Raw genomic sequence first — 50,585 nt, 5'->3', positions numbered from 1 at the left:
CATATTTATAGAAATATCTAGTAAATGGGATTTCTGCTCCTGTTTTTATCCTTGGATTTTTGAGACTTAAGTCTTCTTCAAAGAAGGCCTTGGCATCTGGGATATGAGGGAGGACTTCTCTTTTCATGTAATCGTCAATATCTTCTCTTACATTTACAATCTCTGTATCTTTGGTGTCTTTGTCATAGATTATTTTGCCTTTTTTATCTTTTTGTATTTGAGCACTTTTATCCATAATAGAAAGGCCGTCTAAGATATTGTTAAATTCAGACTTGGTTAGAGACAAATCGCCTAACAGATTAGTTAGTATTGGTTCAAATTCACCTACATCCATATAGGTTTTATCTGATTTATTTTCGTTTAGGATTTTAAAAATTTCCTCGTAAGGCTTTTTATTTTCTGTGTATTTTTTAAGATTTCTTTTCTCAGTCTTGTTTAGCTCTGTTGCGCTTTCTTCTTTTTCTAGTATTTCTTCATGTTTTGCCTTGTCGTAGAAGGAATTAAGCTTGCGAGAAGTTTCTAGATTTTCAATTCTCTCGTCATTTATAGCATAAGATCTTTGGAGAGGCTCCATAACTGTGTATTCTCTGTAGATAAATTCCTCATTTGGATAGATTTGGCTGAGGTCATTTTCTCTAAAGTTTGCATAGAGTTCTGTGATTTTTTTGCGGTCTTCACCTGTGAATTCTTTTCTCTTATTGCCCAGAGATTTTCTTAGTGGGTGGTAGATTTCTGTGGCATTTATTAGCTGAATTTTGCCTATTCTTTCTTCTCTCTTGTTTTTAGATAAAATCCAAGCATAGGTTGCAATGCCGGTGTTGTAGAAGAGGTCGGTTGGCATGGCTATAATTGCCTCGATATAGTCATTTTCTAATAACCACCTTCTTATCTGGCTTTCTCCAGAGGATACACCTCCATTAAAAAGTGGCGAACCATTTGTGATTATGGCTGCCCTGCCGACTTCCTCGTCCATTTTGTCTATGGCAGATTGCATAAAAAGTAATTGGGAATCCCCACCAGCAGGCAAACCTGCAGGCCATCTAGATTTTTCGCCCTTGGCGTATTCTTCCATGACAGCTTCTTCTTGGCCAGTCTTGGCATCAGCTCCCTTGTAAGGAGTGCCAAAAGGTGGATTTTCTATGACAAATCTCATCTTTGTATCTTTGAAACAATCTTTTTTGAAGGTGTCAACGTGGATAAAATTAGACGCATCTTGGCCCTTGATAAGCATTTCAGCAAGGCCTACTGCATAGGATTGACCTATGAGTTCTTGGCCAAAAAGCCTAATGTCAGCAGTTTTATTTAGGTGGTGCAAATGGCCGTAGGCTGTAGAAAGCATTCCCCCTGTTCCTGCCGCTTGATCTAGGACTGTTATGACCTTGCCATCGTCAAAGACATCATCGCATCCTTCGGCAGTGAGGACTGATACCATCATTTTGATAATATCACGGCCCGTGTAATACTGACCAGCATCTACGTTTTGATAAAATCTGCCGATTAGGTTTTCAAAAATATAGCCCATTTTCATTGGGTCAAAGTTTTCTTCTGATAGGTCTAGCTCAGAGAAGGCTTTAACTACTGTAAATAGGCAGTTGCCTTTATCCATCTTATCAATGTGAGTGTCTATATCTAATTCGTTAAGGATTTCTGTCACATTTGCTGAAAATCCCTCAAGATAAGATTTGAAGTTTGCAGCAAGATGGTCTGGGTCATTGCAAAGTTCTTCAAGATTGTATCTGGATGTATTATAAAATTGTCTGCCAGCTACCCTGTACATAGCCTTTACCGGGTAGGACCTATTTTGTTCAAATGTTTCTACTACCTTGTCTTTAGTCTTTGCAAGCACACATTCAAATCGTCTTATTATAGTCATTGGGATTATGACATCGCCATACTTATCTGGCATATAAACTCCCCTGAGTTTGTTGGCTATGGACCAAATAAAATCAGATTCTTTTGATATATCAATCGGCATATCTTCCCAAATTGCTGTTGATAATAGGTTTTCACTCATGTTTTTCTCCTGTTTTTTTATTTTCCTCAATGGTCAAGGGCGGACAAAATCTCTTCAAAAGAGGTTTCACCTTTTAGAACTTGGATTAGACCATTTGTTATCATTGGTCTAAACTTATCTTTTTTTAGTTTATCCTGAATTTCTTTGCCTTCTAGGCCATAAATTCTAAGAATATCCTTAAATTCCTTATCTATGCTTATTACTTCTTCTACTGCTTGGCGGCCCTTGTAGCCTCCGTTGCAATGATTACACCCTACTGGGCGATAAATTATCGTCTCCCTATCAACATTTATATAAGTTGACATTAATTCATATTCTGCATCAGTCATGACATCCGCTCTTTTGCAATCACATAGTTTTCTAACTAGTCTTTGACCTGCAAGAAGATTTACTGCTGACCTTATGAGATAATCGTCTACTCCTAAATCTTTTAGTCTGATTAGGCCTGAGAAGGCATCTCTGGTGTGGGCGGTTGATAAGATTAAATGGCCAGTTATCGCTGCTCTTATTGCAATTTCTGCAGTTTCTTTATCCCTAATTTCGCCAATCATGATTATATCTGGGTCTTGACGGAGAATTGATCTAAGGATTACTGGATAGGTTAGGCCAATTTTTTCGTTTATCGATATTTGGTTGATGTTTTCTATCTTGTATTCTACTGGATCTTCGATAGTGATTATATTTACTTCTTCCCTATTTAGTTTTTCTAGTAGGGCATAAAGGGAAGTAGTTTTTCCCGATCCTGTTGGTCCTGTCATTAGGATTATGCCTGATTTTTTTCTAATAGCTTTTTCAAGCTTTTCCTTGCTATCATCTGAAAAACCCAAAAGTCTTGTGTTTTTCATAAAAATATCTACTGATAAGATCCTAACTACAATTTTTTCTCCAAGTATAGTAGGAACTGACGATACCCTAAAGTCTATGCCTGGAAATTTCTCATGGACCATAGACCTATCCTGGGGCATTCTTTTTTGGGATATATCCATGCCTGAGGATAGTTTTATCTTAGAAGCTAGCATGTCAAAATTTTCCCTGTGAATTTGCATAATATCAACTAGGGACCCGTCTATCCTTAGTCTGATTTTGCCAGTAAATTCCTCTGGTTGGATGTGGATATCTGAGGCAGATCTTTTTACAGCATAGGATATTAGATTTTTTATAAATCCTTCTATATCTGTTTTTATTTGTCTTTGGTCTAGCATTATACGCTCCGATACTTATCATCAAGGGCCCTATACCTCACAGCCTCAAGGAGGTGTTTACTTGTTATCTCAGGACTTGCTTCAAGATCTGCTATGGTTCTTGCCATTTTTAAAATTTTGTTATAACTTCTTACAGAAAAATTATATTTATTAAAGGCCATTTGACCGATTTTTTCTACCTCTGGACTTAAGTTTATGTATTTTTTCATCTGCCTTGTTGAAAGTAGGGCATTAGTTTTTATTTTCTCATCTTTATATCTCTCGGCTTGAATCTTCCTTGCCCTTACTACTTCTTCTTTTAGCTCAGCTGATGACTTCGACTTACTATCGTCATTTAAGTCATCATACCTTACGGGTTTTATCTCTATGTGGATATCAATCCTATCTAGGATTGGCGAAGAAATCTTATTTAGATACCTTCTTATTTCATTGATAGAACAAGTACATTCTTTTAGAGGATTGCCATAATTGCCGCATGGACAAGGGTTCATAGCAGCTATTAGGATAAAATCAGATGGATATCTTACACTAGCTTGGGCACGAGCTACGTTTATTTCTTTATTTTCTAGAGGTTCTCTTAGGGCTTCTATGACATTTTTTTGATATTCTGGAAATTCATCCAAAAACAAAACTCCCCTGTGGGCAAGGGTAATTTCTCCTGGCTTTGGCACAGAGTGGCCTCCTCCTATTAGGGCAACTTGACTTGATGAGTGGTGGGGAGCCCTAAAGGGTCTTTCACTAACAAGGTGGCCGCTATCTAAAAGCCCCATAATGGAGTAAATCTTGGTAACTTCGACTCTTTCTTCAAAACTCATGTCAGGAAGGATGGTTGGCAGGTGTTTGGCTGAAAAAGTCTTTCCTGATCCTGGAGGGCCTACCATTAAGAGATTGTGACTGCCTGCCGCTGCTATTTGGAGGGCACGTTTTAAGTTTTCTTGACCCTTTAGATCTTTAAAATCTAAATCATAGCTTATTTCATTTTTCATCAAGGCAGGATTTACCTTATAGTAATCTCTTTTTAAATCTCCATTTAAAAAAGCTACCACGTCATTTAATTTGTTGAAGGGATAGACTTCTATATCAGAAATTATGGCACACTCGTCCTTATTTTCTTCTGAGATTATAAATTTCTTAAAGCCTCGCTCTCTCATGGAAATAATCATAGCAAGGGCACCCCTTATTGGCAAAATCCTCCCATCTAGGGATAATTCTCCTAAAAATATGTAGTCATCGTAGGCCCTATCTATAACTCCCATAGAGCTTAACAGGGAAATAGCTATGGGCAAGTCTAGTTGGGTTCCTTCTTTTTTTAGGTCTGCTGGTGATAAATTTATAGTAATCCTACCTGCTGGAAATTTATAGGATGAATTGACAAGAGCAACCCTTACCCTATCCTTGGATTCTTTTATGGATGAATCAGGTAGGCCTACTATGTTAAAGGCAGGCATACCTGAAGTTATATCGCTTTCAACTTCCACTAATTTACCTTCAAGGCCAATTAGGGAGGTGGTGTTAGTTTTAGAATACATATCTCCTCCATTTCTTATAATTATTATAACATAATTTTATGAAAAACTGGACCTATAGATAAAAATCCATAAACAACAAAACTCCCACACAAGGTGGGAGAAAAGAGAAAACACCGAATAAAACAATTTCGGTAGTGATTATTAAATTTTATCTGGTTGGAACAATTAGACCGTAGTCTCCTTTTTTCCTTTTATATACAACCCTTACTTCCATGTCTTCTGCATCTTGGAAAACAAAGAAGTTATGGTTTAACAATTCCATTTGGAGGATAGCTTCTTCTGCGCTCATTGGTTTAACTGGGATAGTTTTTTCCCTAGCTATCTTGATATCTTCTTCTTTTTCTTCCTCATCATAGTCTAGGTCAAAAGCCTCAAACTTGATACTTTCACCTGTTTGCCTATCTCTTTGAAGTCTTGTCTTATGTTTTCTGATTTGTCTAACTAGGGCATCTATAACCCTATCAATAGCATTTTCATAAGTTTCTTCATAGGCTTCTGCCCTTAAGATTGTGCCACCATCTAAAAACATAGTAGCTTCAAGCTCAAAACCTATGCCCTCCTTGGCAAACTTAAGATCCATACTTTCTTCATCATGGAAATACTTATCTAACCTATCAAATTTCTTTTCTGACTCGTTTCTGATGTCTTCTGTCAAGGTGAAATTTTTAGCTTTGATATTTAGTTTCATAATTCCCTCCTATATTTAGCTAGCAAGTTGCTAACTTTTATATTATATATATACCCAAAAACGATTTCCTTAATCTATATTTATAAAATTTATTCTTAATGTCTTAGAAAATTATTCTCAAAACCACCTATTAATTTATCCTACCAGCAACTAGGGTATAGTAATATTAAAATATATAAGGAGCATGTATGACTAAAATTAATAACTTGATGGACTATGAATTTCTATCAGAAATCCTAGTTTCTGATGATGAAAATAAAATTGCCTACAAGAAGACTAAGGCAAATATAAAAGACAATAAATACGATACCGACCTATATATCTACGATCAAACCATAAAAAGATCTTATAGGATTACTGATAAAAAGAATGCTTCTCTTTTTACCTTTGATGGTGAAAATAAGCTTATCTATAAGTATGACTCAGACAATTTGTATGATTATTTTTATAAAAACGACGGCTACGGCCTAGGAGAACTTGCTTTTAAAATCAATAAGGATGTTAAGTCTTTAAAATATCTAAGCAATGACACCTATCTTATAAAGGCAAGTGATAAAAAAACTGAGGAAGAAAAAAGAAATGAAAAAGAAGAATCCTTCTACAAAGAGCTTACATCTCTACCTTTTTGGTCAAATGGTGCAGGCTACATCAAAGAGGAGACTTCCTATTATTATCTTTACGACCTTAAAGATAATAAGCTCACAGAAATCCTAAAATCCGATAAGGATAACGAAGTCTATGGTCTAGACATAAACAAAACAATGGATAAAATCGCCTATATCAAAGGCCATACTGACTCTAACGGAGTTATGGAATTTCTAGAATCAATCATCCTAAAGGACCTTGTGACAGGCAAGGAAAAAGTCCTAGTCGAAAAAGGCTATTCAACCTATACCCTATCTTTTATAGAAGATAGGCTAATCTTTGTTGGAACCGATATGAAAAAGGGCGGCATAAATGAGGACGCCTTTATCTATCAAGTTGACTTTGATGGCAATATCAAGATGGTAAATGATTCTTCTTTTGATAAATCCTTTGGAAACTCTATCGGTACAGATGCAAGGTGGGAAGGAAATAGGACCTTCCAAGTTCATGACGATAGGTTCTACTTTGTTGTTACAGAATTTGAAGAGTCTAAGCTTTATTCTATAAAGCTAAATGGTGATTTAAGGTTAGAACTAGATGGCTGTGTAGAAGATTTCTTTGTAACAGATAAGGATATCTATTACCTAGAAATGGGAAGAGGCCACCTTGCTGAACTTAAAGCAAAATCAAAGGATGAAAGTCTAATAGAAAATAAAATTAAGGGAGTCCACCCTATAGAAGAATTTAATTTTGATTCAAATGGGGACGAGCTAAGAGGCTATGTCCTTTTCCCAAAAAACTTTGATGACAATAAAAAATATCCAACCATCCTGTCTGTTCACGGTGGTCCAAAAACAGAATTTTCTGATATCTTCCACCATGAACACCAAATGTTAGCTTCAGATGGCTATATAGTTATCTATACCAATCCACACGGCTCAAGTGGTAGGGGGGTGAAATATTCTGACATTAGAGGTCGCTATGGTGAGATTGACTATGAAGATTTAATGACCTTTGTAGATATTGCCATAGAAAGATACCCACAGATAGATGCCAATAATATGGCTATCTATGGTGGTTCTTATGGTGGTTTTATGACAAATTGGACAATTGGCCACACTGATAGGTTTAAGGCTGCAGTAAGCCAGAGATCTATATCTAATTGGACAAGTTTTTATGGAGTAAGTGACATAGGATATTACTTTGGACCTGACCAAACTGCGGCTGACCCATGGAATAATATGGATAAGATGTGGGATGAGTCCCCTATCAAGTATGCAGCTAGGGCCAAAACCCCTACCCTCTTTATCCATGCAGACTGCGACTACCGTTGTCCACTAGAGCAGGGTCTACAGATGTTTAACAAACTAAAACTAAATGGTACAGATACAAAAATGGTAGTATTCCACGGAGAAAACCACGAATTATCTAGATCGGGCAAGCCAAAAGCTAGGATAAAAAGGCTAACAGAGATCAAAATGTGGTTTGATAAATATCTAAAAAATGAAGATACAAAAGCATAAATTTAAGGATTTTTTAACAAATTTACTAAATAGGTTAAAAACTCAGGATATAATGACCTACTCATCTGCCCTGTCCTTCTACTTTCTCCAAGCATCTATTCCCTTAATGATGGTGCTTGTGTCTGTAGTGTCAACCTTTCTTAAGGGAAATGAGAGCATTATCTATGAGTTTTTAAACCTGGTACCAGAAACAACTGCAGATCTTATAATGAAGGCCCTAGACATAATGTTTGCCTCAAGCCAATCTGCAGCTGTAACTACTGTTACCATTCTCTTTGCTCTCTGGTCAGCTACCAGTGGAGTAAATAAGCTAATAATGGCTATAAACCACGCCTACGGCCTAGGTCAACAATCCAAGGCCATTAAACAAAGGCTAATGAGCGTAGTCTATACCATAATTTTTATAGTTTTTATCATGTTTTTGCTAATCTTTCAAATTTATGGACCGACTATCTTAAATGTCCTAGATAGCAAAATCCTTGATATAACTGGTAAATTTTTAGGAAAAAACTTAGAATACCTAGTCGACTTCCTATCATCGCCTATCTTTACCATCCTTACAACAGCCATTCCTCTTTTGATAATGGCAGCAGTTTTGGGGATATTTTATAAGTATGCACCAGGTAATTCTGAAAATAGGATTCCATTTAAACAAGCCCTTACTGGCGGGATTTTTACAACCCTTACCATTTATGTGGCAAGTTTTGTTTATTCTTATTTTATAAACAATTTCTCAAATAAATCGCTAATTTACGGTGCCCTTGCTGGTATCCTTGCCTTATTTATCTGGCTTTTAATTGTTTCATCTCTATTGATCATAGGAGCTGAAGTTATAGCATCATTTAGGGAAGGATACAGGGATGAGTATTTTGATACCGATCTTAAAACTAAAAAGCAAGAAGATAGTCCAGTTGATAAGTTAGTTTCTAAAATAAAAGGAAAAATAAATGAAAAGTGAATTTAGAAGGTTTTTCCTAAATCTCAGACGAGAGATGGAAGTATCTTATATAAAAGAAAATTCAGAAAAAATAATTTCAAACTTAGTGACAAGTGATCTTTATAAGGATGCAAAAAGTATTTTTGTCTATGTATCAAAAGATAAGGAAGTAGCTACTAGAGATTTTATAGAAAAATCTATAGCTTGTGGCAAAAAAGTCTATGTGCCAAAAATAATAGATAAAAAAATGTATGCTACAAGGTTAAACGATATGGCAGAACTTGAAGACGGAACTTACGGAATACCAACAAGTAAGAAGGCAGATTATATAAGTAATCCAGACCTTACCGTCTGTCCTGGTCTCTCTTTTGATAATGATAAGAATAGGTTAGGCTATGGAGGAGGTTTTTACGATAGGTTTTTAGCCGAAAATAAAACTACAAAAGTTGGCCTAATAATTTCTGACTTTAAATCCATAAAAATTGAAAATGATGATTGGGATATAAAAATGGATTACGTTATAACTGAAGATGAAATTTATTAGACTCCTAATCCTCTAATTTAAGCGTTTTTACTCAAAGATTTGAATAGTTATAAAAATATTATTTGACAAAAAAATTTTTCCTGCGTATAATCGAGGTATAGAAAATAAACTATGAGAAGAAAAGTAGATTTAATGGACCTACCCAGAGAGGCTATGGATGGTGAAAATAGCTTAGCGAAATTAGATTGAAAATGGCCTTTGAGTTTCTTATCCGATATTTAAGATAAGACGGATTCGCCCGTTATAGCGATAGGGTATGTTGGTACCCGATGAGTTATTAATTGTGAAATTAATTTAAAATTAAGGTGGTAACACGTGGCAAAGCCTCGTCCTTTATGGGACGGGGCTTTTTTTTATACAATTACCTACATAGTAATATTTTCTAAGGCGCCTATGTTCGAATGTTGGAAAATAATAAATTAAAAGAGGTATAAAATGACAAAAAGATTTTTAACAGTTGGCTCACTACTTAGAAATGAAGATTTACTTAAATACAAAAGAGAAATAGAAAAAAGAGACGATATAAAATATCCTTTCTACGATGACTTTGACGGTTACAAAGAATGTGAAGATGAAGCTGTAGCAGAAGTAGTAGAAAAGCAAATAGAAGCAGGCCTTCCAGAAGTGACAGATGGTGAATATTCTAAGTCACTTTGGCACTTAGACTTTGTTTGGGGTCTTCACGGTGTAGAAAGATATATCAGAGATAGTGGATACTTTTTTGAAGATAAAGATTGCCATTCTAAATTTGAGACCAGACGTGATATAGGACTAAGGCTTGTAGACAGGCTTTCAGGCAAGAATCACCCATTCATAGACCATTTCAAGAGACTCAAAAAACTTGTAAATGGAAGGGCCGCCGTCAAACAATGCATCCCTTCCCCATCCCATATTTTTGGTGAAATCATAAGCTTTGGTTTTCTAGAGGATTCTTATTACAAGTCAGAAGATGATTTTGAAAAAGACCTAATCCAATCCTACAAGGAATTTTTAGACGACTTTAGAAAAGCAGGCGGCCAAATTATCCAATTTGATGATTGCCTATGGGAACAATTTGCAGACGAATCTGAAAATACACAATTTGATGGCGAGGCAAGGCACGATAAAAATATAGAACTCGCTGAAAAATATATAGCCATCAACAACGAAGTCATCGACTACGGTCATGACCTAGGACTTAAAGTATACACTCACAACTGCAGGGGTAACTACGCTTCCCGCCACTTTGGTGCAGGCACCTATGACTCAATAGCAGATCTCTTCCTCGAAAAACAACACTACGATAGGTTCTACCTAGAATGGGATGACGAAAGAGCAGGATCTCTAAATTCCCTAAAGGCCTTTGAGAAAAATAAGGATGCAGAAGTTGTCCTAGGATTTTTATCATCAAAAACATCAGACCTTGATGACGAAGAAAGAGCTCTAAAATTATTAAAAGAAGCAAGTAAAATAATTGACAAAGACAGACTCTACCTCTCCCACCAATGCGGTTTTGCCTCATGTGATAACGGCAATGAACTTACAGAGGAACAAGAATGGGCCAAAATCTCTCAAGGCCAAAAAATCGCAGCCAAATTCTGGGAAGACTAGAATAAAGAATCTCTCCTTATTATTATAATTTTAAAAGCACCCTGGCTGGGGTGCTTTTATATTGCAAAAGTTTATTTAACTGTTGGTACGATTTTATCTTTTCCACCCATATACATTTGTAATGGTTCAGGAATTTTTACGCTGCCGTCTTCTTGAAGTAGATTTTCAAGGAAGGCTATTAGCATTCTTGGTGGTGCTACTACTGTATTATTTAGGGTGTGAGCGAAGTAGTTGCCGTCTTTGCCCCTTAGTCTTATGCCAAGTCTTCTTGCTTGGGCATCGCCTAGGTTTGAACATGATCCTACTTCAAAGTATTTTTCTTGGCGTGGACTCCAAGCCTCCACGTCGCAAGATTTTACTTTAAGGTCTGCTAGGTCCCCTGAGCAGCATTCTAGGGTTCTTACTGGGATTTCTAGGCTTCTAAAGAAGTCTACTGTATTTTGCCATAACTCATCATAAAATTTTTTAGAATCTTCTGGTTTACAGATTATTACCATTTCTTGTTTTTCAAATTGGTGGATACGGTAAACTCCACGTTCTTCTATACCGTGAGCTCCTACTTCTTTTCTAAAGCATGGTGAATAAGAGGTCATCTTTAAAGGCATCTTTTCTTCTTCATTAATAGTGTTAATAAATTTACCTATCATTGAGTGCTCAGAAGTACCAATTAGGTAAAGATCTTCGCCCTCGATTTTATACATCATATCTTGCATCTCAGCAAAACTCATTACACCTGTTACTACTTCAGATCTAATCATGTATGGTGGGATATAGTAGGTATAGCCTCTATCTATCATAAAGTCTCTAGCATAAGATAGGATAGCAGAGTGCAGTCTTGCTATATCACCTCTTAGGTAATAGAAGCCTGCTCCTGAGGTATTTCTTGAAGAATCAAGATCAATACCGTCAAAGGTTTCCATTATATCTATGTGGTAAGGTACTTCGTATTCAGGTACTACTGGTTCTCCATATCTTTCTATTTCTACGTTTTCTGTATCGTCTTTTCCAAGTGGAACTGTTTCATCAATTATTTGAGGAATGACTTGCATTCTTTCTTTAACTTCTTCATTAAGTCTGGCTGTTTCTTCTTCTATGTGAACAAGCTCATCATTTATCTCTACTACGTGAGCCTTGGCTGCTTCTGCTTCATCTTTCTTGCCTTGGCCAAAAAGCATGCCTATTTCCTTAGAAGTTTTATTTCTCTCACTTCTAAGTCTATCACCCTCAGTCTTATATTGACGCAATTTCTCATCTAGTTCTAAAACTTCATCTACAAGAACTAGTTTTTCATCTTGGTATTTCTTCTTAATATTTTCTTTTACAAAATCTGGATTTTCTCTTAATAATTTAATATCAATCATGTTCTCTCCTTAAAAATATGCATAAAAAAACTCCGCCCAAATTGGGACGAAGGTCTCGTGGTGCCACCCAAATTACGCAAGCAAGGCTTGCCTTAATTTCTTATTTGCTCAAAGACGGATTCACTGGTTCAGCCAAGGAATTTTCACCAACCATTCCCTCTCTAAATGTCTTAGACAGTTACTACTTCTTATCAACGCAATATTTTATTAGTTCTAATATACATCATTTCGAAAAAAAATGCAAATTTCTTTAGATAGATTTAATCTTGTAAACATTTTTTAGCCATAATCTTAGGATAAAATAATTTTATATCAGCATGATAGGAGTATAATGGATTTGTTATGGAAAAGAATGTTAGAAGAAAAAGAAGAAGAAAAATTAATTTTAGATATTTAAATATCCTAAGGGGCCTTTGCCTCTTAGCTGTATCAGCCTACCACCTTTTTGGCTACGCCATACCTGGTGGTTTTTTGGCTGTAATTGGCTTTTTAGTTATGTCTGGATTCTTAATGGAAAGATCAAACTTTAATAAAGACCTAACTTTTAAAGGCATACTAATAAACCTTATAAAAAAAATAAAAAAGATCCTACCTCCTATTATATTTATAGCCTTTGTAAGCCTAATTTTTGCCCTTATTTTTGCAAGGGAAATTTTTGATGACTCCGCTAGATCTAGTCTTGCTATAATCTTTGCTTTTGAAAATATCAGGCAGATTATAAAAGGAGCCTCTTATTTTGATAGGAATGGCAATTTTAACCTTTTTGTCCACCTCTGGTACATAGCCCTATACCTTCAATTTGTAGGTATATTTTACCTAGTAAAATATATGGGAAGAAAGATTAAATCAATATCACTTAAGATATGGAGTCTTATTATTCTAAGTCTTATAAGTTTCGGTATTTCTCTATACCTTGCCGTAAATAAGAGTCCAATTATAAGGATTTACTACGGAACAGATACCAGAATTTATGCGCTTTTCCTAGGTATGGCCTTCTACCTCCTTTACACAAAATATAAGGATAGGCTTGAAATAAACCAGAAAAATTTAAGGATATCAATAGGGATTTTAGCTCTTGTCTTATTTGTACCAATATTTTTTATAAATGGTGAAAAACATTGGATTTATAGGTCATTTTTCCTTGTCTATACAATAAGCTTTGCCCTTATAGTAAGCGTCCTTTATAAGTATGAGCTAGAATATGGAGCAGCATTTTCTAATACTATTTTAGGAGGCATCCTAGAATACCTAGGAAGGAGAAGTTTTTACCTATATATACTCCAATATATAATCCAAGTATTTTTCTCCTATTTCCTAATAAACCTCCTGGAAAATAAAATTTTATACTATAGTCTACAATTTGCTTGGTTAATATTTTTAGGAGAAATTTGCCACCTCATCTTTGATAGAAAAAAGTTAAATAAATACTTTGTAATAATTCCACTTGTCGGACTATTTAGCTTAAATGCCCTATCCCTTGTAATCGGCAATCAAAAAGAGAAGGAAATGGCAGAGCTTAAAGCAAGATTTGAGCAAAGTGAAGAAGAAATAAAGAAAAATAACGAATCAATACAGAAAAAAAATCAAGAAGAAAAAGCCAAAAAAGATAAGGAAGTAGAAAAACTTCCAAGTCAAGCAAAAAAGGAAGATGAAAGCAAAAAAGATTTGGAAAAATCTAAGAAAGATTTCAAGGAAAAAGCCTACGACAATTTTGATTTTACAGAAAATGAACTAAACTATATAAAAGATATTCATATAACTGCAGTAGGCGATTCAGTCCTTATAAATATTGATAAATACCTAAGAGCCTACATACCAAACCTATACCTTGATGGAAAAGTTGGTAGGGATATGGTAGATGGACCAGCTGTCCTTGGAAATATTAAAAATAACGTAGGGCTTGGCGATATCATCCTAGTCTCTCTTGGGTCAAATGGATCAGCCAACCACAACAACATGCAGGCTATCATGGACCTAGCTGATGGTAGGGAAGTCTATTTTGTAAATACCTCCCACCTCCAATCCTATATGGACAAGGTTAATAGTGATATGAAGGCCTTTGTAGATAACAATCCTAAAGCCCACCTTATAAATTGGAGAACTTATGTAAAAGATAGGCCAGAACTTTTAGCAGTGGACAGGACCCATCCAAACGTAGAAGGAAGTGAAGCCTACGCAAAACTTGTTATAAGAAAAATCTTAAATGTAAATAAGGTTAGTGATTAAATTAAAATATAAAAATCCCCGGGTTTTGAAAGTTGTTTTTTTTGAAAGACCCGGGGATTTTTTGTAATTTTAGACAAAAAAAGCAGGAAAGATCCTGCAAGATGGTGGGAAGTACTGGGCTTGAACCAGCGACCTCCACGATGTCAACGTGGCGCTCTTCCAGCTGAGCTAACTCCCCTAAGTCTATCTTATCATATCAAGAAAGTCTGTTGCTGTCAAATAGAAGGAAAATAAGTATGGAAGGTAAGTTTTTGTATAAGTATCTTTCATTTAGAGGATATAGTAGTATGAAAGTTATAAAACTAGGATTATCTCACTTCAAGCAAAGCCTTAAACCCTCAAGAAAGCTTATTATAATTAATATAATATGGAGTCTAAATAATTTAGAATCTAACATTTCTTAATAAATACCTTAGGAAGCCTGCTATTTATTTCATAATATTTTCCTCTGTATTTGACATACAAAACCCCTCCATCCGCATTTTAGATTTTGGGGTCAAGTGTAGATCAATAAAACCTTCTTTTACCATATTATCACAGCAAACGATTGCAAGAAAGATAAAAAAATATTTCCTAATCAACTAACCCATACAAAACAGAGTCTATGGCTTTTTGAGGTATACCTATATCCTCTACCACGCATTTTCTCTTGTAGGCTTCTCTTTCATAAATCCCTGTCTTCATTAATTGCATGGTAACTATTAGTTCAGCGTCTACCACCTCTCCTAATTCTCTTCCTGTTGTGGCATCAAGACCTGATGGTATATCTATAGAAATTTTATATTTCATAACATTATTTAGGATAGAAATAACTGTAGCAAAGATACCACTTACTGGTCTATTTAAGCCAGTGCCAAAGATTGCATCTATAATTAAGTTTACATTGGCAAGTCTTTTTTCCATATTTTCTAAATCTTCTATACTTTCTACAAAGTATATTTCTTCACAAAGCATCTCGCAAGACTCTAGGTTTGTCTTAAAATCTTCGCTTGCCTTATTTATATCACCAACTATATAAATTTCTACGTCCTTATATTTTGCAAGGAGGTTACGGGCAAGGGCTAGTCCGTCTGCCCCGTTATTTCCTACTCCTACTACTACTGCAAAGTAGCCAAACTTATTTAGATTAATATGTTTAAGCACAGCCAGACTTGCCCTTTCTACCAGGCAAAGGCTAGGTATTTTAAGAGTTTCAATTGAGTACCTATCTATGGCTTGCATTTGGTTTCTATCAACTAAAATCATAATCTGTCCCCTTTAATCTTAAATCTTCCCCAAATATTTCGTAGGTCTTTGAATTATTACCCAAAATCCTAGAAAATACCCTAGGTCCATAAATTTCACTTATCATGTCTTCATTTAGGTTTGATGATAAAATAATAGGTAGGCCCTTATTCATCCTCTCATTTACCACATCAAAGAGGTTTGATTGGTCTGTTGACCTATGGGTTTCTGCTCCCAAGTCATCTATTATTAAGAGATCACAATCAAAAATTATCTCATATTGACTTTCGAGATTTTCTCTCCTATCTTCAAAGGCCCAGTGGTAATCATTTAAAAACTTAAATAACTTGGTTGAGGTCATATAAACTACTGAATAATTTCTATCCAAAAGTTCCTTGGCTATAGCATTTATAAGGAAGGTTTTTCCCCTACCGACTTCTCCCTGAATGTAGATATTACCGCTCTCTCTATCAAAATTATTTATATATTTTTTTATATCCCTTACTATATTTACCATATTTTCGTAGGGACTTATGGTTATGCCCATGTAGGAATTTTTAGAAAATAAGGATAAGTCAAAAGTTGAAAAGTTTTCTCTATTTATGGCTGCTCTTAGGCCAGACTTTTCGTAATTATCTTCTATGATTAGGTTTTTTCTACAGGAACAAGGCTTGGTACCAATAAAACCTGTATCCTTGCAGGCTTCGTGGTGATATTTTAAATCCATATAGTCAGTTTTATAACCATTTGCTATAAGAAGTTTGTTTTTTTCACGCTTTAAAGTCTCTATCTTATCTTCAGCAGCCCTTGTGTCTAGGCCTTGGCTTGCTAGCTTAAGGCTTTTAAATCCAGTTTCCTTTATAAGAGCGTCAATCGCCTTTACTTGCGGGATTTTTTTATAAACTTCTTCTATTCGCTTTTCTTGTAAGACCTTATTTTCTCTACGTCTTTCTGCCAGGATAAGAGATGCTTTTTCATTAGCTTTCATACTAATCCTCCAGATCATTCAATCTTTTAAGTCTCTTGCGTCTTGCTTTCTCTGCTATAGACATGCCATCACTTGTTTTTTTAGGATCTGACTTTTTCCTATAGGTCCTAACACTAGTTGATCTTTTAAGTTTATCTCTTTCTTCCTTCATTCTTAGCTCATTTAGGCTAGTTATGCCCATATCTCGCCAAGATTTTAGATAGCCCATGACATATTTTACGTCTACGTTTCCAGCTTCCCTTGCCTGTCTAAAGGCTTCTGTTACAAGCTCTGGTTCTTGGTCGTATTCGCCGAGGGTTTCGTGTATCCTTGTTATATCTGCAGGAGTAAGTTTTCTAGCAATAATTCTTTCGACATTTTCAAACATTATTGATTTTCTTTGGGCCTTATCAAAATTAATCTCATTTGATGAAGCCTGACTACTTTCTCCAAAGTACATTTGTCTTAGGGATACTATTTCTATATAAGTCGATCCGTCAGACCTTCTTTTTTCCCTAAAAATGCCCATATTTATCCAAAAACTAACTGCTTCCTCAAATCTTTTATCATCAAAGTTTAACTGGCGTTTAATCTTTGCCACATCTACACTTTGCTTGTCGTATATTTCCTTATAGATTAATAGATAAACCTTGATAGCATCACCATCAGCCATTTGAAGATAGGTATTTAAAAACATATTTTCAAATGGAGTTGTACCCATATCTAATTTCAATTCTTGCATTTCAAAGTTCATAATAATCATCCTTACTTATTTTCATATTTATTATCTTAGAATAAATTAGGCCGTGAGATTTTTCAAAATATCTCTCATCTATCTCTATATCCTGGTTTTCAAAAACTTCTCTTGTGTATGAGCTTACCTTAAATCCACATTTTTCATATAGACTAAGGGCTCTTTTATTAAATTTATTCACATCTAGGGTTAGGGTCCTATAGCCCATTTCCTCAAAAAATACCTTCATTATAGCCATGACCGATTCATACCCATAACCTTGGGAAACAAAATTAGGGTCAAAAACTATTCCTAGCTTGGCCCTTCTTAGGATTGGATTTATATTTTTAAGCCCTATAAAACCTATAAAACGATCATCAAAGACCCTTCTTACAGCAAAATATCTTTTATTGGGCATAGAAATAGTACCCTGCCAGAGTTTGATTTCAAAATCTGTTAGGTTGCCATAATTATAGCCAACGAGCCTAGGATCACTAAAAATCCCCCAATTTTGAAGCTCATGGGCTGACTTATTATCTATATTATCTAAATATATCCTAGGCATTTTCATCTCTTAGTGATAGGTCTGTGAAAGTTGTGCATTGTTTATTAAAAAATAAGTCCACGGTCCCTGTCGCACCATTTCTGTGCTTGGCAAAGATAACCTTGGCCTGGTTAGGTTCTACTTCCTCATCATAATAGTCTTCCCTATATAGGAGCATAACTACGTCAGCATCCTGTTCTATGGCCCCTGACTCTCTTAGGTCTGATAGGATTGGCCTGTGATCAGCCCTCTTATCAGCCTCTCTTGAAAGCTGGGCTAGGGATAATATTGGACAGTTTAATTCCTTAGATAAGGATTTAAGACCTCTAGAAATAGAGGCAATCTCATTTTGCCTATTTTCTTGCCTACCATCTGCCTGCATTAGTTGTAGGTAGTCTATTACTACTAGGTCAAGGCCACGTTCTGCCTTTAGTCTTTTAAGCTTAGACTTCATTTCTGATAGCCTAATACCTGGTGTTTCGTCAACATAGAGGTCAGTTTCGACTATTTTTTTAGTAGCATCTATTAAAAGTGTCCAATCATCATCTCTTATTGAACCATTTATAATTGACTCTAGACCTACAAGACTTACCATGGATAAGAGTCTTTGGTTAAGTTGGTAGATAGACATCTCAAGGGAGAAAAAAGCAACAGACTTGCCATTTCTCGCAGCATTCCAAGCCATAGTTAGGCCTAGGGCTGTCTTACCCATGGCTGGCCTTGCCGCAAGGAGAATTAGCTGAGAATTTTGAAGACCTGATAGTTTATTATCTACTACATCAAGCCCTGTTGATACTCCAGTTATTTTTCCATCTGCTAGGGTTAATTCATTTATCTGCCTAAGGGTATCATCCATGGTGTCAGCTACCCTTACTAGTCCTTGGTTGTGACTATCTTGGGATATCTCAAAGATTTTATTTTCTGCGATCGCAAGGATATCACTTACATCATCCGTTTGCTTATAGGATGAGTCGATTATATCCTCACTTGCCCCAATAAGACTTCTTAGAAGAGACTTTTCTTTGACAGATTTACAATAAGTTTCGATATTTGGAGTATAAAATGAGGAGAGGGTAATCTCAGTGATAAACTCCTCCCCTCCAACTTCTTGTAATATATTTTCGCTCGAAAGCTGGGATATAAGTGATACATAGTCTACTTTAATGTCTTTTTCAAACATCCCTACTATGGACTTATATATCCTTTGCGTTCTCGAGTCATAAAAGTCTACAGGTTTTATAATTTGATTTGCACTATCAAAGGTTTCATTTTTACTTAATATACAACCAATAATAGCCTGTTCTGCTAAGAAATCATAAGGTAATGGCCTTAAGCCATCTGTCATTATTCTACCTCAGCAACTACGTTAACTTTAAGGTCTGCGTTAACTCCTTCGTATAGTCTAGCGTTTATTACGAATTCACCGACTCCGTCGATTTTTTCTACATCTTCGATTCTCTTTCTATCGATTTCAATTCCTTCTTCAGCTAGGGCTTCTGCAAGGTCTTTATTTGTTACAGAACCAAATAGTTTTCTGTCTTCTCCAACTCTTACTCTTTGTTCAAGTGTTAGAGCTTCGATTTTTTCCTTAAGAGCTTCAGCTTCTTTTCTGTTTTGAGCTTCTTCTTTCTTAAGTTTTTCTCTCATTTTTTCAAGTTCTGCCATATTTTCTTTTGTAGCTTTTACAGCCTTACCTTGTGGATTGAGGTAGTTTCTAAAGTATCCTGGTTTTACATCTACAAGGTCTCCCTTAACTCCAACTCTTACAATATTATCTGTTAGTATTACTTTCATTTTTTTCTTCCTCTCTTATATATTCAATAATAGCTTTTCTTAACATTTTTTCAGCATTTTCCATGCTCATATCTAATTGGGTAGCTGCGGCTGTTAAGTGTCCGCCACCTCCAATGCGCTCTAGTATTAATTGTACCGATATATCGCCTAAGCTTCTACCTGAGATATGAATTTTATTATTAGCCCTGGTTAGGACAAAGCTTGCCTTAACTCCCTTTATATTTAAAAGATCATCTGCAGCTTGGCTAGCTATCAGGGTAGATCCATCAATTTCCCTATTAAAATGGGCTACGGCTATAAAGTCGTTTACTATAAATGAATCTGCTATTACCTCTGATTTATATTTTACAATCTCAAAGTCATCCTTAAACATCCTCTTGATGTAAACTGAATCTGCCCCCCATCTTTTAAGAACAGAGGCTGCTTCAAAGGTTCTGACCCCAGTTTGGTAGACAAAATTTTTCGTATCAACTGTTATACCTGCCAGAAGTGATTCTGCAACAGCAGTCCTTGCCTTAAAGTTTTCATCTAAGTAGGATAAAATCTCTGTAACAAGCTCTGATGCGGATGAGGCGTAGGGTTCTATATAGGAAATGGTTGCATTTTTTATATAGTCCTTACCTCTTCTGTGGTGGTCTATGATAAAGATATTATCAGTCTTATCAAGTAAGGCTGGACCTTCAGTTGAATTTTTTCTGTGGTTATCTGTAACAATTATTAAAGAAGCTTGATTAACTCTCTTTAAAGCTTCATCTTCTGTAAGGATATTATCCTTTAACTCTTCTAATTCTTCGCTCACCCTTGCATACATATTTTCAATAGGTTTGGTTACTTCATTTAAAATAATATAGGCTTCCTTATCCATTGATCTGGCTGCTTCATATACTCCTAAGGCTGAACCAAAAGAGTCCATGTCTGGGTTATTATGTCCCATTATAAATATTACAGGACTTGATTGCATCATTCTCTTTAGGGCTTGGGATATAACCCTAGACCTAACTTTTGAGGTTTTTTCTATTGCCTTAGTCTTACCTCCAAAGTACTCGTAGTTATCTTCAAGCTTGACAACTGTCTGATCTCCCCCACGTGATAGGGCAATATTTATAGCATCTCTTGAGTCAGAATATATCTCAGAAGGGTTTGCTCCTGCTATACCTACACCAATTGATAGGGTTGGTGGCAAAGAGTTTCCCTTTTCTATATCCCTTACCTTATCAAGGATAGAAAACTTATCATCGTGGATCTTTCTATAGTCTTGAAACTCACTTAGGATCATAAACCTGTCGTTTTCATATTTTCTAATTAGACATTTATACTTTTTGAAGTATTCATTTATAACCTTATCAATTTCCCCTAGGACCTGAGGTCTAAGGTCAGAACTAGCTGAGTTTCTTATATCCTCATAGTTATCTATAAAGACTGAGTAGAAGACTAGTCTCTTATTTTTAAAGAGTTTTTTTATAGACTCATCATAGGTATTATCTACTCCATACAAAAATGTTTGGCTGTTTTTGTGGTCAGGTTCAAATATAGTTGAGTAATAAAACTGGATTACCTTATCTGATATAGACACATTTTTAGATGTCCTTATTTCTTCATCATTAAACTCTATTTCTGAAAAGTCTGGAATAAGATCATCTATTTTTTCACCTATGAGGGTCCTATTTGGAAATAGGTCCCTAAAAAATGAGTTATGCCACTTTATCTTCCTATTTTCTTCTACTATAGCTATAGGAAAGGGCATTTCAAAGACTACATTTTTTGTAATAGAATCAAAAGAAAAGGATACATCATCCACATACTTCTGAAGCTCTTTTGCCTTAGTTGAATTTATGCTTTTTAAAAACAAAAACAAAATTATTGATACTACAAATCCTAAGGCCCCTAGGGGTTGGTTATAGTAGAAAACTACTATAGATGCAAGTAGGGGAAAGGCCATTATCAAAACTATATTAGCCATGCTAATAAACTTTTCGTTATTTTTCATTTTTCCTCCTTGCTCTAAAATCAATAAATACGTCAGCTATTCCTAATATTATCAGTGGTATAAGCAAAACCTGGATTAAAATCAGCATAAAAAACCATTGAAAGGCCCTAGTTAGGGGTAGGCTTGATTTTTTAAGCATGAAGTCTAAAAGACTTGCTCCATTTATTGCAAAAAACATCATAATAATTAATAGTAAGTTGCCTACTAGGTAAAGATCTTTGATTCCAAAAAACTTGCCCAAATAAAAAATAACTAGACTTACTGCTAATATAATTAGTAAATCCTTGGGGCTCATCCTAAGCTCATCAAGGTTTTTTATATCAGTATAAGCTTCGCTTTTATTAGCTAGGTAATTTCTAATGATTTTTATAGAAATTACCGAATAAAGCATTGATACCCATCCTATTATGGCTGGATATAGGCTAGCTGTAAGCCTTAATATATCAAGGTCTAAATCATAGGAATAAATCTCTTCAAAATTCTCCTTTAAATTAAGCGCAAGGCTATTTATATCAAGACCATCTACTAGCATAGTATACTTATAGATAAATATAAATATAAGACTAGTAATAATAAAAGTCGTTATTATTTCTACTCTTGCAGAGAATTTAAGGCTAACTAGGATGATTAAACTTAAGCCTATAAGTAAAAGTGGGATAAGACTTGTAAAAAGATCTTCCCTACTAGCAAAGATTAGGCCTACAAAGTAGGTGCCAAAAGCCCCCAATAAATAACTTAAAGTCCCTTCATTAAAGTAAAATAGTGCAAATGTTATCGGAATCACTCCAATAAATATTGGACTTTTTTGAGATATGAATAAGCAAATTAAGCTTAGGGCTATGACAAAAATAACTTCCATAATCTTATTAATATGTTTTGTCAATGTCATAAAATCTCCATATAAAAATCAAATAATTTTTATCTATACTATTCTACTTTAAAAAGGAATTTTAACAATATCATAAGGCTTCTTAACCACCTAGTCCCTAAAACTATGGGTCTTTTTATCTAGTAGCTTTCTTGATTCAAAGAGTCTTATTGATGCCTTTGAAATATAGTAAGCTATTATATATAAAATTATTGACACAAGTAGGACTACAAAGATATTTCCCAAAACAAAGGATGAGTTTTCTATAAATAGACTAATTATAAGATAAGAAGTCCAAATAGAATAAAAACTATGAAAGGCTAGAGTCCTATAAATAGACTTATAGTCAGTATAGGATTTTATTAAAACCAAGGTAGTTAAGTCTGTTAAAAGGCCAGCAAGGCCTACAGCCAAAGCTCCAAATATAGATAACCTCAATAAAATTAGGGCCAAAAGGCCCATGATTATTGATATAGTTCCAATTTTTTTCGTTTTTAAAACAGCTGCTGTTAAGACAAAGGTAAAAAGTGGTGTAGTAAATAGCACCCTAGACCCTGGTATAGGAAAAAACCTACTTAGTATATAAAGCATTTTGCCAAAAACATACATCATGGCTAGGGATATGGCCATAAAACTTATATCCTTTATCCTAAATCTATTTATCTTCTTTTTAGGCATAAGAATGTAGTGATGGAAGGAGGGTATTTACTCCTACATAGGTAAAAATTACGCAGATAAATCCTACAATAGCAAAAACTGCTGCTCTTTTTCCCTCCCAACCTCTTGACCTTCTTAGGTGAAGGTAGATTGAATAGATTATCCAGGTTATAAAGGACCAAGTTTCCTTAGGATCCCAAGCCCAGTACCTACCCCAGGCTGATTCTGCCCAAATAGCACCAGTTATCATTACAAGTGATAGGAAGATATAACCAAAGGCTATAATCCTATAGGCTATTAGATCTAGTTGGTCTTTTTCTGCCATAGATTTTGAGAAAAATGAGTCCTTGCTAAACCAATCTCTCATTAGGTACATAGCTGATATACCAGCTGCTACCGCAAAGGCTCCATAGGATAGGATGGCAAGAGAAACGTGGACTGCAAGCCACTTAGAATCAAGGGCTGGCATCAGTGGTCTTACTGTCCTATCACGCATGGCAGCATAACCTATAATTAAAAATAGGATTGGGGTGACAAAGGTACCCATGGCCAAAAGCTTGTATTTTCTTTCAAAAATCAAATAGCAAAGGGCTACTCCCCAGGCAAAGGCTGTGGCAAATTCGTATTGGTTTGAAAGTGGAATCCTGCCTGCATTTACCCACCTTACGCCAAGAGCAAGGGTGTGGGCGATAAATGCAACAATCAGAACATTTTTGCCCCTAAGTCCCCATTTTTCAGTCTTATTTACAAATAATAGTATAAATAGTCCCATGGATACCAGGTAGCCAAAAAGACTTATATAAAATAATATATTTTCTACTTTTAGTAAGTTCATTATAGTCTAATCTCTCCAATTATTTTTTCATATTTTTTGCTATGAAGCTTATCATGTTTAGCTTGTCTTATGTGAAGATAATCACAGTCTTCATCCCTTACTAAGATAACTTCTCTAGGGTTTACATAAAAGGCTAAAAATAGGCCTAACATTAGCAAGGCTGCCCCAAAAAGTGCAATAGGTGTTGCAGGGTCTCTAGCTACTTGGACAAGGGTAAACATCTGTGGATCTCTTATCACGAAGGTGTAATCTTCCCATTTTATAGGATCCCCTGGATGATTAAGTCCCATATCAACCCTAATCCCATCATAATATAGGGCATATAGGGAAACAGGATGGTTTAAAAATGGTGACTTAGTCCTAGGTTTCATCATGGATTCTTCATCAAAATCCGGATAAAAATCTACAAATTGTAGGGCTATTTTTTTATCATCTGCAACAAAGACATCTCCTTTGTACATTAGCCTATCTTCAAAAAGCTTTTCGCCTTTAAAAAGCAAGGCATCGTAGGCCCAACCTGTCGAATTTTGGTAGACGTTGAAGTCTTTAAACCTAAAAGGCTTATTTACCATAGCCACCCCCTTATCAATTTCTTTGTTGTCCTTATCGAGGATTGAAAGGCTGGTAATATACTGTTCAACTGTGTAGTCTTCCCTAAACATTACATCATATTGGTCAACTTTTATCTTATAATCAGAGTTTGTAAGCTCCATTACACTGCCCGGTACTCCGTGGACAAATTCTTCAAAACCCTGGTACCTACCGTAGCCAAAGGCTAGGATTATAATGATTAGAGATAAGTGGGTTAACCAAGAACCCATATGGCCAATCTTACCATCAAAGGCATAGTAGACGTCCTTACCATCAATTTCAGTCTTTTTATAAGTTCTAATATTTAGCTTTTTAAAAATTGAAAGGTCATCGTCCTTAACCCTAATCCAAGACTTATAATTTTTTAGTTTTGGACCTATTTCTGGTTCCTTAAAGGATTTTTCAAAAATTATCTTAAAACGATTTACACTACATAAGAATAAATTTATCAAAAGAAGACCAGTTATTAAGATATACCACCAAGCATAAAAGACCTTGTCAAAGTCACAAGCAAGGATTAACTTCGCCCAAAAATTACTATAGGAATGAAGATAAAACTCTTCTGGATTTCCCTGGGGAATTACTGTTCCAATTACCGATAAAAGGGCAATTACAACCAAAAGAATTATCCCCGTCTTCATTGAGTAAAAACTTTTAAATATTTTTTTAATTTTTTCTTTCATAAACTTCCTTAAAGCAAAAGGACTCCGAAGAGTCCCTCTTGGCTTTCTTTATTCGTACTTATTTAAAATTTCTAGACCTTGGTCAACTAACTCTTCAGCTTCATCTAAGTTTTGGTGGGCTTTCTTTGAGTTGTGGAATCCTTCTCCATTTTCTACCCAAACAAAGTCCCATTTAAATTGAGCATGTCTGTGAATATGCTGAAGCTCTGCCTTATCTTCATCAGATAGGTCACCTTTTTCTATATGTTTAGCTAAAAGATCTACAAATTCTTTAAGTTTGTCACTTACTTCGTTAGTCCTGTCATAAACACCTTGTTGAACTTCTTCAACCCAAGATATCATCTCATCCTCGCTCTTTCCTGCGTGGCAAGATAGGCAAGAGTTTTTAATACCTTCTTTTGACTTAAGTGGACTTGTCCAGTGGTGAGACTTAAATTTCTCACCCTTTTCATTTTCAACTACTGGCATGTGGCAGTCTATACAGGATAGGCCAGCAGAATCATGGGCTGAACCCATCATAGTTTCAAACTCTGGGTGTTGGGCCTTAAGTAGTTTAGCACCTGTTTGTGGGTGTTCCCAGTCAGCAAAATCTATCTCATCATAGTATTCTAGCATATCATCAGTTTCAAAACCATATTTATAAGGTAATATTACTTCCTTAGTCTCAGGATCCATATAATATTCAACGTGGCATTGGGCACAGGCTAGACTTTCTAGCTTAGCATTATTTCCATTTACATAACCTTCGTCAATAGCCTTTTGGAAGTGATCTCTGGTTACTTGAATCTTGCCTAAATCATCCATATGGCAGTCATAACAAGAAATAGTTTCCATCTTTGGATGATCTGCGACAAACTCATCAAAATCAATGGCATTTACATCTACCCCGTCTTTTTCAAGGGCATCTACAAAGTCTATAGTCTTACATGCTAAGCATGATGCACCAGCCTTTGGTCTTTTAGTATTTATTACATCTTCTAGAGCATAAACGTGTCCCCTAGCCCTGTCGTATTGCTTAGCAAAACCATAACCGTCATAATATGTTTTTAAGTTTGGATGCTCTTCTAAGTAGTCAACCTGGACTGAACCACCAAATTTGGTTTCGCTCATATCTGCATTTGCCTGATATGTTGCATAAACATCTGGATATGTATCTTTATAGTCTTCTGCAGATTTTATCTCTGTATCACCACCGCATGAACTTAGAGATACAGCTAAGATAAAGGCAGAGATGGCCCCCATAAGCTTCTTATTCATCTTTCCCTCCTAAAATTTTTCCTAGGTAATATAAGTAAATTATACCTATTCTTTATATCAATTATAAACTATTTTTAGAAAATTTACAAGCAAAGCTTTTCCACCCTCATATTAGACTATATAACCTTATTTAAAAGTTAGATAAAATATATTAAAAAAACGCAAGTCTTAAACCTGCGTTTTTTCTAATCAATATTTAATGATGCTAGTATTTCATTTCTATACCTGGTAAATTTCTCACTTGTTCTTTGTCTTGGATAGTCTAAGTCTATATCTACTATGTCCTTAACCCTACCTGGATTTGCCTGCATAATAATAACCTTAGTTGACATATAGATAGCCTCATCTACATCGTGGGTTACCATTATATTTAAGTTTTTTTCTTCACTCCAAAGGTCTAGGATTAAGTCCTGCATGTTCATCCTGGTAAAGGCATCTAGGGCACCAAGGGGTTCGTCAAGAAGCATTATTTCAGGCTTATTAATAAGAGTTCTTATGAGAGATACTCTTTGGGCCATGCCTCCTGATAGGGCACTTGGATAAAGGTCTTTAAAATCATCAAGGCCAACCTTATGGATTAGCTTATCTACTGCTATTTCATCAGTTTCTTTTCTAAGATCACTTGCAAAAGATACATTTTCTTTTACAGTAAGCCAAGGAAAGAGATTGGGCTTTTGAAAGACCATGCCCCTATTTATAGAAGGATCTACTATCTCTTGTCCATCTAGTTTTAAAAAACCAAAGCTAGGTTTTATTAGACCTGCTATAAGCCTTAGCAAGGTAGATTTACCACAACCTGAAGGACCAACTATGGATATAAACTCCCCATCTTTTGCGACAAAGTTTACATCGGCGATGGCATGGGTTAGGCCGTTTTCATCCGCCCTTGGAAATAATTTTCCAACATCTTTTAAGATTAATTCACTCATTAGTTTACTCCTTCCTTCTTCCAGATAAGAACCCTATCGCTAATTTTCTTTATCAAGATATTTACTATAATAAAGGTAATAGCTAAAAGGATTATAGCTCCGTACATGGCTGAATAATCTGCCCATGAGCTTTTCCAGGTAATATACCAACCAAGACCTGATTCTACACCCATCATCTCAGCAACTATTAGGGCATTACAAGCTGCACTCATAGCCGAAACTAGGCCTTGGAAGATATTTGGACTAGCTGATGGTATAGCAATTTTTCTAACCATTTGACTATTACTTGCCCCAAGAGTCTGTGCTGCATCATAGTAGGCTGGGTCTACATTTCTAATACCTGTTATAGTTGAAAGACTAACTTGAAACCAAACCCCTAGGGCTATTATAAATACAGCTCCTTGGAAGAGGTTTATGGCAAGTACCATAACTACTGGTAGCCAAGTTGTTGTTGGGATAGGACCTAAAAGTTTTAAGATAGGGTCCACCCAATAGTTTACCGCTTCAAAATAACCTGCAAGGATACCTGTAATTATCCCCAAAAGCGATCCTATTATATATCCTGTAAATAAAAGCTTAAGGGATGATATAACCGACTCTAAAAGATAGGCCTTATCTGCTGCCATAGAGTTTAGGATCATATCAAGCCATGGGAAGTATGGAAGTTTTAAGATATTTGTTTTTAAGGTTAGAATATCAAAGACTATTAGGATTACAAATATACCAGTATATAGGGGCCAGTTGTAGCTTAACCTTGCTTTTATTTTCTCAAACTTTACTGATATAACTAATTCTAATAGGTAAATACCTATTAGAACTAGAATAAATTTTACATAAAGCCCACTTGCCTTGCTAGCTGGGTCAAAGTTTGGAATAAATATATATTCAAGTATAGCAAGGATGGCAAAAATTAGGGGAATAAATAACTTTATAGGGCTAGTCTTTTTGTGATCTCCCTCTATTTTTTTTAGCTCATTCTTGGTGAGATTTTCTTGAGATATTTTTGAAGATTCCATATTTCTTACTTCCCTTCTTTTATACTTACTTCTCCATTTCCTAGTGGTCTCCAGTAATTTTCTACATATTCATCTGTTGACTTAGAATCATCTACAAGACCTAGTTTTTTGTAGTCATCAAAGTAGGTTCTAATTGTATTTAGACCATCTTCATTATTTAATTTGTAGTCATAGGCCTTTAGGAGGTTGGCTGCTACTTCTGGATCACCTGAAGCTAGGTTTTTAGCTTGGAGTTTTTCTACAGCCTCCTTTGAATTTGCTGCTACAAATTGGTTCCCCTTTTCAATTTGTTCTGCTATAAGTTCTGCAAGCATAGGGTTTTTGTCAACGAAGTCCTTGTTAAAGGCTGTTACACAGCAAACTTCTTTTTTGAAGTCCTCATCTTCTGTTAGGGACCTAATTGGTCTAATCTTGCCTGACTTTAAAAATTCTTGGGCAAATTGATCATCAAGGACTGCTCCCTTTATCTCCCCACTTTCAAGGGCTTGGATAACTGCAGCTGGGTCCACTGGTTTTATATTTACATCATCTGGATTTACATCATCATGAACTAAAAATCTTAAAAGGGTGTTATGACCACTGTTACCTATACCATTTGTTACTGCTATATCTTCATTTACTAGGTCAGAAGTTTCTTGATAGCTGCTTTCATTTAATACATAAAGTGACTTACATCCTGAGTGGCTAGCTGTTGAAAAGACGTAGTTAAGTCCCTTGGTCGCTGGTACTAATAGACCTCCGAACTCACCTGTCATTACATCGATTTGTCCACTACCTAGGGCATCCTTGCCTGATTTGGTATTTACAAATTCTACATCTATGTTATTTTCCTTGAAGTATCCTTCAATCTCAGCCATATTTTGACCAGCTATACAAAGGTCTCCGTCAAAACCTATCCTTATTGTTGAACCATATCTTTCTTCATCTTCTATAAAGTGGTCTTTTTCCGCTAGGTTTTCTTCGCTTATTTCAGTAGTTTCTTTTACTGGAGCTTCTTCTCCATTTTTTACACAAGCACTAAGGCTTAAGCTTGCTAAAAGTAATAGGGCTATAGTTTTTTTGTTTTTCATAATTTTCTCCTTATTTACAGCATGAATCGTATTCAATATTTTCTATATCAAAATTTGGGTCACTAAAATCAATTATTTCTTCTTCCTGAAACTCTATTTCTTTATTATAATGAGAAATAGCCTCTGCTTTTATTGGTCTTGTATTTTGTTCTACTTTAGAAGTAGAACAGGCAGTAAGCACTAATAAACTTGTTACCATAGGTAAAATCTTTTTAATTTTCATAAAACCTTCCTTGTTTTTAGACATAAAAAACCCCGTCCATATAGGACGAGGTTTACCCGTGTTTCCACCTAAGTTCATTCCTAGAAATATCTAGAAATCTTATTTGCGATATAACACTCGCACTGTCCCAGCCTAATTAGTCAGCTAGAAGATTCAAAGATGCACTTCCAAGCAAACTTGGCTGGGTTTTCTCAGCTTAGACCCTCTCTGTAAGCTTCGTTAGGCTTGTACTTTTCTTTTCAAAATCTTTTATTACTATTCATGTTTTTAAGTATACTAGCTTTTTTAATTCCGTGCAAGTTACTAGGATATATTTTTACTAGTGTAAATTTAAAAGCATTTAGTATAATGATTGTAGAACTAACAAAGAGGAAGATATGGATAATATTAAAGATTTTGACGTGTCAATAATTTCAGACCCCCACCTTCTAGATGAGTCCCTAATTGCTGACACTGAAAGTTTAAGAAAAGAACTAAAAGTTGAAAGAAAACTTGTCGTAGAAAGCGAATCACTTTTTAAAAAGGCCCTAAGTATGGTAGATGATGCCCAGACTCAATTTTTGATTCTCTCGGGAGATATCACTAAAGAAGGAGAACTTATAAGCAACAAAAAAGCTTCTAAGCTACTTAAAAAATGGCAGGAAAAAGATCCTAAGAGAAAAATTTTCCTAATCCCAGGTAACCACGATATGAATTCAAAAAGAGCCTACGATTATAAAAACGATGTCAAAGTGCAGGCAACTAGTCCCAAAGATTTCCTAGAAATTTATGATTTCATCTACAAAGACTCTTCTAACCTAGAATTTTATAAAGATTCAAGCATTTTTAAATCCTACCTAAAAGAGGTCAATGAAAAATATTCTAGAGAGGAAAAATATTCTTACTATGCCAATGGTTACCTATCTTATGTAGCCAGGGTAAAAAAAGATTTTAACTATAAAAACGGCCTAACTATTATAATGATTGACTCTTCAATCTATAGCGCAGATAGAGAGCAGGGCCATAGGGACGGGGTAAATAATGTTATTGGTTCAATTTCTAAGGACCAACTAAGGTGGATTGTAGAAAAAATTGACGAGGCTAAGGCTAGGGACGATATGGTTGTAGCTGTAAGCCACCACGCCTTTATACCAAATTTTAGAAACCAAGAATTGGTCTTTTCGCCCTTTATTATTAAAGAATACAAGGAAAAAATTGAAGATAAGGATCCTAGGCTAAATAATAAGACTCCAATTGAGGTATTAGCTGATAATGGGGTGAAATTTTTATTTACCGGCCACCTCCATGAAAATGGCACAGCTAAGTTTGTATCTGAAGAGGGTAACGAAATTTATGATATCCAAACTGGATCAACAATTACCTATCCCCTTCCAATCAGGCACCTAAAAATAGAAAATAAATCTGGAACTATTAGTGGCTTTGAAATAGTAATTAAAACTGAACTAATAAGGGATTTTACCTATAAGGATGAAAATAAAAACTTCATAGAAGTAAAAGATGCTTCTCTGCATACGCTAGAAAATCAACTTTCCCTTAGGGAAGTCATCTCAAACTACATTAGGATCCAAGCTAATAACCCAAAACTTGAAAATCTTGGTATCAAAAAAGAAATAATAGATCAAATAAATTCTAATACCAAGTTTAACCTTCCTTATACTGGCTATATGGACCAGGTAGTTTTTCCTATGATAAGGAATAAATTTCCTATAAAAAAATCCTTTGTAGGAAATATCAACCTTACAAAAAGAGACGGTTATCATTTTCTTTTGATAAGTGCCCTAGGCAATAAAATTATCATGAGGTCAAAAGACATAGAAGAGGCCCTAGATGTGATTTTTAGGCAGGTTGAAAGAGATATCTTCTACCCACCCCTTATGATTTACTTTATAGAAAAAATTTTAAACAAAATTTTTAAGATGCCTATAGATGAGGATGGGCACACATTTTACGATTTTTCTAATTTCATCTACCAATATAAGTCAAATGACATAGAAAGACCAAAGTATGTCACTGATATGATAGATAAGTTAAATGACAGTTCCTACGATATTATAGATGAAACTTTAGACTTTGCAGCTGATGAAATAAACGAAGCCTTCGACTATGTGACAGAAAATATTAAGTTTATTAAGTATGGATCAAAAAATAGGTTTTATGATGACCTGATAAAAACCCAGGGCTTTAGCTCAAACCTTAGCTACAAGTATATAAGGCGAAGAGTTGATAATCTTAAAGACCTATTAAATTTCTTTTCAAGGTTTATTACTAAAAAATCCTCTATAAGTGGGGTTGACCTAGCCAAAAAAATTCTCCATTCTAAGGCAGTTAGAAGATTTAAAATGGATATGTCCGATAAGATGTTTGGTCAAAAATCTTTAAGAAAGTTTATAACTGATATGATTGGTGAGATGAATGAAGATATGGCAAAAATCTACCAAAACGATACAGACAATGATATAGATTATTACTTCAACTACATCGAATTTCATGATAGCGATAATTAAAGATAAAAAACAAGCCTTGTAAAATTTTACCAAGGCTTGTTTTTTATTACCTATAATCTTCTGCTGAAAACCCTGGGTCTTGGGTAAAGTTTAGCCCAAGTTTTCTAAGCATAGATTTTTGTGACTCATTTAGTATAACTGTTGAATGTGCATCTAATCCCCTAAGTTCACTTAGTTTTTCTATGGCCATATGGGTTAGCGGATTTGTTGTAGCTGAAATTGATAGGGCTATAAGCATCTCGTTTACAGATAGACTTGTAACCTTCCCGCCTAAGTCTTTAGTCTTAAGCTCTGAAACAGGTTCGATAATATGTGGAGATATAAGTAAGATCTCATCATCGAGTTTGCCAAGTTTCTTAAGGGCATTTAAGATACAGGCTGAAGGCGCACTTAGAAGGTCACTTTTCTTACCTGTTATTATTTCGCCATCATCTAACTCTATGGCAAAGGCTTCCGTACCTGTCCTTTCTGCCTTCTTTCTTGCTTCAAGGGCCACAAGCCTATCATCACTAGTTATTTCTAGCTGGCTCATTAAAATCTGAATCTTCTCTAGGGTATGTATATGTTGTTTGGCCATCCTATAATCAATAAGGGTATTGTAGTACCTTCTTATGATTTCAGCCTTGGAGGCTTCTGTGGCTGCCTTTTCATCAATTATACAAAAACCAACCATATTTACGCCCATATCTGTTGGAGACTTGTAAGGAGATTTTCCCATGATTTTTTCAAACATCTTCTTTAAGATAGGAAAGGCTTCTACATCCCTATTATAGGATACGGCAGACTTACCATAGGCTTCAAGGTGATAAGGGTCTATCATATTCACATCATCAAGGTCAGCTGTGGCTGACTCATAGGCCATATTGACTGGGTGTTTTAAAGATAGGTTCCATATTGGAAAAGTCTCAAACTTAGCGTAGCCAGCATTTACTCCATTTTCATGGTCAAGATACATCTGAGACAGGCAGGTTGCCATTTTTCCTGAACCAGGTCCTGGACCTGTTACTACTACTAAGGGTCTAGTTGTTTTAACATGGTCGTTTTTTCCAAAGCCCTCCTCTGAAATAATTTTTCCAAGGTCATTTGGGTAGCCTTCAATATCGTAAGTCTTGTAATTTTTTATACCAAGGTTGTCAAGGTATTGGCTGTATTTAAGAGCCTTTTCTTGGTAGTCAAATTGAGTAATAACAATAGCAGATACCAAAAATCCAAAGTCTTCAAGATATGACTTAAGCCTTATAGCCTCAGTATCATAAGATATACCATTATCTCCTCTAATCTTTGTATTTTCAATATCTTTAGCATTTATAGTAATAATTATCTCTGTCTTATCTTTTATATTTAAGAGCATCCTAAGTTTAGAATCTGGCAAAAATCCTGGCAAAACCCTTGATGCGTGAGCATCGTCGAAGAGCTTACCTCCAAATTCTAGGTATAATTTATCAAAGTGACTTATTCTTTCAACAATCTTTGCAGATTGTTCTTTTATATATTTATCATTATCAAAAGCTAATTTCACAATAACCTCCATCTATACCTTTTAATTATACCTTTAAATTTCTATAAAAAAAATAAGACGCACAAATTTACGTCTTATTTTGTAATAATTGTCATTGCTGTCTTAAAAAGAATTATAATATCTGTTTTAAGTGACAGATTTTCTATATATTTTAACTTAAGATCAATCTTAATTGGGAGGATTTTTTCAAGATAAATTTTTTCACTATCTTCTATAGAATCATAGTATTCAGATTCATTCCTAAATTCGATAGAGGCATAGTCAGTTATTCCAGGTCTTACTGCAAAAATTACATCATAATAATTTGGATATAAATTTACCATCTTTGGAGTCTCTGGCCTTGGACCTACCAAGGACATATCGCCCTTTAAAACATTTATAAATTGAGGAAGTTCATCTAGCTTCCACTTTCTTAGAAAGGATCCTGTCCTTGTTATCCTAGGGTCGTTTTTTACTGTCAAGTTATCAAGATTTTTATCAGCCCCCACTCTCATTGTCCTAAACTTGATTATATAAAATGGCTTTTTACCCTTAGTCAACCTCTCTTGTTTATAAAAGACAGGTCCCTTGGAATCAAATTTTATAAAAATCGCAATTACTAACATGGGTATGGCGATTATTATAAGGACTATGAGGGATATCAGGATATCAAAAAATCTTTTAAAAAATAAACTAACCCATTTTTTATTTAATTTTTCATAAATTAAATCTTCATTTATCTTTTTCACAATTATCCTCAAGTTTATTTAATCATTAGATTATTAAACTTCAATTTTATAAATAGTCTAGCCTCTTTTATTAATTAACTTCTGGCCAATTGTCAGTTGTATATGATTTGTACTGTTCATCTATCCACATGACTTCTGCGCCAATCTTTTTGGCAAAGTCCTGACCTTCTTTTAGATCTAGGATAAAAAGATAAGTTGAAATAGTATCAGCCCTAGCTATATCATCCATTATTACAGATACTGACCTCCATTTAGTTGATGGATACATGGTGTCAGGATCTATTATGTGGTGGTATCTCTTACCATCTACCATAAAGTATCTCTGATAGTCCCCACTTGTAACTACAGATGTATTTTTTAGGCTAACTACAGATGAGTATGGATTTTCCTTATCTTCTAGATTTGGATTTTGGATGGCTATCTTATAGTAGGAATTTTCACTTGCAGGATTATTTCCTATTAGTACATCATCCCCACCAACTGATAGGATACCATGCTTAAGTCCTTCTTCCTGGAGCCTATTTGCTATTATCTTTGTCGCATAACCCTTACCTATGGCTCCTATGTCTATTTGTACTTCAGGATCTTTTATAAAGACTGTTTTATTTTCCTCATCTACAACTATAGAGTCTATATCCTCATGCTGACTTGCCTCAACTAACATACTTTCTTCCGGGATAGCTGCTTTATCAGGATTATCTAGGGATATCTCCCTATAATCATGCCAAAGTCCCAAAAGTGAGCCCATGGCTATATTAATTTTGCCACCAGTTAGCTCATACATTTCTTTAGAATAATCTATAAGCTCTATTACTCTCTCATCTACTTTAACAGGTTCTTTTCCTGCATTTTCGTTTATGGTCCTAAAATTATTTACCCCATCAAAGGCATCGTAGGAGTTATATAGTTCGTGGTAGGTTTTAAGTTCATCTTTTAATACGTTTACATAGTGATCAAACTCTTTTTCATCCTTGGTGTAGGCCATAAAGGTTGTGATAGTATCAAAGTACTCATAGACCTTTACGGTATGTTTTTCTAAATCGGTATTTTCTATTTTTTGAGCAGGCTCTTTATCTTCTTCACTTAAGCCAGGTTTTTCACTTTCCTTAACCTCTGCTTCTGAAGATCCGTCCTTTACTGCTTCTAGTTTCGGTTTTTCTATATTTTCCTTTTCATTAATATTGGCACAAGCCGAAAGTGTAGCGGCCAGTGCCAAAATCATAAATAATTTTTTCATATTATTTTATTTATATTAATTGTATCCATATCCTTGTTGATAGATAGACCTTCGTTTTCTGCCCAACTTAGTAACACTCCTGCTGCAACCTTATCTCTAAAGTCGTTCCATTTACCTTCAAGTCCTAATTCATAGACTGTATCTAAAAACTCAGCACTTGGTGCGATAAATTCTGCATTTTCCATAAAGGCATCCCTATCCCTCCTATCAAGTGTTGAAATAAAGGCATCTCTTATGTCGTTATTATCAATCTCACTTGTTCCTGGCATTAGGACGTAATTTTCTACATCTTGGTCTATATCTATATAGGATTCTTCAATGTCTTCTCTTGTTTGAATCTCCTTATTTATCCTAATAAAATCAAGAGATTCTTTGTTTAACCACATATTTTTAAGATATGTGTCCTCATCTATCAAGGTCCATTTTTCAACTAACCATGATAGGTTTATTGGTTTTCTGTCTTTCATATTTCTCTTATCTTAAAGATTGCTGCTTCATATTGCCAAAGCTCTATATTAAGATTATTTCCTTTCTTAACTTCTATTTTTCTCTTTTCTTTTCTATATTCACCGTACTTCTCATCTAGAGAATTTAAAACTTCTTCGAAAACTAAGTCTTCATCGTAAGGTATTTCATAGGAGGCTTGGTAGGTATTAGCCATATTTAGGATAACTAGGTACCTATCACCATCTGCTAGCCTTTCATAAGCAAAAACAGAGTTATCGTTATCGTCTACTACCTTCCATTCAAAACCTTCCTTATCATAATCATACTTGAAAAAGGCCTTTTCGTCTTTATAAAGTTTATTTAAATCTTTAATAAATTTATTATAATTATTATGGCTTGGATATCCTAGGTAGTCCCACCTTATGCCCACACTTTCATTCCATTCTTCGAAGGTCGCTATTTCATTGCCCATAAAGTTTAAAGTCTTACCTGGATGGGTGATTTGGTAGGTCATAAGAACCTTTAACTGTTTAAACTTATCTTCATAGGACCCATTCATCTTATCTACCATGGATTTTTTAAGATGAACAACCTCATCGTGACTTAAAGGTAGGAGGAATTTCTCATTGTAATAATAATACATTGAAAAATTGATATTAGTCTGGTAATCTCTCCTATTTATAGAATCAACCTTAAAATACCTCAAGGTATCATTCATCCAGCCCATATCCCACTTGTAATCAAAGCCAAGACCACCTTCTGAAACTGGGTGGGTTACCTTTGGATAATTAGAAGAATCCTCTGCTATCCTCATTACATCAGGGTGTAGTTTTTCTAATGTTTCATTTAAGTTTTTTATAAAGAAGATGTTATCATTATGGACACCCCTGTCCTTATTGCCATTATAAAATACCATGTAGGAGACTGCATCAATCCTGATCCCGTCTAGGTGAAATTCTTCAATTAAATAGGCCATTGACGATTTCATAAAACTTCTTACGTGGCCCTTTGAGTAATCAAAGTTATTTGATCCCCACTCAGAATACTTTAGGTCCATATATTTTGATTCATACATGCTAGTTCCATCAAAATGATCTAGACCATAAAAATCAGAAGCATAGTGGACTGCTACTACATCAAGGATAACTCCTATGTCATTTTGGTGAAGAAGGTCGACAAACTTTTTAAAGTCAGATGCGCTTCCATACCTATGACTTATGGCAAAAAATCCTGTCGATTGGTAGCCCCAAGATGGGTAGAAAGGATATTCTGTTACAGGCATGATTTCAACATGGGTGTAGCCCATTTCCTTAACATGGTCAATTAACTTATCAACTATGTCTAGGAAATTTACCTTACCAGCAAATCTCATAAAAGATCCCATGTGTAGTTCATAAATATTTAGGGGCTTATCAAAATTTTTGTTCCTAGTTTTTAAAAATTTCTCATCCTTAAAAACGTAGTCATCTTCTTTTGTAATTCTTGCTGCAAAGTCACCTTCGCCATCCATAGCGTGGGCAAATGGATCAGTTTTTTCTATCCATTTCCCATCCTTAACTACTATATACTTGTAATAGTCGTTAACCTTAGCCTTGTAAAAGCCATAAAAATATCCATATTCATCGTTTTTTATAAGTCTTTCATTTTGCCAACCAGTAAAGTCTCCCTTTATATAAACTTCATCTGCATTTGGAGCATAGACCCTAAAGATATATCCATCTTCATAGGCAAGCGCTCCCCAAATCTTATGGCCAATGGTGGAGTTTCCTTCTATATAATCTTTTATTTTTGTGTAGTCTGTTGGTAAAATATTAACTTTCATAAGTATTTCCTATCATATTTTCTATATGTTTAGACAAAATTTCTATACCTTTTGTATTTTTCGCCCCTCTTGGGATAATAATGTCAGCATACTTCTTGCTTGGTTCCACGTATTTTTCATGCATGGGTTTTACTTGCTCTATATACTGGGTAAGGCAAGATTCTACTGACCTACCTCTCTCAACTGTATCTCTAAGGATTCTTCTTTTTAGTCTAATATCGCTATCAGCATCTACAAAGACCTTGGTATCTGTAAGTTCTCTTATTCTTTGATCATAAAGAACCAAAATTCCTTCTATAAGAATAATCTTCTTAGCCTTGATATTTACTGTTTTATTGCTTCTGGTGTGAATTTTATAATCATAAAGGGGCATTTCTATTTCCTCACCCCTCAATAATTTTTCTAGGTCTTTGCAAAACAGGTCAGTATCAAAGGCTTTTGGGTGGTCATAATTTAATAATTTTCTTTCTTCAAAATCTATATCATCATGGGCTCTGTAGTAGTTATCATGACCTATAACTATTAAATTATCCTTAAAGGTTTCTGCTATGGTCTTTACAATCGAAGACTTGCCAGAGGCAGAGCCACCAGCTATGGCTACGATTTTTGGCTCAATCATAAGCTTATCTCGTTTTTAATTTCTCCTTCTAGATAGGAATAAAGATTATCAAAAACTATGTCTGCCCTAATTTGCATAGCTTCTTCTGTATAGAAGGCGACATGGTTTGTTAGGATGACATTTTTGGCATTTCTTAGTGGATAATCTTCTGGAAGTGGTGGTTCCATATCAAATACGTCTATACCTGCCCTTAGTTTATCAGCATTTAACAAGCTAGCTATATAGTCATTATCAACCACAGCCCCTCTAGCACAATTTATTAAAACTGCCCCTTCCTTCATAAGATCAAGCTCTTCTTTTCCTAAGAAGTTTTTGGTTTCTTTATTATTTGGTATATGAAGAGATACTATATCTGCTTCTTTAAGAAGGGTCTTAAGGTCGACATATTCTACCCCAAGAGCTTTTATATCTTCTTTTTCTGTTCTTGAGTAGGCTATAATTTTACAATCAAAAACCTTTAATAATTCTATAAGCTTCTTACCGATATTTCCAGTGCCTATAACCCCAAAAGTCTTGCCCTTTATTAGAGAACCTAGAAGGTAATTATTTTCTTTATTAAAAATGTTTTCCCTGTTTTGATTAAACTTCCTTAAAACACTGATGGTAAGTCCTATTACAAGTTCAGCTACCGAATCATCAGAGTATCCAGATGCGTTTAAGACTTTGATATTATTTTCCTTACATGCATCTAAATCAACATGGTCAACTCCTGTAAAGGCAACGTCAATAAGTTCTAGCTTGGTATTTTCTATAACCTTTTTAGAAATTGGCTTATTAGTTATTATAGCAATATCACTATCTTTAAGTCTTTCTATTTTTTCTTCCTCATCCTTGGCACTTTCCTTATAATAAGTAAATTCATGGCCAAGTTTTTCAAGTTTTTCCTTTTGTTCCTCTATATACGATTCTTTAACTTCTAATGGATCAATGAGGCTTATCTTCATTTATATGCTCCTTTACTTAAAACTTATTTTATACCATTATACTCTAAGTATCATATTTTATAAATTTAAACTAGACTTACAGTTGAAAATTTTAAGCTCTTATGATAAATTAATATAGAGATAGAAAGGAAGAACGATGGCAGTAGCTTTAGCTTTTAAAAATGGTTTATGTATGGAGGCTATAAATTATTATTGTGATATTTTTGACCTCGAGTATCCAGAAAAATTAATTAGATACAAGGACTTTGAAAAGTTTAACTACCCTCCAGAAATTAGGGATAGGATTTATAATTCCTACCTAGAGATATATGGAAATAGGGTTTATTTATATGATGTAACCAACGATGAAACCTACGTCAAGGGAAACAACTTAAGGATTGTAATCGAAACTGATTCAGATAATCTTTATAGGGCCTATATAAATTTTGAGAAAGATTCTACCGTAAAAAGTGAGCCGCAAAGAATAAACACTAAACTTTTTACAAGTTTTGTAGATAGGTATGGTATTAGCTGGCAATTTATAGCGGAAATCAAGGACTAAAAAAGCCATGATAGAACTAAGTTTAACTTAGTTTATCCTGGCTTTTTTTCTTTGCTCTTAAGGCCCTGAAAAAACTTTGTAGTTCCCTTAGAGATTCTTCTTCCATTAGACCATAAGATATATCAGGTACATTTAAGTGGGGGCTATCTTTATCTATAAAGGATGTAGAAAAACCTCCCCTCTTTGGGTCCTTACAGGCTATAACAAGCCTTTTTATCCTAGAATGCATAATAGCACCAGCACACATAAGGCATGGTTCTAAAGATACATACATGGTACATTCCTCTAACCTGAAGTCTCCAATATTTTTACCTGCTTCTTTTAGGGCATAGATTTCGGCATGGTTTAAGGCACTTTTACCCTTATAGGTAAAATTATGTCCCCTGCCAACTATTTCATCCCCACAAACAACAACGGCCCCTATCGGGACCTCGTCAATTGATTTTGCAAGTTTGGCTTCATTTATAGCTTCTGTCATAAAAAACTTATCAGCTTTTGTAAATAAATCTTGCATATTATTTCCTTTTGGTGTACCGAAGAGGATTCGAACCTCCGACACCTGCCTTAGGAGGGCAGTGCTCTATCCAGCTGAGCTACCGATACATATAAGGCAAAAATTTTGCCTTTATCTTGCTATCAATGTCTTTAATAAAAAGTTAGCAGAATCTTCGATAGTTCTTATAACTCTTGAGAAAAGACTAGCCTTATCAAGGGCCTTTTTTGAAAATAGACCTACAGTTTCTGTTTCATCCTTATAAGAAATCTCAACTTCACCTAGATCTTCATTCTCTTTTATAGGCGCTTTTACGTCTTCTTTTATATTATACTTTATTGTAGGATTTTCGCCTTCTTTTATTATCATTTTTATATCTTTTTTGGGATAAAAATCTATATATCCTTGTTTTACGCTAATATCTTTTATAGATTTTATTGGAACATTGGTATCTAGAACTGTTCTTTGAGAAAAGTATTTAGAAACATAATAAATCAAATCGCTCATTACCATATCTCTGGTATCTTTTTGATCTGCACCCATGACAACACCGATTGCTCTAAAATCATCCTTAGCGTCAAGTTCCTTCATATCTATAGTTGTAACTAAACAATATCCAGCCTCATCAGTTGTACCTGTCTTTAGACCATCTACTCCCTTTATCTCATCCATAAGTGGAATGGTTGACTTCTTATCAATATCACGAAGAGGATCTTTAACCTCTCTAATAGCAGCGTAGTCTAAAATTTCTGGATAAGTTTTTAATATATATTGACTTAATTTAAATAAGTCTCTGGCAGAAGAAGTATTTTGATATCCATCTTCTGTTTCTATACCACTAGCATTATAATATATTTGGCTTTCTAGGTCAAGCTCTTTTGCTTTTTCATTCATCTCTCTGGCAAAACCTGCCTCTGAGACTGAAATAGTATTGGCTAAAAGATAGGCACAATCATTGCCTGATACAGCTATAAGTCCTTTAAGAAGCTCATCAACTGTATAAGTCTCACCTTCTCTAACTCCTAGGGCCGAATATTCCCTGCTTGTTAAATTTTCTGCTTCTTTATCAGCCTTAACCTTAGTATCTAAGGAAATATCGCCAGCATCAAGGGCTTCTTTGGTTAATAAAAAAGTCATAAGCTTACTTAAAGAAGCCATAGCCCTTGGCTCGTCGGCATTTTTCTCATAGTAAACCTCTCCATTTTCTTCATTGGCTATAAAGTAGGTTTTAACATTATCATCTAGACCTACTATTTTATTTTGCCCTGCTGCAAGACTTATAGGCATAAAAAAGATAAAAGCTGCCATAACTAGACTTGCTAACTTATATTTATATTTCATAATCACTCCTAGTTTAGAAAGGATTCAAGCCTTTTATAATTATTTCTTAAAAGCCTTAGAGTCCTCACATCTACTTCTCTATCATAATCAAAACCCATAAAATCTGCTTCAAGCATGCCAATTTTTCTAAAAAGCATACAAGCCTTAAAAAGACTATTGTAAATACTAATTGGATTTATATCATGGAAGGTACTTTCAAAATCATCCTTGTATTCCTTGGCAAGGGTATGGGCAAATTCGCTTCCATCCTTACCTATGTCTCTACCACCCTTATATTTATTTACCACATGGATTTTAAGCATTTTTACAAGTTCATCTCTTAAATCTTCCATCCTTATGGCGGCAGCTAGAGCATTATTTTGACTTATATAAAGGGATACTTCTATAGCCGCGGCAAAAAAGTTTTTGACTGTCTGACTAAATTCATATTCCTTAACAGATTTAAAGGTAAATTCATTATTTGGTAAAAGTACCTTTGATCCTGGTTTATTATATAAAAACTCTACATCAGCTGGCAAAGTTTTTATAAATTCTTCTGCAAGGTCGCTACTTATTATTGACTCAGAAATCTTTATATTATCCATTTTATATAAGTCTATGGTTGTATAAGAAAACTTATTTTTATCAAGTTCAACTTTTTCTTTAACCCTATTTACAAAGATTACATCGTCAAAAAGTCCCTTAAATTCTTCTTCAAGTTTAGCTATGATAATCTCACTTGCCACTGTATATATACTATAAAATTCGTCATCATTTTTTCTTTTCACATAAAAAACAGACTCTATAGCAGGATTTGTCCTTGCATAATCTTTTATTTTTTGCGAAATATCATTTCTCATCCTTACTCCAACTTTCTATAAAGTTTTTTAGCATTTTTGCTGTCAAACCCCAAATTACAGGCTTGGTGTCATAGAAAAACATTTCATTATATCCGGTTTGAAACTTATAATCCTTACCATTTGGTATCTTATCAAAGGGAAAATCTTTTGGAAAATCCATCCTATAAGGTGCCCTATAAGATATGGGAGGATTATTTATAAAAAAGTCAAGGTCAACAGTAAAAATTGACTCTACTTCCCTATTATACTTTATTTCTTCTAAATTTTTATTAATTCTACCATAAAAACTTTTTATATGCCTATAAGAAGATGTAAGAATCATAGACGAATAACCAAGGTAAGTTATATCATCTCTTTCTAAAATTAATTCTTCCATAGTCTCTCTTATGGCAGCTTCTTTAAAGTCTTCTCCTTTTTCTACCCCACCTCCTGGAAAGGAAACCTCACCAGGTTGACTAACTATGTTACTTCTTACCTCAAAAAGTATGTGGTCTTTGCTGTCTACTTCTATTAGGGGAATAAAAACAGCATATGGCTTTAATCTATCTAAAAAATCATCATCTACTTGTAAATATTTCATAGACACTCCTAATAAAATCATATATAAATATGGTGATAAAGTCAAGTAATAAGAGTATAATAAAAGAGTATTTTAGAAATATAGAAAGGAATTATTATGTTTAAAGAATTTAAGGAATTTATTGCCCGTGGCAATGTATTAGATATGGCTGTTGGTCTTATCATGGGATCTGCTTTTACAGCTATAGTTAATAGCCTTGTTGATGATTTATTAATGCCAATTATCGCAGGTTTAACTGCAGGTGTTAACTACGAAGACCTCGTTGTAAGTATTGGTGGAGCTACTCTTAAGATTGGTAATCTTATAAATGCTATTATTTCATTTATTATCATAGCTTTTGTTTTATTTTTAATCGTTAAAGCTATAAATAACTTCCATAAAGAAGAAGCAGCAGAAGAGACAGAGAAAACTTGTCCTTATTGCAAGAGCAAGATAGATATCGACGCTACTAGATGTCCAGAATGTACATCTAAGCTTGAAAATTACTCAAACTCATTAGAATAAATTTAAGGGGCTTTTGCAAATATTTAAATTTTGCAAAAGCCCTTTTTTATTTATATTTATTTGTTTTTCTTAGCTTTAATCTTTATTTATTGGATCCTTCTAGTTTTGCAAGAGCTTTTTCAGCTTGCTTTACTAGAGCTTGTGAGTCTTTTACAAGATCTTGAAGTTTTTGGGTTAATTCTTCGCCTAAGTCTGGAACTGTATCTAATAATAGTTGAGCAGCCTTAGTCATAATTTTATTGTCATATATAGCTTTCTTAAGATTTTCTTTTACACTAAGTTCCTTTTTAGGAGTTTCTTTTTTAGGTTTTTGTTCTAACGCTTTTCCATATAAGATTTTTTCTAGGCCTGCAGTAAAAAATTCGTGACTCTTTGCTACTATCTGTTCTGAAGTATACTTACCACTTGCCTCCATTTCATCCAATGTCGGACCAAAATCACTAATTACCTTTTTTATTTTTACGTGATTTTGTGATATTGTCATAATACTATCGCCTCTAGCAAAAATTTGATCTATATAATCCAACTCTTTTTTATTAAATATATTTTTATTAATGCTTTTAAATAGCATTTGTTTATTATCTTTTCTATAAGATTCTAGATTTAAAACTTCAACAGAATCTACGCTAATACCTTCTCCCTTCTCAGGAATAAAATTTACCCCTAAATATAGGTTTTTAAATACTAGACTAATATTTCTTATTTCTTCTCCTGGGAAAGAGACTACCATTTTTCCATTTTTGTCTTCTAGGCTATTACACCAAATTCTATACTTCTACTTACTAGGCCATCATTAGACCAAAAAACTCCCAAAAATTCATCAACTGGACCAAGATTTTTGGAACTTAGACCAGTAAATTCTAGAGTATTAATTTTGCTATCATAGTCGTAGGTGAAATTAGTTAGTTTTATATTATTTGTGTTTACATCTGCATAAGCTATATTTTCAATACCCAAGTTAGACTTAAGCCTATTTGCTGGAGCAGCCGCTAAACTTGAAAATATCACAGTTCCGATAAGTGCACTTGCTAATACCTTGTTTGTTTTTTCATAAAAAACTCCTCTGTTATTTTTATTTGCAAATACTTTACTTGATTATTATATTATTACAAGTCTCAATTTTGATAAATCTTCCTTATTTATATAAAGATTATCTTTCATATACATCACAAATATTTACTAAGTGGCCTCAGTGCTTTTTCTATTAACTTCACATAAAAACCCCCAAAATCTATATTTTAGATTTTAGGGGCTAAGTTTTGTTATTTTTTATCTATTCTTTACTTTTACATAATCACAGGCAGAACATTTTATTACGTCTGTCTTCCTATTTTTCTTATGGATTAATAGATTTCCACATTCTGGGCACTTTTCACCTGTTGGTTTATCCCATAGGGCATAGTCACATTTTGGATAGTTGCTACATCCGTAAAATCTCTTACCTCTTTTTGATACTCTTTCTATAATCTCTCCGTCCTTGCACTTAGGACACTTAACTCCAGTTGTTTTTATAATTGACTTGGTAAAGTCACAATCTGGAAAACCGGTACATCCTATAAATTTACCATTCCTGCCGTGCTTTATTGCAAGAGGTTTTCCGCATTTAGGACATTTTTCATCTAAGATTTTATCCTTGACCTTATAGTCAGTTGTATCTTTTTTTACTGCATCCATGTCCTTTCTAAAGTCCTTATAAAAGTCTTTTAGGACATCTTTCCAAAATACTTCATCTTCTGCTATCCTATCGAGAGCATTTTCCATTTCAGCTGTAAACTCTACGTTTATCACATCGTCAAAGTTTTCTTGCAAAAATTCATTTACTGTTTTTCCAAGTTCTGTTGGATAGATACTTCTTCCGTCAAGTTCTACGTAGTTTCTTGACATAATCTGATTTATGGTAGCAGAATAGGTTGATGGTCTACCTATACCAAATTCTTCCAAGGTTTTTACTAGGGATGCTTCTGTATATCTCGCTGGAGGATTGGTAAAGTGCTGATCTTTAGTTATTTTTTCTGCACTTATTACGTCGCCTTCCTTAAGGTCTGGTAGAATATTTTCACTATCTAGATTTCCATATAATTTATTAAAACCATCAAAAAGTGTAATCTTACCATTTGACCTAAAGATAAGGCCATTATTATCAAAATTAATTTGGGTAGATAAATATTCATAATCAGCCATTTGACTTGCTACCACCCTTGACCAAATTAATTTATAGAGCTTATATTGTTGGTCTGTTAGGTAGGTTTTAAGAGAAATTGGATCTCTAAAGATAGAGGTTGGTCTTATGGCCTCATGGGCATCTTGGCTGCCTTTTTTCTTACCTGAATAGGTATTACCGCGACCAGCATACTTGTCTCCATATTTATCCTTGATATATCTTAGAGATTCGCCTACGATTTCATTTGAAATCCTTGTAGCATCTGTTCTCATGTAGGAAATTAGACCTACTGTCCCTTCCTTACCAATATCAATTCCTTCGTAAAGTTGTTGGGCAAGTTGCATGGTAAACTTGGTAGAAAACCCAAGCCTATTTGATGCATCTTGTTGGAGGGTTGAGGTTGTGTATGGAGCATAAGGACGTCTCTTTCTTTTTGTCTTAGAAATTGATACTAGGTTAAACTTATCCTTATCAATTTTGTCTAAGACCTTGTTGGCCCCAGTTTCATTTGAAATCTTCATTTTTTTGGATTTTGAACCGTAAAACTCAGATTCAAATGAGATATTATCATACTTGTGCTTGGCAGTTATACTCCAATATTCATCTGGAACAAATTTATCAATTTCAGTCTGCCTGTCTACTATTAATTTTAGGGCAACTGATTGGACACGGCCTGCAGAAAGACCTGATTTTACTCTCTTCCACAAGATTGGACTTATCTCATAACCTACTATCCTATCCATGACCCTCCTTGCTTGTTGGGCATCTACAAGATTTTTATCAATTTTCCTAGGATTTTTCATAGCAGCTAGGACATTGTTTTTGGTTATTTCGTGAAATTCTACCCTGTTATTTTCCTTTGGATCAAGGTCTAAAAGATATTCTAAGTGCCAAGATATGGCCTCACCTTCCCTATCCGGGTCTGTTGCTAGATATACCTTGTCAGCCTTGTCAGCTTCTTTTTTTAGCTCATTAATAGTTTTAGCCCTACCCCTTACCTTGATATATTCAGGTTCAAAGTTGTTTTTTATGTCAACTCCAAACTTGCTTTTTGGCAGGTCCCTAAGGTGGCCTACAGTTGCCTTTACCTTATAGTTTCTGCCGAGCATTTTTGAAATTGACCTGGCCTTGGTAGGTGACTCAACTATTACTAGATTTTTAGCCAAAGTCTCACTCCTTTATTGTAAATTCATTATTTCCTATATTTTCAATTACATCTTTTAATTCTAAACTTGTTAAAAGAAAATTTATCACATCTATTTCAAAATCCAAATTAAGGGCCAAATCATCAGCACTTGTATTTGGATTAGTCTCAATATATCTTACTACACTAACTTCATCTTTATCAAGTGTAGAGTAGTCAATTATCTTTTTATCAGTTTTTTTGTCCAAAAGATAGTCAAGCTCTTCTAAGATGTCATCTGCACACATGATAAGCTTGGATCCATCTTGGATAAGCTTGTTGGTTCCCTTAGAATAAATAGAATTAATATTTCCAGGAATGGCAAAAACTTCCTTGCCCTGTTCAAGGGCGCACCTGGTTGTAATCATAGTTCCTGACTTTTCCTTGGCTTCTATAACTACTGTTGCAAGAGAAATCCCTGATATTATCCTATTTCTCCTAGGGAAATTATATGCTCTGGGAGGTGTTCCTAGGGGAAATTCCGATAAAATCAAACCTTCTTCTTCGATTCTTTCATACAAAAATTTATTAGCCTTGGGATAAACCTCATCAATTCCACAGCCAATAACTCCGATAGTTCTACCACCCACGTCTAAGGTCGCCTTATGACACATGGCATCAATCCCATAAGCTAGGCCAGAAACTGTTGTAAGACCTGCCATAGAAATTGAGCTTGCTAAATTTTTGCAAGCCCACTTGCCATAGTCTGTGCACTTCCTTGCTCCAACAAAGGCGATAGACTGGCTATCGGAAAGCTTATCTAAACTACCCTTATAATATAAAACAGCTGGCCTATCGTCTATGTATTTTAAATTTTCTGGGTAAGTTTCGTCAAGAATTGTCACAAAGTCTATCCCAAGCCTTGAGACTTTTTCCCTATAGACCTTAAAGTCTTCTAGGTTTTTACTATTAAAAATCTTCTCAAAGATAGAATCTTTTAGGAAGGTATAGTCTAGCCTAGTCTTTTTAAAAAAATCATCCAAAGACGTTTGCTCAAATATCTCAAGGATAGTCCTATTATTTATATTTATATAATTTAAATAAAGTAATATATCTCTCTTATTCATATCAAAAAGCATTTTCTATATAATTTATTTCTCTCGTATCTAAGTAAACTTCAGAAATATCAAAACTTATTAAAAAATCAGTCAACTTACGCTCCATAAGAAAAGCTTGGCTGGCTTTTTTTATTCTCCCTTGTTTATAAAAATCAACCGCTTCAGCTGCATAGGCAAACTTATCTGACTTACGAGTTTTCACTTCTATAAAGGATATCACTTCATCTTTTATAGCTATTATATCTATCTCTCCAAAAGATTTTAGGTAATTTCTAGATAAAATCCTATAGCCATTTTTCTCTAGGTAGGCTACTGTTAAGTCTTCCCCAAAGTCTCCTATTTCTCTTTTTCTTGTCATATAAATGATAGTTGCCTTTCGTGAAATTTTCTTAAGAAACTTTGCCTATGGATTGGAGTTTCTCCATATTTTTCAAGACCCGCGTAGTGGGCCTTGGTTCCATAGCCAAAATTTGTATCAAAACTATAGCCTGGATAGATTTTAGAAAAATTTATCATAATGTCATCCCTTCTAACCTTGGCTAAAATCGAAGCACAAGAGATTGCGTATTCGTTTAGGTCACCCTTAACTATATTTAGTTGAGGGATATCAGTATCAATCCTTTCTGCATCAATTAGGACAATATCTGGGCGAATCTCAAGGTGATTTAAGGCATTTTTCATAGCACCTAGGGTCGCTTGCCTGATATTTATCTCGTCAATTTTTTTAGAATTGGCAAACCCGTAAGAAACTGAGATAGCATCAGCAAGGATTTTTTCCTTAAGGTCCAGCATTTTTTTGCGGCTTAGTTTTTTAGAATCTGTTACTCCCTCAATATGGGAATCCTTTTTCATAATTATCGCACAAGTAACAACAGGACCTGCCAAAGGGCCCCTGCCTACCTCATCTATACCAGCTATACGGTCATATTTTTTATAAATTTCTTTTTTTATCTCGTCGTTATATTCTGAATATTTCATACAGTTTCTAAAGTTATTCTTCCAAGCTTTCCTGTCCTAAAATCATTTAGGATAATAGTTGCAGTCCTTGTATAATCAAAATCTCCGCCGGCTATTATAGCTCCACGCCTTTTAGCGATAGCTTCATAAATATCAATGGCTTCCATAGATGGGTCTACGCCGTATCTTTCATTGAGATTATCTGGATATGATTTTGCAATTTCCTTTAGAAAATAAAGGGTTAAATCTTCTATATTTACAATTTCATCCTTGATAGCATTTGTATAGGAAAGATGAAGGCCAATCCTGTCGTCAAATTTTGGCCAAAGCACACCTGGTGTATCTAAGAGTTGCAAATTAGAATTTGTCTTTATCCACTGTTTGGTTTGGGTAACACCTGGACGGTTACCAACTCTCGCACCCTTTCTCTGGGCTACGTTATTTATAAAAGTAGACTTACCAGAATTTGGTACACCAACTATCATCATCCTTATAAGAGGATTGTCAATGTCTTTTTCTGCGTGTTTTTTAAACTTATCTGTCAAAACTTCCTTAGCCATATCATAGATTTTGCCTACATTTATTCTCTCTTTAGAATTCATAGGAATGGCTAAGATTCCCTCATTTTTAAACTTGTTTATCCATCTTTGGTTTTCCTTAAGATCTGCCAAATCAGATTTATTCATAATAATCATCCTTGGCTTATCTTTTATAATATCATCAAGCATAGGATTTCTCGAAGATTCTGGAATCCTCGCATCTATAATTTCTAAAACTATGTCAACCAGCTTTAGGTTTTTCTCAATTTCCTCCTTGGTCTTTTTCATATGACCAGGATACCAATTTATATTAAGTGCCATAATTAACCTCTTTTCTATAATATTATATCAAACTTAAGATAAATAAAAAAATATATATTAAAACACCACAGGTATATGGCATTATTGTACCATTTCCCTGTGGTTATTTTTTATTATTTAAACCTGCCTACTTCTTCAGTTTTCATATCTTTAATTTCTATTATTTTTCCGTAATACTTGCTATAGTCAATATCTCGCCTGTGAGAAATTGAGACTATAGTCTTATCAAGATTTGCAAGAATCTCTTCAATATCCCTTGCCATCTTAAGATCAAGGGCAGAAGTTGCCTCATCTATTAAGATAATTGGGTTATCCTTATACAGGGCCCTAGCTATTTCAATTCTTTGCATCTCGCCACCAGATAAGTTAGATCCTGCATCCTTAATTACGGTGTTATAACCATCTTCAAGATTTTCTATCAAAGAAGAAAGACCAGACCTATTTATAGCATCATTAATCTTTTTATAATCAATTTCACTGCCATCTTCAAAAAGAACAATATTTGCCAAAATAGAATCCCTAAAGATCATTGGTTTTTGAGCCACAATTGAAATTTTTTCGTAAATTTCCTCGCGGCTAATGTTTTTAATATTTTTACCTGTAATAAAAATATTTCCATCACTTGGCCTAAGTTCCTTGGTTATCAATTTAAAAATGGTAGACTTGCCTGT

At 34.6% G+C, this 50,585-nt stretch carries 48 protein-coding genes, 2 tRNA genes and 2 other annotated features; of the genes, 8 read left to right on the top strand and 42 right to left on the bottom strand.

Annotation, left to right across the window (positions count from 1 at the left end; translation table 11 throughout):
- From Q0410_RS00315 to raiA, 4 genes are all read right to left on the bottom strand, one after another.
- Window positions 1-2,014: class I SAM-dependent DNA methyltransferase (locus tag Q0410_RS00315; RefSeq protein ID WP_299031483.1), on the bottom strand; the 2,014-nt coding region annotated here is incomplete at its 3' end.
- Between the two features lie 26 nt (window positions 2,015-2,040).
- On the bottom strand, window positions 2,041-3,216 hold the full coding sequence (locus tag Q0410_RS00310) for a GspE/PulE family protein (RefSeq protein WP_299031480.1): 1,176 nt from the start codon (window positions 3,214-3,216) through the stop codon (window positions 2,041-2,043).
- The gene (locus tag Q0410_RS00305) at window positions 3,216-4,745 is read right to left on the bottom strand and encodes a YifB family Mg chelatase-like AAA ATPase (RefSeq protein WP_299031477.1); all 1,530 of its coding nucleotides are present in this window, start codon (window positions 4,743-4,745) and stop codon (window positions 3,216-3,218) included. The genes Q0410_RS00310 and Q0410_RS00305 overlap by 1 nt, the downstream gene beginning before the upstream one ends.
- A 148-nt stretch (window positions 4,746-4,893) precedes the next feature.
- Window positions 4,894-5,433 carry a ribosome hibernation-promoting factor, HPF/YfiA family gene (raiA, locus tag Q0410_RS00300; RefSeq protein WP_299031474.1) on the bottom strand — a complete coding sequence of 180 codons (540 nt, stop codon included), beginning with the start codon at window positions 5,431-5,433 and terminating at the stop codon, window positions 4,894-4,896.
- Window positions 5,434-5,621: 188 nt separating this feature from the next.
- Here raiA and Q0410_RS00295 point away from each other — a divergent pair, with 188 nt between their 5' ends.
- From Q0410_RS00295 to Q0410_RS00280, 4 genes are all read left to right on the top strand, one after another.
- Window positions 5,622-7,541 (top strand): S9 family peptidase, encoded by a 1,920-nt coding sequence (locus tag Q0410_RS00295; protein ID WP_299031471.1) that lies wholly within the window; start codon window positions 5,622-5,624, stop codon window positions 7,539-7,541.
- Entirely contained in the window at window positions 7,522-8,499 is a 978-nt protein-coding gene (locus tag Q0410_RS00290; RefSeq protein WP_299031469.1) for a YihY/virulence factor BrkB family protein, read from the top strand. The genes Q0410_RS00295 and Q0410_RS00290 overlap by 20 nt, the downstream gene beginning before the upstream one ends.
- The gene (locus Q0410_RS00285) at window positions 8,489-9,022 is read left to right on the top strand and encodes a 5-formyltetrahydrofolate cyclo-ligase (protein ID WP_299031466.1); all 534 of its coding nucleotides are present in this window, start codon (window positions 8,489-8,491) and stop codon (window positions 9,020-9,022) included. Before Q0410_RS00290 ends, Q0410_RS00285 begins: the two co-directional genes overlap by 11 nt.
- Before the next feature lie 102 nt (window positions 9,023-9,124).
- Window positions 9,125-9,359: a binding site (T-box leader), on the top strand.
- 98 nt (window positions 9,360-9,457) lie between these two features.
- Window positions 9,458-10,612: a 5-methyltetrahydropteroyltriglutamate--homocysteine methyltransferase gene (locus Q0410_RS00280; protein ID WP_299031461.1), complete on the top strand. Its 1,155-nt coding sequence runs from the start codon at window positions 9,458-9,460 to the stop codon at window positions 10,610-10,612.
- A 71-nt stretch (window positions 10,613-10,683) separates the two neighbouring features.
- On the opposite strand, the gene serS is transcribed toward Q0410_RS00280, so the two are convergent.
- Window positions 10,684-11,973 (bottom strand): serine--tRNA ligase, encoded by a 1,290-nt coding sequence (gene serS, locus Q0410_RS00275; RefSeq protein WP_299031458.1) that lies wholly within the window; start codon window positions 11,971-11,973, stop codon window positions 10,684-10,686.
- 342 nt (window positions 11,974-12,315) lie between these two features.
- Here serS and Q0410_RS00270 point away from each other — a divergent pair, with 342 nt between their 5' ends.
- Complete coding sequence (locus tag Q0410_RS00270; protein ID WP_299031454.1) at window positions 12,316-14,199, top strand: acyltransferase family protein; 1,884 nt, start codon at window positions 12,316-12,318, stop codon at window positions 14,197-14,199.
- A gap of 102 nt (window positions 14,200-14,301) precedes the next feature.
- Here the strand turns inward: Q0410_RS00270 and Q0410_RS00265 are convergent.
- The 17 genes from Q0410_RS00265 to Q0410_RS00185 all read right to left on the bottom strand — a co-directional run bounded on the left by Q0410_RS00265 (window position 14,302) and on the right by Q0410_RS00185 (window position 29,577).
- Window positions 14,302-14,377: transfer RNA gene (locus Q0410_RS00265), tRNA-Val, on the bottom strand.
- Between the two features lie 395 nt (window positions 14,378-14,772).
- Window positions 14,773-15,444 (bottom strand): NAD(P)H-hydrate epimerase, encoded by a 672-nt coding sequence (locus tag Q0410_RS00260; RefSeq protein WP_299031451.1) that lies wholly within the window; start codon window positions 15,442-15,444, stop codon window positions 14,773-14,775.
- Complete coding sequence (locus Q0410_RS00255) at window positions 15,431-16,411, bottom strand: ATP-binding protein (protein WP_299031449.1); 981 nt, start codon at window positions 16,409-16,411, stop codon at window positions 15,431-15,433. Before Q0410_RS00255 ends, Q0410_RS00260 begins: the two co-directional genes overlap by 14 nt.
- A 1-nt stretch (window position 16,412) precedes the next feature.
- Window positions 16,413-17,153 (bottom strand): DnaD domain-containing protein, encoded by a 741-nt coding sequence (locus Q0410_RS00250; RefSeq protein ID WP_299031447.1) that lies wholly within the window; start codon window positions 17,151-17,153, stop codon window positions 16,413-16,415.
- On the bottom strand, window positions 17,134-17,688 hold the full coding sequence (locus tag Q0410_RS00245; RefSeq protein WP_299031443.1) for a GNAT family N-acetyltransferase: 555 nt from the start codon (window positions 17,686-17,688) through the stop codon (window positions 17,134-17,136). Before Q0410_RS00245 ends, Q0410_RS00250 begins: the two co-directional genes overlap by 20 nt.
- On the bottom strand, window positions 17,681-19,012 hold the full coding sequence (gene dnaB, locus Q0410_RS00240; protein WP_299031440.1) for a replicative DNA helicase: 1,332 nt from the start codon (window positions 19,010-19,012) through the stop codon (window positions 17,681-17,683). Before dnaB ends, Q0410_RS00245 begins: the two co-directional genes overlap by 8 nt.
- Window positions 19,012-19,461, bottom strand: coding sequence for a 50S ribosomal protein L9 (gene rplI, locus Q0410_RS00235; protein WP_299031437.1), 450 nt, complete (start codon window positions 19,459-19,461; stop codon window positions 19,012-19,014). The genes dnaB and rplI overlap by 1 nt, the downstream gene beginning before the upstream one ends.
- A complete protein-coding gene (locus Q0410_RS00230) occupies window positions 19,439-21,448 on the bottom strand; it encodes a DHH family phosphoesterase (RefSeq protein ID WP_299031434.1) in 2,010 nt (669 codons plus the stop codon). The genes rplI and Q0410_RS00230 overlap by 23 nt, the downstream gene beginning before the upstream one ends.
- Window positions 21,438-22,337, bottom strand: coding sequence for a DUF2232 domain-containing protein (locus tag Q0410_RS00225; RefSeq protein WP_299031431.1), 900 nt, complete (start codon window positions 22,335-22,337; stop codon window positions 21,438-21,440). Before Q0410_RS00225 ends, Q0410_RS00230 begins: the two co-directional genes overlap by 11 nt.
- Window positions 22,338-22,427: 90 nt before the next feature.
- Window positions 22,428-22,994 (bottom strand): hypothetical protein, encoded by a 567-nt coding sequence (locus tag Q0410_RS00220; RefSeq protein WP_299031429.1) that lies wholly within the window; start codon window positions 22,992-22,994, stop codon window positions 22,428-22,430.
- Window positions 22,987-23,808: a c-type cytochrome biogenesis protein CcsB gene (gene ccsB / locus Q0410_RS00215; protein WP_299031426.1), complete on the bottom strand. Its 822-nt coding sequence runs from the start codon at window positions 23,806-23,808 to the stop codon at window positions 22,987-22,989. Before ccsB ends, Q0410_RS00220 begins: the two co-directional genes overlap by 8 nt.
- Entirely contained in the window at window positions 23,808-25,082 is a 1,275-nt protein-coding gene (locus Q0410_RS00210) for a cytochrome c biogenesis protein ResB (RefSeq protein WP_299031423.1), read from the bottom strand. The genes ccsB and Q0410_RS00210 overlap by 1 nt, the downstream gene beginning before the upstream one ends.
- Window positions 25,083-25,130: 48 nt before the next feature.
- The gene (locus Q0410_RS00205; RefSeq protein ID WP_299031420.1) at window positions 25,131-26,339 is read right to left on the bottom strand and encodes an ammonia-forming cytochrome c nitrite reductase subunit c552; all 1,209 of its coding nucleotides are present in this window, start codon (window positions 26,337-26,339) and stop codon (window positions 25,131-25,133) included.
- Window positions 26,340-26,524: 185 nt separating this feature from the next.
- Complete coding sequence (locus tag Q0410_RS00200) at window positions 26,525-27,268, bottom strand: ABC transporter ATP-binding protein (protein ID WP_299031417.1); 744 nt, start codon at window positions 27,266-27,268, stop codon at window positions 26,525-26,527.
- Window positions 27,268-28,284, bottom strand: a complete 1,017-nt coding sequence (locus Q0410_RS00195) for an ABC transporter permease (protein ID WP_299031414.1) — start codon at window positions 28,282-28,284, stop codon at window positions 27,268-27,270. The genes Q0410_RS00200 and Q0410_RS00195 overlap by 1 nt, the downstream gene beginning before the upstream one ends.
- Window positions 28,285-28,289: 5 nt before the next feature.
- Window positions 28,290-29,354, bottom strand: a complete 1,065-nt coding sequence (locus Q0410_RS00190; RefSeq protein WP_299031411.1) for an ABC transporter substrate-binding protein — start codon at window positions 29,352-29,354, stop codon at window positions 28,290-28,292.
- Window positions 29,355-29,364: 10 nt separating this feature from the next.
- Window positions 29,365-29,577: a hypothetical protein gene (locus Q0410_RS00185; protein WP_299031409.1), complete on the bottom strand. Its 213-nt coding sequence runs from the start codon at window positions 29,575-29,577 to the stop codon at window positions 29,365-29,367.
- A 38-nt stretch (window positions 29,578-29,615) separates the two neighbouring features.
- Window positions 29,616-29,829, bottom strand: a binding site (T-box leader).
- A 125-nt stretch (window positions 29,830-29,954) separates the two neighbouring features.
- Here Q0410_RS00185 and Q0410_RS00180 point away from each other — a divergent pair.
- Entirely contained in the window at window positions 29,955-32,081 is a 2,127-nt protein-coding gene (locus Q0410_RS00180) for a metallophosphoesterase (RefSeq protein WP_299031406.1), read from the top strand.
- Window positions 32,082-32,127: 46 nt separating this feature from the next.
- Here Q0410_RS00180 and Q0410_RS00175 read toward each other — a convergent pair whose 3' ends face one another.
- From Q0410_RS00175 to Q0410_RS00145, 7 genes are all read right to left on the bottom strand, one after another.
- Entirely contained in the window at window positions 32,128-33,600 is a 1,473-nt protein-coding gene (locus Q0410_RS00175; RefSeq protein ID WP_299031403.1) for a DUF1846 domain-containing protein, read from the bottom strand.
- A 74-nt stretch (window positions 33,601-33,674) separates the two neighbouring features.
- Entirely contained in the window at window positions 33,675-34,328 is a 654-nt protein-coding gene (locus tag Q0410_RS00170) for a sugar transferase (RefSeq protein WP_299031400.1), read from the bottom strand.
- Between the two features lie 70 nt (window positions 34,329-34,398).
- Window positions 34,399-35,565 (bottom strand): FAD:protein FMN transferase, encoded by a 1,167-nt coding sequence (locus tag Q0410_RS00165; protein WP_299031397.1) that lies wholly within the window; start codon window positions 35,563-35,565, stop codon window positions 34,399-34,401.
- A complete protein-coding gene (locus Q0410_RS00160) occupies window positions 35,562-36,032 on the bottom strand; it encodes a UPF0158 family protein (RefSeq protein WP_299031394.1) in 471 nt (156 codons plus the stop codon). Before Q0410_RS00160 ends, Q0410_RS00165 begins: the two co-directional genes overlap by 4 nt.
- Window positions 36,029-37,834: a 1,4-alpha-glucan branching protein GlgB gene (gene glgB / locus Q0410_RS00155; protein WP_299031391.1), complete on the bottom strand. Its 1,806-nt coding sequence runs from the start codon at window positions 37,832-37,834 to the stop codon at window positions 36,029-36,031. Before glgB ends, Q0410_RS00160 begins: the two co-directional genes overlap by 4 nt.
- On the bottom strand, window positions 37,824-38,453 hold the full coding sequence (gene udk / locus Q0410_RS00150; protein WP_299031389.1) for a uridine kinase: 630 nt from the start codon (window positions 38,451-38,453) through the stop codon (window positions 37,824-37,826). Before udk ends, glgB begins: the two co-directional genes overlap by 11 nt.
- Complete coding sequence (locus Q0410_RS00145) at window positions 38,450-39,397, bottom strand: NAD(P)-dependent oxidoreductase (RefSeq protein ID WP_299031386.1); 948 nt, start codon at window positions 39,395-39,397, stop codon at window positions 38,450-38,452. The genes udk and Q0410_RS00145 overlap by 4 nt, the downstream gene beginning before the upstream one ends.
- A 136-nt stretch (window positions 39,398-39,533) precedes the next feature.
- Here Q0410_RS00145 and Q0410_RS00140 point away from each other — a divergent pair, with 136 nt between their 5' ends.
- Window positions 39,534-39,938 (top strand): hypothetical protein, encoded by a 405-nt coding sequence (locus Q0410_RS00140; protein WP_299031383.1) that lies wholly within the window; start codon window positions 39,534-39,536, stop codon window positions 39,936-39,938.
- Between the two features lie 22 nt (window positions 39,939-39,960).
- Here Q0410_RS00140 and Q0410_RS00135 read toward each other — a convergent pair whose 3' ends face one another.
- From Q0410_RS00135 to Q0410_RS00115, 5 genes are all read right to left on the bottom strand, one after another.
- Window positions 39,961-40,452, bottom strand: a complete 492-nt coding sequence (locus tag Q0410_RS00135) for a nucleoside deaminase (RefSeq protein ID WP_299031380.1) — start codon at window positions 40,450-40,452, stop codon at window positions 39,961-39,963.
- A gap of 12 nt (window positions 40,453-40,464) precedes the next feature.
- A tRNA-Arg gene (locus tag Q0410_RS00130) sits at window positions 40,465-40,541 on the bottom strand.
- Between the two features lie 22 nt (window positions 40,542-40,563).
- Entirely contained in the window at window positions 40,564-41,772 is a 1,209-nt protein-coding gene (locus tag Q0410_RS00125) for a D-alanyl-D-alanine carboxypeptidase family protein (RefSeq protein ID WP_299031377.1), read from the bottom strand.
- 8 nt (window positions 41,773-41,780) lie between these two features.
- The gene (locus tag Q0410_RS00120; protein WP_299031374.1) at window positions 41,781-42,611 is read right to left on the bottom strand and encodes an aminoglycoside 6-adenylyltransferase; all 831 of its coding nucleotides are present in this window, start codon (window positions 42,609-42,611) and stop codon (window positions 41,781-41,783) included.
- Complete coding sequence (locus tag Q0410_RS00115) at window positions 42,601-43,191, bottom strand: CoA pyrophosphatase (RefSeq protein ID WP_299031371.1); 591 nt, start codon at window positions 43,189-43,191, stop codon at window positions 42,601-42,603. Before Q0410_RS00115 ends, Q0410_RS00120 begins: the two co-directional genes overlap by 11 nt.
- Before the next feature lie 96 nt (window positions 43,192-43,287).
- On the opposite strand from Q0410_RS00115, the gene mscL reads away from it, so the two are divergent.
- Window positions 43,288-43,695, top strand: coding sequence for a large conductance mechanosensitive channel protein MscL (mscL, locus tag Q0410_RS00110; RefSeq protein WP_299031368.1), 408 nt, complete (start codon window positions 43,288-43,290; stop codon window positions 43,693-43,695).
- 82 nt (window positions 43,696-43,777) lie between these two features.
- Here the strand turns inward: mscL and Q0410_RS00105 are convergent, their stop codons facing one another.
- The 8 genes from Q0410_RS00105 to Q0410_RS00070 form a co-directional block, all read right to left on the bottom strand.
- Window positions 43,778-44,425 carry a hypothetical protein gene (locus Q0410_RS00105; protein ID WP_299031365.1) on the bottom strand — a complete coding sequence of 216 codons (648 nt, stop codon included), beginning with the start codon at window positions 44,423-44,425 and terminating at the stop codon, window positions 43,778-43,780.
- A 17-nt stretch (window positions 44,426-44,442) separates the two neighbouring features.
- The gene (locus Q0410_RS00100; protein ID WP_299031362.1) at window positions 44,443-44,703 is read right to left on the bottom strand and encodes a hypothetical protein; all 261 of its coding nucleotides are present in this window, start codon (window positions 44,701-44,703) and stop codon (window positions 44,443-44,445) included.
- A 261-nt stretch (window positions 44,704-44,964) separates the two neighbouring features.
- Window positions 44,965-47,022 carry a type I DNA topoisomerase gene (topA, locus tag Q0410_RS00095; RefSeq protein WP_299031359.1) on the bottom strand — a complete coding sequence of 686 codons (2,058 nt, stop codon included), beginning with the start codon at window positions 47,020-47,022 and terminating at the stop codon, window positions 44,965-44,967.
- 4 nt (window positions 47,023-47,026) lie between these two features.
- A complete protein-coding gene (dprA, locus tag Q0410_RS00090; protein WP_299031355.1) occupies window positions 47,027-48,118 on the bottom strand; it encodes a DNA-processing protein DprA in 1,092 nt (363 codons plus the stop codon).
- On the bottom strand, window positions 48,108-48,455 hold the full coding sequence (locus tag Q0410_RS00085; RefSeq protein WP_299031353.1) for a YraN family protein: 348 nt from the start codon (window positions 48,453-48,455) through the stop codon (window positions 48,108-48,110). The genes dprA and Q0410_RS00085 overlap by 11 nt, the downstream gene beginning before the upstream one ends.
- Window positions 48,452-49,075, bottom strand: coding sequence for a ribonuclease HII (locus Q0410_RS00080; RefSeq protein ID WP_299031350.1), 624 nt, complete (start codon window positions 49,073-49,075; stop codon window positions 48,452-48,454). Before Q0410_RS00080 ends, Q0410_RS00085 begins: the two co-directional genes overlap by 4 nt.
- Window positions 49,072-49,914 carry a ribosome biogenesis GTPase YlqF gene (gene ylqF, locus Q0410_RS00075; protein ID WP_299031347.1) on the bottom strand — a complete coding sequence of 281 codons (843 nt, stop codon included), beginning with the start codon at window positions 49,912-49,914 and terminating at the stop codon, window positions 49,072-49,074. Before ylqF ends, Q0410_RS00080 begins: the two co-directional genes overlap by 4 nt.
- Before the next feature lie 113 nt (window positions 49,915-50,027).
- Window positions 50,028-50,585: ABC transporter ATP-binding protein (locus Q0410_RS00070; RefSeq protein ID WP_299031344.1), on the bottom strand; the 558-nt coding region annotated here is incomplete at its 5' end.

It is taken from the genome of uncultured Anaerococcus sp., from assembly GCF_937934665.1.
Classification (GTDB): domain Bacteria; phylum Bacillota; class Clostridia; order Tissierellales; family Peptoniphilaceae; genus Anaerococcus.
This window is presented reverse-complemented; position numbering and strand designations above follow the sequence as displayed.

Coding starts and splice junctions, on each gene's coding strand:
- ylqF (WP_299031347.1), bottom strand. CDS start 49,914: ATGGCACTTAATATAAATTGGTATCCTGGTCATATGAAAAAGACCAAG.
- Q0410_RS00135 (WP_299031380.1), bottom strand. CDS start 40,452: ATGCAAGATTTATTTACAAAAGCTGATAAGTTTTTTATGACAGAAGCT.
- Q0410_RS00220 (WP_299031429.1), bottom strand. CDS start 22,994: ATGCCTAAAAAGAAGATAAATAGATTTAGGATAAAGGATATAAGTTTT.
- Q0410_RS00205 (WP_299031420.1), bottom strand. CDS start 26,339: ATGAATAAGAAGCTTATGGGGGCCATCTCTGCCTTTATCTTAGCTGTA.
- mscL (WP_299031368.1), top strand. CDS start 43,288: ATGTTTAAAGAATTTAAGGAATTTATTGCCCGTGGCAATGTATTAGAT.
- Q0410_RS00270 (WP_299031454.1), top strand. CDS start 12,316: ATGGAAAAGAATGTTAGAAGAAAAAGAAGAAGAAAAATTAATTTTAGA.
- Q0410_RS00230 (WP_299031434.1), bottom strand. CDS start 21,448: ATGAAAAATAACGAAAAGTTTATTAGCATGGCTAATATAGTTTTGATA.
- Q0410_RS00225 (WP_299031431.1), bottom strand. CDS start 22,337: ATGACATTGACAAAACATATTAATAAGATTATGGAAGTTATTTTTGTC.
- Q0410_RS00305 (WP_299031477.1), bottom strand. CDS start 4,745: ATGTATTCTAAAACTAACACCACCTCCCTAATTGGCCTTGAAGGTAAA.
- Q0410_RS00165 (WP_299031397.1), bottom strand. CDS start 35,565: ATGAAAAAATTATTTATGATTTTGGCACTGGCCGCTACACTTTCGGCT.
- Q0410_RS00280 (WP_299031461.1), top strand. CDS start 9,458: ATGACAAAAAGATTTTTAACAGTTGGCTCACTACTTAGAAATGAAGAT.
- Q0410_RS00310 (WP_299031480.1), bottom strand. CDS start 3,216: ATGCTAGACCAAAGACAAATAAAAACAGATATAGAAGGATTTATAAAA.
- Q0410_RS00295 (WP_299031471.1), top strand. CDS start 5,622: ATGACTAAAATTAATAACTTGATGGACTATGAATTTCTATCAGAAATC.
- glgB (WP_299031391.1), bottom strand. CDS start 37,834: ATGAAAGTTAATATTTTACCAACAGACTACACAAAAATAAAAGATTAT.
- dprA (WP_299031355.1), bottom strand. CDS start 48,118: ATGCTTTTTGATATGAATAAGAGAGATATATTACTTTATTTAAATTAT.
- Q0410_RS00210 (WP_299031423.1), bottom strand. CDS start 25,082: ATGAAAGAAAAAATTAAAAAAATATTTAAAAGTTTTTACTCAATGAAG.
- Q0410_RS00120 (WP_299031374.1), bottom strand. CDS start 42,611: ATGAGAAATGATATTTCGCAAAAAATAAAAGATTATGCAAGGACAAAT.
- Q0410_RS00245 (WP_299031443.1), bottom strand. CDS start 17,688: ATGCCTAGGATATATTTAGATAATATAGATAATAAGTCAGCCCATGAG.
- raiA (WP_299031474.1), bottom strand. CDS start 5,433: ATGAAACTAAATATCAAAGCTAAAAATTTCACCTTGACAGAAGACATC.
- serS (WP_299031458.1), bottom strand. CDS start 11,973: ATGATTGATATTAAATTATTAAGAGAAAATCCAGATTTTGTAAAAGAA.
- Q0410_RS00285 (WP_299031466.1), top strand. CDS start 8,489: ATGAAAAGTGAATTTAGAAGGTTTTTCCTAAATCTCAGACGAGAGATG.
- Q0410_RS00115 (WP_299031371.1), bottom strand. CDS start 43,191: ATGAAATATTTACAAGTAGATGATGATTTTTTAGATAGATTAAAGCCA.
- Q0410_RS00125 (WP_299031377.1), bottom strand. CDS start 41,772: ATGAAATATAAATATAAGTTAGCAAGTCTAGTTATGGCAGCTTTTATC.
- Q0410_RS00080 (WP_299031350.1), bottom strand. CDS start 49,075: ATGAAATATTCAGAATATAACGACGAGATAAAAAAAGAAATTTATAAA.
- Q0410_RS00190 (WP_299031411.1), bottom strand. CDS start 29,354: ATGAAAAACAAAAAAACTATAGCCCTATTACTTTTAGCAAGCTTAAGC.
- Q0410_RS00195 (WP_299031414.1), bottom strand. CDS start 28,284: ATGGAATCTTCAAAAATATCTCAAGAAAATCTCACCAAGAATGAGCTA.
- ccsB (WP_299031426.1), bottom strand. CDS start 23,808: ATGAACTTACTAAAAGTAGAAAATATATTATTTTATATAAGTCTTTTT.
- Q0410_RS00180 (WP_299031406.1), top strand. CDS start 29,955: ATGGATAATATTAAAGATTTTGACGTGTCAATAATTTCAGACCCCCAC.
- udk (WP_299031389.1), bottom strand. CDS start 38,453: ATGATTGAGCCAAAAATCGTAGCCATAGCTGGTGGCTCTGCCTCTGGC.
- Q0410_RS00085 (WP_299031353.1), bottom strand. CDS start 48,455: ATGACAAGAAAAAGAGAAATAGGAGACTTTGGGGAAGACTTAACAGTA.
- Q0410_RS00160 (WP_299031394.1), bottom strand. CDS start 36,032: ATGAAAGACAGAAAACCAATAAACCTATCATGGTTAGTTGAAAAATGG.
- rplI (WP_299031437.1), bottom strand. CDS start 19,461: ATGAAAGTAATACTAACAGATAATATTGTAAGAGTTGGAGTTAAGGGA.
- Q0410_RS00105 (WP_299031365.1), bottom strand. CDS start 44,425: ATGGTAGTCTCTTTCCCAGGAGAAGAAATAAGAAATATTAGTCTAGTA.
- Q0410_RS00260 (WP_299031451.1), bottom strand. CDS start 15,444: ATGATTTTAGTTGATAGAAACCAAATGCAAGCCATAGATAGGTACTCA.
- Q0410_RS00140 (WP_299031383.1), top strand. CDS start 39,534: ATGGCAGTAGCTTTAGCTTTTAAAAATGGTTTATGTATGGAGGCTATA.
- Q0410_RS00250 (WP_299031447.1), bottom strand. CDS start 17,153: ATGATTATTATGAACTTTGAAATGCAAGAATTGAAATTAGATATGGGT.
- Q0410_RS00255 (WP_299031449.1), bottom strand. CDS start 16,411: ATGAAAGCTAATGAAAAAGCATCTCTTATCCTGGCAGAAAGACGTAGA.
- Q0410_RS00290 (WP_299031469.1), top strand. CDS start 7,522: ATGAAGATACAAAAGCATAAATTTAAGGATTTTTTAACAAATTTACTA.
- Q0410_RS00185 (WP_299031409.1), bottom strand. CDS start 29,577: ATGAAAATTAAAAAGATTTTACCTATGGTAACAAGTTTATTAGTGCTT.
- Q0410_RS00200 (WP_299031417.1), bottom strand. CDS start 27,268: ATGAGTGAATTAATCTTAAAAGATGTTGGAAAATTATTTCCAAGGGCG.
- Q0410_RS00145 (WP_299031386.1), bottom strand. CDS start 39,397: ATGAAGATAAGCCTCATTGATCCATTAGAAGTTAAAGAATCGTATATA.
- dnaB (WP_299031440.1), bottom strand. CDS start 19,012: ATGACAGATGGCTTAAGGCCATTACCTTATGATTTCTTAGCAGAACAG.